The 54,331-nt window shown below is 63.6% G+C and carries 52 protein-coding genes (1 of these 52 only partly in view); 22 read left to right on the forward strand and 30 right to left on the reverse strand.

Annotated elements, in window-relative coordinates:
- From D0B32_RS27220 to D0B32_RS27255, 8 genes are all read right to left on the reverse strand, one after another.
- On the reverse strand, positions 1-59 hold the start of the coding sequence (locus D0B32_RS27220; RefSeq protein WP_117337418.1) for an HlyD family secretion protein. It extends 1,075 nt beyond the left edge of the window; 59 of the gene's 1,134 nt are visible here — the first part of the coding sequence; the start codon lies at positions 57-59; the stop codon falls past the left edge of the window.
- Positions 59-592, reverse strand: a complete 534-nt coding sequence (locus tag D0B32_RS27225; protein WP_117337419.1) for a DUF3302 domain-containing protein — start codon at positions 590-592, stop codon at positions 59-61. The genes D0B32_RS27220 and D0B32_RS27225 overlap by 1 nt, the downstream gene beginning before the upstream one ends.
- A gap of 298 nt (positions 593-890) precedes the next feature.
- Entirely contained in the window at positions 891-1,373 is a 483-nt protein-coding gene (locus tag D0B32_RS27230) for an SgcJ/EcaC family oxidoreductase (protein WP_117337420.1), read from the reverse strand.
- Positions 1,374-1,664: 291 nt separating this feature from the next.
- Positions 1,665-3,278, reverse strand: a complete 1,614-nt coding sequence (locus D0B32_RS27235) for a GMC family oxidoreductase (RefSeq protein ID WP_117337421.1) — start codon at positions 3,276-3,278, stop codon at positions 1,665-1,667.
- A 95-nt stretch (positions 3,279-3,373) separates the two neighbouring features.
- Positions 3,374-4,678: an MFS transporter gene (locus D0B32_RS27240; RefSeq protein ID WP_117337422.1), complete on the reverse strand. Its 1,305-nt coding sequence runs from the start codon at positions 4,676-4,678 to the stop codon at positions 3,374-3,376.
- A gap of 114 nt (positions 4,679-4,792) precedes the next feature.
- Positions 4,793-5,947, reverse strand: coding sequence for a porin (locus D0B32_RS27245; protein ID WP_117337423.1), 1,155 nt, complete (start codon positions 5,945-5,947; stop codon positions 4,793-4,795).
- 482 nt (positions 5,948-6,429) lie between these two features.
- Positions 6,430-7,026 (reverse strand): thiamine pyrophosphate-dependent enzyme, encoded by a 597-nt coding sequence (locus D0B32_RS27250; protein ID WP_117337424.1) that lies wholly within the window; start codon positions 7,024-7,026, stop codon positions 6,430-6,432.
- A gap of 19 nt (positions 7,027-7,045) precedes the next feature.
- Entirely contained in the window at positions 7,046-7,576 is a 531-nt protein-coding gene (locus D0B32_RS27255) for a thiamine pyrophosphate-binding protein (RefSeq protein ID WP_117337425.1), read from the reverse strand.
- A 69-nt stretch (positions 7,577-7,645) separates the two neighbouring features.
- Here D0B32_RS27255 and D0B32_RS27260 point away from each other — a divergent pair, with 69 nt between their 5' ends.
- The 4 genes from D0B32_RS27260 (at position 7,646) to D0B32_RS27275 (ending at position 13,439) form a co-directional block, all read left to right on the forward strand.
- Positions 7,646-8,362: a Crp/Fnr family transcriptional regulator gene (locus tag D0B32_RS27260; RefSeq protein ID WP_117337426.1), complete on the forward strand. Its 717-nt coding sequence runs from the start codon at positions 7,646-7,648 to the stop codon at positions 8,360-8,362.
- A 227-nt stretch (positions 8,363-8,589) separates the two neighbouring features.
- Complete coding sequence (locus D0B32_RS27265) at positions 8,590-10,248, forward strand: AMP-binding protein (protein WP_117337427.1); 1,659 nt, start codon at positions 8,590-8,592, stop codon at positions 10,246-10,248.
- A gap of 134 nt (positions 10,249-10,382) precedes the next feature.
- Positions 10,383-11,867, forward strand: a complete 1,485-nt coding sequence (locus D0B32_RS27270; RefSeq protein WP_220444968.1) for a DUF1254 domain-containing protein — start codon at positions 10,383-10,385, stop codon at positions 11,865-11,867.
- Positions 11,868-11,918: 51 nt separating this feature from the next.
- The gene (locus tag D0B32_RS27275) at positions 11,919-13,439 is read left to right on the forward strand and encodes a DUF1254 domain-containing protein (protein ID WP_259295165.1); all 1,521 of its coding nucleotides are present in this window, start codon (positions 11,919-11,921) and stop codon (positions 13,437-13,439) included.
- Between the two features lie 39 nt (positions 13,440-13,478).
- Here D0B32_RS27275 and D0B32_RS27280 read toward each other — a convergent pair whose 3' ends face one another.
- Complete coding sequence (locus tag D0B32_RS27280) at positions 13,479-15,530, reverse strand: hybrid sensor histidine kinase/response regulator (protein WP_181969922.1); 2,052 nt, start codon at positions 15,528-15,530, stop codon at positions 13,479-13,481.
- Positions 15,523-17,037: an ATPase domain-containing protein gene (locus D0B32_RS27285; protein ID WP_117337431.1), complete on the reverse strand. Its 1,515-nt coding sequence runs from the start codon at positions 17,035-17,037 to the stop codon at positions 15,523-15,525. Before D0B32_RS27285 ends, D0B32_RS27280 begins: the two co-directional genes overlap by 8 nt.
- A gap of 361 nt (positions 17,038-17,398) precedes the next feature.
- Between D0B32_RS27285 and D0B32_RS27290 the strand changes: the two genes are divergently transcribed.
- Positions 17,399-18,451 carry an NAD(P)-dependent alcohol dehydrogenase gene (locus tag D0B32_RS27290; RefSeq protein ID WP_117337482.1) on the forward strand — a complete coding sequence of 351 codons (1,053 nt, stop codon included), beginning with the start codon at positions 17,399-17,401 and terminating at the stop codon, positions 18,449-18,451.
- A 113-nt stretch (positions 18,452-18,564) separates the two neighbouring features.
- Here the strand turns inward: D0B32_RS27290 and D0B32_RS27295 are convergent, their stop codons facing one another.
- A complete protein-coding gene (locus D0B32_RS27295; RefSeq protein ID WP_117337432.1) occupies positions 18,565-19,653 on the reverse strand; it encodes a linear amide C-N hydrolase in 1,089 nt (362 codons plus the stop codon).
- Between the two features lie 289 nt (positions 19,654-19,942).
- The gene (locus D0B32_RS27300) at positions 19,943-20,272 is read right to left on the reverse strand and encodes an HdeA/HdeB family chaperone (RefSeq protein ID WP_117337483.1); all 330 of its coding nucleotides are present in this window, start codon (positions 20,270-20,272) and stop codon (positions 19,943-19,945) included.
- A gap of 363 nt (positions 20,273-20,635) precedes the next feature.
- On the opposite strand from D0B32_RS27300, the gene D0B32_RS27305 reads away from it, so the two are divergent.
- Together D0B32_RS27305 and D0B32_RS27310 are read left to right on the forward strand one after the other, a co-directional pair.
- Positions 20,636-22,213 (forward strand): class I adenylate-forming enzyme family protein, encoded by a 1,578-nt coding sequence (locus D0B32_RS27305; RefSeq protein ID WP_117337433.1) that lies wholly within the window; start codon positions 20,636-20,638, stop codon positions 22,211-22,213.
- A 60-nt stretch (positions 22,214-22,273) separates the two neighbouring features.
- Positions 22,274-23,065: a phosphate/phosphite/phosphonate ABC transporter substrate-binding protein gene (locus D0B32_RS27310; RefSeq protein ID WP_117337434.1), complete on the forward strand. Its 792-nt coding sequence runs from the start codon at positions 22,274-22,276 to the stop codon at positions 23,063-23,065.
- A 33-nt stretch (positions 23,066-23,098) separates the two neighbouring features.
- Here the strand turns inward: D0B32_RS27310 and D0B32_RS27315 are convergent, their stop codons facing one another.
- The 4 genes from D0B32_RS27315 to D0B32_RS27330 all read right to left on the reverse strand — a co-directional run bounded on the left by D0B32_RS27315 (position 23,099) and on the right by D0B32_RS27330 (position 28,817).
- Positions 23,099-25,111, reverse strand: coding sequence for an acetyl/propionyl/methylcrotonyl-CoA carboxylase subunit alpha (locus D0B32_RS27315; protein WP_117337435.1), 2,013 nt, complete (start codon positions 25,109-25,111; stop codon positions 23,099-23,101).
- A gap of 79 nt (positions 25,112-25,190) precedes the next feature.
- Entirely contained in the window at positions 25,191-25,976 is a 786-nt protein-coding gene (locus tag D0B32_RS27320) for an enoyl-CoA hydratase/isomerase family protein (protein WP_117337436.1), read from the reverse strand.
- Positions 25,977-26,018: 42 nt separating this feature from the next.
- Positions 26,019-27,626 (reverse strand): carboxyl transferase domain-containing protein, encoded by a 1,608-nt coding sequence (locus tag D0B32_RS27325; protein ID WP_117337437.1) that lies wholly within the window; start codon positions 27,624-27,626, stop codon positions 26,019-26,021.
- Between the two features lie 9 nt (positions 27,627-27,635).
- Positions 27,636-28,817: an isovaleryl-CoA dehydrogenase gene (locus D0B32_RS27330; protein WP_117337438.1), complete on the reverse strand. Its 1,182-nt coding sequence runs from the start codon at positions 28,815-28,817 to the stop codon at positions 27,636-27,638.
- Between the two features lie 241 nt (positions 28,818-29,058).
- Here D0B32_RS27330 and D0B32_RS27335 point away from each other — a divergent pair, with 241 nt between their 5' ends.
- A complete protein-coding gene (locus tag D0B32_RS27335) occupies positions 29,059-29,817 on the forward strand; it encodes a TetR/AcrR family transcriptional regulator (protein WP_117337484.1) in 759 nt (252 codons plus the stop codon).
- A gap of 146 nt (positions 29,818-29,963) precedes the next feature.
- On the forward strand, positions 29,964-30,767 hold the full coding sequence (locus tag D0B32_RS27340; RefSeq protein ID WP_117337439.1) for a DUF72 domain-containing protein: 804 nt from the start codon (positions 29,964-29,966) through the stop codon (positions 30,765-30,767).
- Positions 30,768-30,816: 49 nt separating this feature from the next.
- Here the strand turns inward: D0B32_RS27340 and D0B32_RS27345 are convergent, their stop codons facing one another.
- Positions 30,817-31,695 carry a LysR substrate-binding domain-containing protein gene (locus D0B32_RS27345; RefSeq protein ID WP_117337440.1) on the reverse strand — a complete coding sequence of 293 codons (879 nt, stop codon included), beginning with the start codon at positions 31,693-31,695 and terminating at the stop codon, positions 30,817-30,819.
- A gap of 266 nt (positions 31,696-31,961) precedes the next feature.
- Between D0B32_RS27345 and D0B32_RS27350 the strand changes: the two genes are divergently transcribed.
- The 4 genes from D0B32_RS27350 to D0B32_RS27365 all read left to right on the forward strand — a co-directional run bounded on the left by D0B32_RS27350 (position 31,962) and on the right by D0B32_RS27365 (position 34,926).
- Positions 31,962-32,708, forward strand: a complete 747-nt coding sequence (locus D0B32_RS27350; protein WP_117337441.1) for an SDR family NAD(P)-dependent oxidoreductase — start codon at positions 31,962-31,964, stop codon at positions 32,706-32,708.
- A 21-nt stretch (positions 32,709-32,729) separates the two neighbouring features.
- Positions 32,730-33,476 (forward strand): SDR family oxidoreductase, encoded by a 747-nt coding sequence (locus tag D0B32_RS27355; protein WP_117337442.1) that lies wholly within the window; start codon positions 32,730-32,732, stop codon positions 33,474-33,476.
- A 235-nt stretch (positions 33,477-33,711) separates the two neighbouring features.
- The gene (locus D0B32_RS27360; protein ID WP_259295166.1) at positions 33,712-34,209 is read left to right on the forward strand and encodes a DUF3331 domain-containing protein; all 498 of its coding nucleotides are present in this window, start codon (positions 33,712-33,714) and stop codon (positions 34,207-34,209) included.
- A 318-nt stretch (positions 34,210-34,527) separates the two neighbouring features.
- Entirely contained in the window at positions 34,528-34,926 is a 399-nt protein-coding gene (locus D0B32_RS27365; protein ID WP_117337444.1) for a DUF427 domain-containing protein, read from the forward strand.
- A gap of 49 nt (positions 34,927-34,975) precedes the next feature.
- On the opposite strand, the gene D0B32_RS27370 is transcribed toward D0B32_RS27365, so the two are convergent.
- Complete coding sequence (locus D0B32_RS27370) at positions 34,976-35,911, reverse strand: AraC family transcriptional regulator (protein ID WP_117337445.1); 936 nt, start codon at positions 35,909-35,911, stop codon at positions 34,976-34,978.
- Positions 35,912-36,072: 161 nt separating this feature from the next.
- Here D0B32_RS27370 and D0B32_RS27375 point away from each other — a divergent pair, with 161 nt between their 5' ends.
- The 3 genes from D0B32_RS27375 to D0B32_RS32685 all read left to right on the forward strand — a co-directional run bounded on the left by D0B32_RS27375 (position 36,073) and on the right by D0B32_RS32685 (position 37,661).
- Positions 36,073-37,083 carry a DUF2891 domain-containing protein gene (locus tag D0B32_RS27375; protein ID WP_117337446.1) on the forward strand — a complete coding sequence of 337 codons (1,011 nt, stop codon included), beginning with the start codon at positions 36,073-36,075 and terminating at the stop codon, positions 37,081-37,083.
- Positions 37,080-37,214 (forward strand): hypothetical protein, encoded by a 135-nt coding sequence (locus tag D0B32_RS33010; protein ID WP_259295167.1) that lies wholly within the window; start codon positions 37,080-37,082, stop codon positions 37,212-37,214. Before D0B32_RS27375 ends, D0B32_RS33010 begins: the two co-directional genes overlap by 4 nt.
- A gap of 93 nt (positions 37,215-37,307) precedes the next feature.
- Positions 37,308-37,661 (forward strand): hypothetical protein, encoded by a 354-nt coding sequence (locus D0B32_RS32685; RefSeq protein ID WP_181969923.1) that lies wholly within the window; start codon positions 37,308-37,310, stop codon positions 37,659-37,661.
- 190 nt (positions 37,662-37,851) lie between these two features.
- Here D0B32_RS32685 and D0B32_RS32690 read toward each other — a convergent pair whose 3' ends face one another.
- The gene (locus D0B32_RS32690) at positions 37,852-38,187 is read right to left on the reverse strand and encodes a hypothetical protein (protein WP_181969924.1); all 336 of its coding nucleotides are present in this window, start codon (positions 38,185-38,187) and stop codon (positions 37,852-37,854) included.
- Positions 38,188-38,510: 323 nt separating this feature from the next.
- On the opposite strand from D0B32_RS32690, the gene D0B32_RS27385 reads away from it, so the two are divergent.
- A complete protein-coding gene (locus D0B32_RS27385; RefSeq protein ID WP_117337447.1) occupies positions 38,511-38,747 on the forward strand; it encodes a hypothetical protein in 237 nt (78 codons plus the stop codon).
- A gap of 302 nt (positions 38,748-39,049) precedes the next feature.
- The gene (locus D0B32_RS27390) at positions 39,050-39,328 is read left to right on the forward strand and encodes a hypothetical protein (RefSeq protein ID WP_117337448.1); all 279 of its coding nucleotides are present in this window, start codon (positions 39,050-39,052) and stop codon (positions 39,326-39,328) included.
- Between the two features lie 76 nt (positions 39,329-39,404).
- Here D0B32_RS27390 and D0B32_RS27395 read toward each other — a convergent pair whose 3' ends face one another.
- The 3 genes from D0B32_RS27395 to D0B32_RS27405 all read right to left on the reverse strand — a co-directional run bounded on the left by D0B32_RS27395 (position 39,405) and on the right by D0B32_RS27405 (position 41,045).
- Entirely contained in the window at positions 39,405-39,737 is a 333-nt protein-coding gene (locus D0B32_RS27395; RefSeq protein ID WP_117337449.1) for a superinfection immunity protein, read from the reverse strand.
- 121 nt (positions 39,738-39,858) lie between these two features.
- Complete coding sequence (locus D0B32_RS27400) at positions 39,859-40,149, reverse strand: hypothetical protein (RefSeq protein ID WP_117337450.1); 291 nt, start codon at positions 40,147-40,149, stop codon at positions 39,859-39,861.
- Between the two features lie 236 nt (positions 40,150-40,385).
- The gene (locus D0B32_RS27405; protein ID WP_117337451.1) at positions 40,386-41,045 is read right to left on the reverse strand and encodes a glutathione S-transferase family protein; all 660 of its coding nucleotides are present in this window, start codon (positions 41,043-41,045) and stop codon (positions 40,386-40,388) included.
- Positions 41,046-41,298: 253 nt separating this feature from the next.
- Here D0B32_RS27405 and surE point away from each other — a divergent pair, with 253 nt between their 5' ends.
- Positions 41,299-42,087: a 5'/3'-nucleotidase SurE gene (surE, locus tag D0B32_RS27410; protein WP_117337452.1), complete on the forward strand. Its 789-nt coding sequence runs from the start codon at positions 41,299-41,301 to the stop codon at positions 42,085-42,087.
- Positions 42,088-42,156: 69 nt separating this feature from the next.
- Here the strand turns inward: surE and D0B32_RS27415 are convergent, their stop codons facing one another.
- Complete coding sequence (locus D0B32_RS27415) at positions 42,157-43,482, reverse strand: HAMP domain-containing sensor histidine kinase (RefSeq protein WP_147329569.1); 1,326 nt, start codon at positions 43,480-43,482, stop codon at positions 42,157-42,159.
- A gap of 557 nt (positions 43,483-44,039) precedes the next feature.
- Here D0B32_RS27415 and D0B32_RS27420 point away from each other — a divergent pair.
- The gene (locus D0B32_RS27420) at positions 44,040-44,408 is read left to right on the forward strand and encodes a hypothetical protein (protein ID WP_117337454.1); all 369 of its coding nucleotides are present in this window, start codon (positions 44,040-44,042) and stop codon (positions 44,406-44,408) included.
- A 162-nt stretch (positions 44,409-44,570) separates the two neighbouring features.
- On the opposite strand, the gene D0B32_RS27425 is transcribed toward D0B32_RS27420, so the two are convergent.
- The 5 genes from D0B32_RS27425 to D0B32_RS27445 all read right to left on the reverse strand — a co-directional run bounded on the left by D0B32_RS27425 (position 44,571) and on the right by D0B32_RS27445 (position 49,513).
- Positions 44,571-45,326 carry an SDR family oxidoreductase gene (locus D0B32_RS27425; RefSeq protein WP_117337455.1) on the reverse strand — a complete coding sequence of 252 codons (756 nt, stop codon included), beginning with the start codon at positions 45,324-45,326 and terminating at the stop codon, positions 44,571-44,573.
- Positions 45,327-45,380: 54 nt separating this feature from the next.
- Complete coding sequence (locus tag D0B32_RS27430) at positions 45,381-45,782, reverse strand: ester cyclase (protein ID WP_117337456.1); 402 nt, start codon at positions 45,780-45,782, stop codon at positions 45,381-45,383.
- Positions 45,783-45,935: 153 nt separating this feature from the next.
- Positions 45,936-46,844 carry a LysR family transcriptional regulator gene (locus D0B32_RS27435; RefSeq protein ID WP_117337457.1) on the reverse strand — a complete coding sequence of 303 codons (909 nt, stop codon included), beginning with the start codon at positions 46,842-46,844 and terminating at the stop codon, positions 45,936-45,938.
- 91 nt (positions 46,845-46,935) lie between these two features.
- Positions 46,936-48,420 carry an MFS transporter gene (locus D0B32_RS27440; RefSeq protein WP_117337458.1) on the reverse strand — a complete coding sequence of 495 codons (1,485 nt, stop codon included), beginning with the start codon at positions 48,418-48,420 and terminating at the stop codon, positions 46,936-46,938.
- Positions 48,421-48,610: 190 nt separating this feature from the next.
- A complete protein-coding gene (locus tag D0B32_RS27445) occupies positions 48,611-49,513 on the reverse strand; it encodes a LysR family transcriptional regulator (protein ID WP_117337459.1) in 903 nt (300 codons plus the stop codon).
- A gap of 114 nt (positions 49,514-49,627) precedes the next feature.
- Here D0B32_RS27445 and D0B32_RS27450 point away from each other — a divergent pair, with 114 nt between their 5' ends.
- The gene (locus D0B32_RS27450) at positions 49,628-50,269 is read left to right on the forward strand and encodes a glutathione S-transferase family protein (RefSeq protein ID WP_117337460.1); all 642 of its coding nucleotides are present in this window, start codon (positions 49,628-49,630) and stop codon (positions 50,267-50,269) included.
- 50 nt (positions 50,270-50,319) lie between these two features.
- A complete protein-coding gene (locus D0B32_RS27455) occupies positions 50,320-52,470 on the forward strand; it encodes a pyridoxamine 5'-phosphate oxidase family protein (RefSeq protein WP_117337461.1) in 2,151 nt (716 codons plus the stop codon).
- A 10-nt stretch (positions 52,471-52,480) separates the two neighbouring features.
- On the opposite strand, the gene D0B32_RS27460 is transcribed toward D0B32_RS27455, so the two are convergent.
- Entirely contained in the window at positions 52,481-53,227 is a 747-nt protein-coding gene (locus D0B32_RS27460) for a TetR/AcrR family transcriptional regulator (protein ID WP_117337462.1), read from the reverse strand.
- A gap of 143 nt (positions 53,228-53,370) precedes the next feature.
- Positions 53,371-53,793 (reverse strand): DUF1801 domain-containing protein, encoded by a 423-nt coding sequence (locus D0B32_RS27465; RefSeq protein WP_117337485.1) that lies wholly within the window; start codon positions 53,791-53,793, stop codon positions 53,371-53,373.
- Between the last annotated feature and the right edge of the window lie 538 nt (positions 53,794-54,331).

The following is a 54,331-nucleotide window of genomic DNA, read 5'->3' on the forward strand; positions in this document are numbered from 1 at the left end:
AACTTCGAAAAGATCAGCCACGCAATGGAGGCGTAGATGGCGAGCAGGAGTAGTTCCATCAGGCCGCCCCTTTGTGCGCGCTCGCGGCGGCCATGTTGCTGGCCTGAATGACGCCGAGTTCATCGCGCACGCGCTGCAGTTCGGGGGGCAGGATTCGTTTCTCGGCAATCGCATCCAGCTCGCCGAGTATGTAGCGCAATTCATCCGGCGCCAGCTCCCCTCGTTTCGCCTTGTGGCTGGCCTCGACGAAAAAGTCGTCGTGCTTGTCGGTGCCGTAGGCAATGCGATAGCCGAGCGGCTTCAGAAATACCCAGAGCCATGCAATGGGCCACAACAGTCCCCCGAACACCAGAGACAGGAAACACAGCGTCTGGATGGCCGCCTTCTGGGGATGCTGGTTACGTTCGGCAATCTTTTCCGGCAACACGTGGATCATCAGCACGATGGCGACGCCCGCGATGGGCACGACGATGATCACGAAGATGGCCAGGTAGTCAGCAATCGTATCGACGGTTTTGCTCGGGGCATGCGCGAACGCGAGCGGCGAGCAGAGGAACAGGAAAATGCCAACGAGTCTGATGACCGCGTTCATCTTGGGGCCCCCTGGAGCTAACGGCCAACTGTGCGATGCAATTTCCTGCGGGTCTGCTTGGGTTTGCTTATGTCTATTTGCGTATGTTTGAAACAAAAATGAATGCGAACAACCCTAATCAAGCTGCACTCACGGTATGCGTTTTATTTCCTAAACTATTAGCGAATTTCTCTTGTTTATCAAGTTCTGCTTGATGTCTTCCGGATCGAAAATTCCGGATGAAGTCGTATTGCCCGCATAAAGACGCGCTGCTTTTAATTACCAGATTAAAACAGCCTGTTCGTCCTCAAAGCGATCCTCATTCCTTCTCCGGCATCGCTGAAGAATGGTGGCTGGTAATCAGCCATTGCTTTCCATCCCAGTGATACGTGTAGGTATAGCGCGCCTGCACGACGGCGCCCGTTCTTGCGAACGTGAAGGTGTAAAGCCCCGCATCCACGGCGGAATTGCAGCCTAGCTCGATAAAACGGAAGTCGATCTTGCCGGACGGCCGATCCTGGAGAAACTTCTGGAAGTACGCTTCTTTCTCGGCCACCGTCAGACGCGGCTGGTTGGATACGGTTGGCAGGAGAATGGAGTGTTCCGCGTAGTTGGCCACCACCTGGTGCGGATCGCCGGTTTGCAGCGACTGATTCCATCGGTCGAAGAGCGCGGCGATTTCCTGCTCGGAGGTGGCTTTACAGCTTTCGGAGCGCGCCGCCGACATATCGTTCGACGCGCCCTGGTTCGCGGCGCACCCCGCTAACGCGAACGCAAGGACCCCAACGGCACATAGCTTCATGGTCGCTATCTCCGGTTAGTCAGTGGGAGAAGGCACAACGCTTGAAACGACGCTTGAAGTATGGTCAATCCCGCGCGGCTTAGCCACATCTGGCGCACGTAATTCAGCGATTTTTGTTTGACTGAGTGTTGACCTGAGTGTTGGCCTGGGTGTTGGCCTGGGTGTTGGCCTGAATGCTTACCCGGAGCGGGGTTTGCCCTACCGTACAACGCGTTTGCCCTTTACCCTGATAGCGAATTCCCTGGGAAGCGGCACCCTGCGCCCGCCGCTTCCCACCTGCCATGCCCGTGCTCAGGACACCGCAACGCGACCCTTCAGCAGATCGGCGCCCTTCTCGCCAATCATGATCGACCCGGCATTCGTGTTCGAAGACGGCATGGTCGGCATGATCGACGAGTCGATCACGCGCAGCCGCTGCACGCCACGCACGCGCAACTGCGGATCGACCACCGAGGCGGCATCGCCACCCATACGACAGGTGCCGATGGGATGCCACGACGTTTGTCCGCATTGCTTGATGTAATCCAGCAGACCGTCGTCATCGTTCACGTCGACACCGGGTCGCGTCTCGCGCTTCACGTACTCGCGCATGGCCGGCTGCTCGATGACCTTGCGCGACAGCCGCAGCGCGTCCAGCATGGCGCGCGTGTCCTCGTCGTGCGTAAGGTAGTTCGGCTCGATGACCGGATCGACCAGTGGGTCCGGGCAGCTCGCGTGCAGCCAGCCTTTGGATTGCGGCCGCAACTGGAAGAAGCCAACCTGAAAACCCGGGAACGGGTCGACGCTGTAGCGATCCGGGCCGCTCATCAGATGAATCTGGATCTTCACTTCGGGGCGCGTCTGCTCCGCGCGGGTCTTTGCCTGCGCATGCACCGTGGCCGACGGCGTCGCCATGAAGCCATCGCGTGTCAGCAGATAATTGGCGCCCATCAGCAGGGTGCGCCATTTGCTGCCCAGCACTTCGTTGATCGTAATGGACTGCGAACATTCGAAGGTCACACGTGCCTGCAAATGGTCGCGCAGATTTTCCCCCACCTCGGGCGCGTCGTGGATCACTGGTACGTTAAGGCCCTGCAGACGGCTGGCCTGTCCAATGCCCGACAGTTCCAGGATGTGCGGCGTCTTGATCGGGCCACTCGACAGCACGACTTCGCACCGCGCGCGTGCGGTCCTGATCTGCCCACCCTGAAGGTATTCGACACCCACCGCCGTTTTACCTTCGAACAACACGCGTGTCACATGCGCCTCGACCTGGAAGTCGAGATTGCTGCGCTGTCTGGAAGTGGTCAGATAGCCCAGCGCCGTGCTGCAACGCCGGCCATTGCGGGTCGACAGTTGCAGGAAATTCACGCCCTCGTAGCTTGCGCCGTTGTAGTCCTCGGCGAGCGGAATGCCGGCTTGCTGGCAGGCCGACACAAACGCATCGGACAGCGCGTGACGGCGGCTGTCGCGCAGATCCGTCACAGAGATCGGGCCGTTGCGGCCGCGGTACTGGTCGGTGCCGCGCTTGCTCGACTCCAGACGCTTGAAGTACGGCAGGCAATCCTGATACGACCAGCCACTGCAACCCGCGGCGGCCCAGCCGTCGTATTCACGCGGGTCGCCACGCACGTAGATCATGCCGTTCACCGAACTCGATCCGCCCGGCAGCTTGCCATGCGGCCAATAGATTTCCTGACCCGCCAGGCTCTTTTGCGGCACGGTCTTCGATTGCCACACGTAGTTGGCATCGCCGAGAATCTTCGCGACGCCAACCGGGGTCTTGACCCAGAAATCCTGGTCGCGCGGCTGCCCGGCTTCCAGCAGCAACACGCGGGTTGCGGCGTCTTCGGTCAGACGGGTTGCAAGCGTGGCGCCGGACGAACCCGCTCCCACGACGATGTAGTCATACTCAGCGACGCTCATGCGACGGCTCCTCGCCGGCTTGCGGCAATATCAGATGTTATGGATTCCTGCGCATTGCCGAAGGACGATGCGCAAAAGTGAGGCAGAGGGTCACGTCATACCGGTCGTGTCGTGGACGGTGCCGGGTCCGGCCGCGCGCCACTCAGACGGTGCGCCGATCTTGCGGGATCCAGGCAGAACATGCCGATCACGCCGCCCACCATCAACATGCAGCCGCTGATCGCAAAGCCCTGTTCGTAGCCGGTGGCCACGGACCCGGTAGCGACCTCGACGAGCCGGCCGGTGACGACCGGCGCCATCACGCCCGCAATCGACGCAATGGAGTTGTCGATGGCGAGGACGGCGCCGCGTTGCGCGCCAGGCGTCACCTCGGCGAGGATGGCCGGCCCGAGCGAATAGATGACCGGCGTCATGCCGAAGGCGACGGCAACCAGCACGACCTTCTGGATGTTGCTCAGATCGAGCGCCAGCAGCAGGCACAGCAGCACACCCGCCACGGCCAGCACGATGCTGGCGAACACGCCGCGTGCCGTGCGCGACGCGACGCCTGCGGCGAGCAGACGCTGTGACCACCACGACAGTCCCACGCTGATTGGCGTGCCGATCAGCACCACCAGCGCGAACAACCGGCCGGCGGCGACAGCGTCGTAGCCGAGGCCCTTTTGCAAATAGCTCGGCAGCCAGGTGAGCACCAGTGCGAGGGTCCAGTAGGCGACGAAATGCAGCAGGAAGTTGCCGAGCACCGTACGGTCGGCCAGCAGTTTCCGGTACGGCACACGCGCAGCAACCTCCTGCCCCGACACCGTCCCGGCCGGGCTCGCGCCAATCGTCCCTTCCGCACCGAAGAGCAGCCACAGCACGGCCCACACCACGCCCACCAGCCCCAGTGCAATGAAATTGGCGCGCCAGCCCCAGTGCGCCGTAATGAGCGGAATCGAAAAACCCGCCAGCAGCAGACCGACGGTCGCGCCCTGCCCGATCATCGAAAGCGGCAAGCTGCGCCGGCTGTCGGGAAACCACTTGAAACAGGCGTGGATGGCCACTGGCCACGACGGTCCTTCGCTGATACCGAGCAGTACACGCGCAGCAATCAGCACCGTCATCGAGGTGGAATACGCGACCGGCAATTGCGAGGCGGACCACAGCACCGCCATCACCAGCAGCAGCGTACTGGCCTTGACGCGATTGGCGAGAAAGCCGCCGGTGATGCCGGAAATGGCAAACAGCCAGAAGAAGCTGCCGCCGACGATGCCGAACTGCACGGGCGTAAGCCCGAGGTCTTTCATCAGCGGCACCGCCACCAGACCGATCACGATCTTGTCGACGAAGTTGACCAGCATGAACAGGGCGAGCAATACCGCGATGCCCCACGCCCTGGCTGGTTGATAGCGCGTGCTCATAGTTGCTCCTTGCGCCGGTCGCTGCCGGTCAGCAGTGGTGATTGAAAAATCGCTTCGGACGGCACCCGCGGTGCGCGCCAAAACATCGTGCGGCGCGCCGCCCACGCAGCTCCGTCAGAAGCGGTGCCGCAGACCGACCATGACGCCGAGCTGGGTCGATTCCGCCGCGGCGCTCAAGCCGTTGAATCCCTGCGCCTGGGCACCGATCAGGCCGCCGCGATACAACGAGTAGTCCCCTTCAACATAGGTGTCGGTCCGCTTGGACAGGCTGTAATCCGCGAGCAACTGGAACTGCGTCGCGTTGCCGTTGCCGCTCACCGCCTTGCCATCCTGCAAGGTGCGCCATACGTTGGCGGAGACGAGCGTCGCGCCAGTAATCTGCTGGCTCACGCCGCCAAAGAACATCTGCCGCGACGAGAACGTATTGAACTTGAGCGCGGTCAATTGCGGCGCGGTGAACGGGCCGTTCGGGAAGTTGCCGGTGAAGCCCTGATCCTGGCGGTTCACCACCCAGCCCGCGTTGATGGTCGTGCTCGCGAACGTGTAGGCCGCGCCTGCCGTCCATGCCTTGAAGTGAGCCGAGGTATTCACGGCATCACGCGAGTCGAGGTAGGCTGCGGCGAGACGCAACCGACCCTTCGGCACGTAGGCGAGCGACGCGCCAATCTGGCTGCCCGCGCCGAACGCACCAGGCGAGCCGCCGAATGCGTAGGATAACTCCAGAGTCACGTCGTGCCAGGCCGCCGCGTATTTGGTCATGCTGCTGGTGAAGTTACCCTGCGCCATGCCGACTTCCGGACGGAACTGATAGAAGTTCTGGCTCATGTACGTGCGGCCCACCGCGTCGGCCATCGGGTTCAACTGCCGCCCGAGTGTCAGCCGGCCATACGTCGAAGACTGCAGACCCACCAGCGCGATGTCGAACAACGGGTAGCTGGGGTCGCCCACGCCGGAATTCAGAAAGAAGCGGTCTTCCAGCTGGAAGATTGCGTGCACCCCGCCGCCGACGTCCTCCGATCCGAGCATGCCGAACTCGCTCTCGCTCGCGCCGCCGTTGCCGAGCTGCACTTTCGAGTCGCCGGCCTTGTCCGCGTGCGTCGTGTAGCGAACCGCCGTATCGGTAATACCGTAGAGCGTGATCGACGACTGCGCGTGCGCCGCGAGGCCGTAACAGCCGAGCACCGCCGCTGCGGCTGCATGAAGGCTGACCTGAAGGGTTGCCTGAGCGGCAAGCCCGAATCCCCGTCGTGTTTTCAGTTTGTCCAGCATGGGTTGTCTCCGACTTTGTTTATATAAAACCTGCGATCGCTGGCTGCGATGACGCGTGCACCTGCACACGGCCTCGGCCGCACACATCGTGGAACGGGCATGAACAGGCTTCGAGGCCGCGATGCGTGGTCGCAGCGCGCCAGCAGCCCATGCCTGGAAAGGTCAGTGCGCCGGGTCAAAACGCCTGCATGGGTGCGCAGACCGGTACGCTCTGATCCGGCGGGTTACGACCGTGATGTGTCCGGGTTCGGACGCTTGATGTGCCGCGTTCATCCTGTCTCCAGCTTTTCTTTTTTGTCTCCTCGTCGTGGGTCGTGGACGCATCGCGTTCCACGCCTGCCTGACGAAGGTTTACTGCGGTCCGGCACCTGCAATTAGCTGCCGTCATCTGCCGGTGCCGGACCTACTACACGGGCATGCCGGCTGTCCCGCCGGTCACGGCCGCCACGGCCCTCGAAACAGTCCGCTACGAGCCGATACGCTCAACCCACCGACGCGTACCACACGCCCAGTTGCTCGGCCTCCATACCCATGCGCTGAAACTGACGGTCGGGCATTTCCGGTTGCTGCTGATCCGGCCCGAAGCGTGGGGCTTCCGGTTCGATTTTGAGCGCCACGAAGGTCGGCCCGGTCGCCGCCAGCAATGCAGGCAACGCATCGGCGAGCGCGCCCGGCTCGTCGAACGTATGAGCGCTTGCGTAGCCGGCTGCCAGCGCCATTGCGCAGAAATCGACCGTGTCGCCGCCCGGCACCGGCAGGTTCGACGTACCCGCGAACTGCGCACCGTTCTGGACAACGAAATGAATGAAGTTGGTCACGCCGCTATCGGCGACGGTGACGAGGCCGCCCAGCTGCATCAGCAGGCTCGCATCGCCGTCGACGATCACCACGCCCACCGCGGGATTGGCCAGCGCGAGGCCCAGCCCGAGCCCAGCCGCGCCGCCCATCAACGGCACGGAACTGAGCCGGCGTTCGGTCACGCCGAGTGCGTCGAACGCGAACATCGCGCCCATGGTCGCCACGATCACACGCTGCCCACGTGCACGCGCGATCTGCTGACAGGCTTCTCCAATTCGCATGTTTGGTTCTCCTTGCTTTTTAGTGCCACGCCACCGGGCGGCCGACAATCAAGGCCGCCGGGCCACGACGGGTGTGAGCGGCATCGAACGCGGCGGGTACCGCCTCCGCGACATCGCGCCTGCTTTCGAGGCACCAGAAAGGCACGCCCAGCGCGTTCAGCAGCGGTTCGAGCAGATTGACCACCCGTCGACGCGAGGCGGTACCGGGATGCCCGAAGTTGTCGTGCTCGCGGCCGAACTGCCCGATCATCAGCACGGTGGGAATCTGCGCGTCGAGCGCCACGGCGCGAATCGTGTTGACGCAGGCGTAGAAACCCTGGTTCTGCATCACGACGACGGGGCGCTGGCCGGCAATGGTGAGACCCGCCGCCACGCAAACCGCCTGATCTTCGTTGCAGGTCCGCACGAGCCGCAGGTCGCTGTCGCCACGTTCCATGGCCTGATGCAACGCGATCTGGATGAGATCCGGCACGGTGATGAAGTGAGTCACGCTGGCCTGCTGCAACGCCGTAAGATACGTGGTCGCGCCGATGCTATGATCGTCGGACATGCCTGTCTCCTCGTTCTGATTGGATGAAAGCCAGTCTAGGGAGACCAGGTCCGCAAATCTGTAAAGAACATGACAGAAACAGTCCGTCCCTCGCAGCGCGCGCTGGCCAGCGCCGCGCTGCACCGCGCAGCATGGTTCGCCACGTGCCGGCCCGAAACGGTGGAACGCCTGCTGAAAGAAGGCACCGTGCGGCTGCTTCAACGCGGCGAAGCACTGTGCCGCCAGGGTCAACACGTAGATCACCTGTGTCTGATCGTCGACGGCACGCTGGAGGTCAGCGTGACCACCGAATCAGGCAAGCGTTTTCTGGTGCGCCATCTCGAACCCGGTCAGTTGATGAACCTGATTCCGGTGCTCGACGAACAGCCCGCCATCCACGACAGCGTGGCGCATGTCGATACGCTGGTGCTGCTGTTCGACAAGGCGCTGGTCAACGCCGTGCTCGACACGGAACCCGGCTTTGCGCGGGCGGTGATGCGCCTCTTGTGCCTGCGTTCGCGCACGCTGTATCTCGACCTCGCTGACAACAGCCTGCTCACCTTGCGGCAGCGCTGTGCGCGGGTCCTGCTCTATCTCGTCGGGCCGTGGGGCATGCCGCGTCCGGAAGGCGTGGCGATCTCGCTCAAGCTGTCGCAGGACGAATTCGCCGACATGGTGGGCCGCTCGCGCCCGGTGGTGAACCGCGAACTCAAGTTGCTCGAGCGCGAAGGCATTATCCGCACCACGTATTCTCACTTTGTGATTCTCGATCTCGCGGGTCTCGAGCGGCTGCTCGAACAGGCCTGATAACGCAAGCGGGCTGTCCGCCCGCTCACCCCTGCTCCATTGGGTACGCCTCGTCGCGGATTTCGGCAAACACCGCGCCGAGGTCAACGCGCGCCCGCGTCCTGGCTACAGCGCAAATTTGATAAAAACCAAACAGTCTGCCAGCGCAAACTCGCGCACCATGACGTCGAAGTTTTGCCGTTAAATCGGCCGTTAAACCGGCCGTCACCCCTTACCCGCGAGAACCTATGACTTCCCGGCCCTGGCTTGCTTCATATGGCAGCATCCCCGCCGACATCGACAGCCACGCGCATGATTCGGTGCTCGCCATCCTCGAAGCCGCAATGACCCGCTATGCGGACAAGACGGCCTTCGTCAGCGCGGGCCAGCGATTGAGCTATGCCGAGATCGACGCGCTCTCACGCGATTTCTGCGCGTACCTGCAAAACGCCGGCGTAAAGAAAGGCGATCGCGTGGCGGTGATGCTGCCCAATATCGCGGCCTTTCCGATCGCGATGCTCGGCATCGTCAGGGCGGGCGCCGTGCAGGTCAACGTCAACCCGCTCTACACGCCGCGCGAGCTGGAGCATCAACTCAGGGACTCGGGCAGCGAGTGCATCGTGATCTACGGCGACGCACTGCCTACGCTGGCAGCCGTGGTCGCCCATACCGCGATTCGCCAGGTGCTGGTGGCCGGGCGCCCCGCTGCCGGCGACGCGCTTGGCGCCGACCCCTCTACCGATGACTTCGCGAATGCGGTCTCGTTGCGACACGCGCTGACACGCGGCAGCGCGCTGCAACGCCAACCGGTCAGCCTCGCGCAAGACGATCTGCTGTTCCTGCAATACACGGGCGGCACGACCGGGCTTTCCAAAGGCGCGGCACTCTCGCACGGCAATCTGGTTGCCAACACCGAACAGTTCAAGGCATTCGTTGCCGACGCACTGCGCCCCGGTGAAGAGACGCTCATCACGGCGATTCCGCTGTATCACATCTTCGCGCTGATGGTGAACTTCATCGCCTACTTCTCGATCGGCGCGGAGAACTGGCTCGTGGCCAATCCGCGCGACATGGACGGCTTCATGGCGATCCTCAAAGCGGCGCGTCCAACGGTCTTCATTGGCGTCAACACGCTGTATGCGGGCATGCTTCAGCATCCGCAACTCGCGGAGGTGGACTGGTCGCGTCTGCGCATGTCGGGCGGCGGCGGCGCGGCGGTGGTGCGCAGCGTATCCGAGCGCTGGCAAGCCGTCACCGGCAGCTTTATCCGCGAGGGCTACGGCCTCTCGGAGACCTCGCCGGTGATCTCCTTCAATCCGGACTTCGTCGCGGCATTCAACGGCACCACCGGCCTGCCCCTCCCGTCAACGGACATCAAGCTGCTCGACGATCAAGACCGCGAGGTGCAGCCTGGTCAGGCGGGCGAAGTGTGCGTGAAGGGTCCGCAGGTGATGCGCGGCTACTGGGACAAGCCCGAAGTGAACGCGGTCGCCTTCACCGTGGACGGCTACTTCCGCACCGGCGATATCGGCCTGTTCGACGAGCAGGGTTTTCTCAAGATCGTGGATCGCAAGAAGGACATGATCATCGTGTCCGGCTTCAACGTGTACCCCAATGAGATCGAAGACGTGGCGAGCGCCTGCGCCGGCGTCGCCGAATGCGCATGCGTTGGCATGGCCGACGAGAAAACCGGCGAGGCGGTCGCGCTGTTCGTGGTCAGGACCAGCCAGGGCACGTTGACGGAACAGGACCTCATCGCGCATTGCCGCACCCATCTCGCGGCCTACAAGGTGCCGAAGCGGGTGCACCTCGTCGACACGCTGCCCAAGTCGACGGTGGGCAAAATCCTGCGGCGCGAACTGCGCAAGGCCGAGGACCCCGCCGCCGCTCGCTGCCCTTTACCCTGATAGTCAATTGCCCGGGAATATTTCATCCTTGCGAGGCTGAGCGTCGCCAGCTTATCCGTTACGCATGCACGGATAAAACCTTCCCGAAAGGCATGACGATGGCACCTTCCCGCAGAGACTTTCACCGCGTAAGCATGGCTGCCCTGGCGGCGGTTGGGGGAATCGCAGCCGGCGGAAAGATTCCCGAGGCCCGGGCCGAGGAAGCGTCGACGCCGCTCGCTTCCGGCGCGGGCAGCCCCATGCAGCCGCTGGGTGGCCAGCCTCCCGCCGGTTCGACTGCATCGGTCAAGGATTTCGACTACCAGATCAAGTATCAGCGTGCGTTCGAAGCGGTGCTCTGGAACATGCCCGCCATTGCCATCTACAGCTTCCGGCGGGCCGCCTTCGACGAACTGGGTGTCAAGGACAACGACATCATTTCGTACTCGGCCCCGGCCACGCCGAAGCTCGAAGCGATCACGGCGAACAGCACGACACCCTACATCACCGCGTTTACCGATCTGCGCAAAGGTCCTGCGGTGCTGGAGGTGCCGGCTGCCAGTCCGGAAGGCAGCGTCTACGGCCAGGTGGTGGACGCCTGGCAATTCACGATCGCGGACGTAGGGCCCTCCGGCCTCGACAAGGGTAAAGGCGCGAAGTTTCTGTTCACGGGACCCGGCTACAAGGGCCCTGTTCCCAAGGGATATCTTCACGTCGCCTCACCGAACTACAGGATCGCGCTCGCGTTCCGCTCCGTGCGTGCGCCCGGCAAGAGCGCGACGGATGCCTACCACTATGCCCAGCGGCTGCGCATGTACTATCTTGCGGAGGCCGCGCATCCGCCAAAGCAGCGTTTCATCGACCCCATTCACGATCGCTATCCGACCTTGCCGTTCTTCGATGAACGTCATTTCGACGACATGTACGCCATCATGAGTGTCGAGCCGGTCAACCCGCATGACAAGATCATGATGGGCATGCTCACCTCGCTTGGCATTGAAAAGGGCAAGCCGTTTGCGCCGGACGACACGACGAAGAAGGCCATGCGTCAGGCCGCCATCGACGCGTGGTTTTATCTGCAGTACTGGTTCGACCATTTTCCGCGCGAAAAGCTGTTCTGGCCGGACCGGCACTATGCGTCGCTGCTGCAGGCGGACGACAACCAGACCTTTACTTTCGTGTACGACGACAGGATCGACCTGATCAATCGCGCGGCCGAATACTTCTGGTGCACCTACATGCCGCGCGTGCTGAGCGCCGATCCCGCCACCCAGTATCTGATGGCCCTGGCCGACAGCAACGGCAATCTTCTCGAGGCCGGCAAGCTGTACAAGCTGGACGTGCCAGCGCAGATGCCCGTCAAGCAGTTCTGGGCACTGACGGTCTATGACCGCGCCACCAACGCCTTCATTTATAGCGAGTCCAACCGCACGACGCTCTCGTCCTACGATCTCGACACGATGAAGAAAAACGCCGATGGCGGCGTCACGCTCTACGTCGGGCCGCAGGCTCCCGAGGGTCTGGAGTCCAACTGGATTCCGACTGCGGGCAGACGTCCTTTGCCCGCGATGCGTCTTTACGGACCCACTGAAGCGATCAACAGCAAGACCTTCAAACTGGCGGATTTTCAACTCGCCTGACGTAACGGGAGCACCGTCATGCATGCATCGCAATTCGCACTCCGGAGAACCGTGGCGAGCACGCTCGTCGCGCTGGCTGTGGTGGGCTACTCCCCGCTGGGCCTCGCTCAATCACAGCAGTCACCCGCTCAGGCGCTGGCCGCGAGCCGCGACGCGCTCGCCGACGCGCCGTTTTCCGGGGACTTTCCCACCGCGGAATCCGCTGAACTGCTGCGCGACGAGCTGTACTTTCAGCGCGCCGTGCAGGTCTATCTGTGGTCGTTGCCCGCCGTGAACATGTTCGCGATGAAGGAAGGCTCCGAGAAGGTCTACGGCGCGGGCTACAACGTGCTGCCGGTCTGGAAGGAACGCCTCAACGCACGCACGCAGGTCACCACGCCGAACTCCGATTGCCTGTACGCGATGACCTACGTCAACATCGCCAAGGACGGACCGATCGTGGTCGAAGTGCCGCCGCGAAATCAGGGCATTCTGGATGATTTTTTTCAGCGCCCGCTCTCGGGTCCCACCATTGGCGGCAAAACCTATAGCGGCGATTTTGGCTTCGCCGGCCCCGACGGCGGCAAAGGCGGCAAGTACCTGATCGTGCCGTGGAACTACAAGGGGGCGGCGCCGAAAGGCTATTACCTTTATCGCTCTCGCACCAACAACGTGTTCGTGTTTTACCGCGGTTTCTTCACTGACCCGAAAGACCTGAAACCCGCTAACGCGCTGATCGCGGGCACGCGTATCTATCCCTACGGCAAGAAGGATTCCGCCGCGCCCATGCAGTTCCCGGATGGATCGACCACACCCGCCGACATGCTGTTCCCGCATGACGGCAGCTACTTCGACATGCTGGCCCGGTTCGTCGATCAGGAGACCGTCGATCCTGCCGACATGGACTGGCGCGGCATGATGGCGGCCATCGGCATTGAGAAAGGCAAGCCGTTCCAGCCCACCGATCATCAGCGCGAACTGCTGGACAAGGCGGCCAAAACCGCCTTCAAGATGAGCAAAGTGGAGATATGGAATGGCCTCGTCGATCAGCCCGGCGGTCGATACTATCCCGACCGGCAATGGGAAAACGTCTTTGCTGGCCAGAATCCACTGTTCCAGGCGAGCGGGTCATTTACCAACCTGGGGCAACGAGACGCGTACTTCACGACGGCCTATGCGACGAGCCCAGGCATGGTGGTCGATCTCGTCGAAAAAGGCGCGAAATATCCGTCCACCTGGCGCGATGCCGACGGCAATTTCCTGGAGGGCGGCACCAGCTATCAGCTTCATCTGCCGCCCGATATTCCTGCCGCGAACTTCTGGTCGGTCACGGTGTATGACTCGATCAACGCATCAGGACTGCAGAACGGCCAGCCGCTGCCTTCCCTGAATTCAATGGACAAGCCGGCCCAGAACGCGGACGGCTCCTACGATCTCTACTTCGGCCCGAACGCCCCGGCCGGCAAGGAAGGCAACTGGGTGCGCACGGTGCCCGGCAAGGGCTATTTCATCATCCTGCGTCTGTATAGCCCCAAGCAGGCGTTCTTCGACAAGACCTGGAAGCCTGACGACGTCAAGCGCATGGCGCAATAGCAACACCCTGCCGGAGCGTGCGTGATGCTACCCGCCGGACTACGTGGTCCGGCGATTGAGTGCCTTCCTGATCTCCGAAACCAGTTGTTGCTGCTGATACGGCTTGCGCAGTTGAGGAATGCTCGTGTCAGCGCCTTCGGGCAATTCGGCGTAGCCGGTGGCGAGAATTACCGGCAGGTCGGGACGCAGGGTTCGCGCCGCTGTGGCCAGTTCGAGACCGGTCATGCGCGGCATCGAATAGTCCGTCAGCAACAGGTCCACGCGCTGCCCGTTGCGCAGCACATCGAGCGCCGCCGCGCCTGATTCCGCTTCCACCACCTGATGGCCCAGATCCTCCAGCAGATAGGTGGTGCTGGTCGCGATGAGCGGATCGTCGTCGACCACCAGAATGACGGCCGGCACATCCACGCTGTCGGTTGGCGCGGCTTCGACTGGTGCCAGCCGGGTCTCGACGCCTACCTCCGTATCGCTCACCGGCAACCACAGCGACGCCCGCGTGCCGCGCCCGGGACTGCTTTCGAGCCGTAACGCGCCGTTCAACTGCTGCGCGAGTCCGTGGATCATCGACAAGCCGAGGCCCGTACCCTTGCCAATCTCCTTGGTGGTGAAAAACGGCTCGGTGGCTCGGGCCAGCGTCGCGCTGTCCATGCCGACGCCCGTATCGCTGACCAGCACCCGCACATACTCGCCCGCGCGCAACTCGCGCGTGCCCGACGAGCGCACGGTATCGACGGAAATGGTCAGGGTGCCGCCATCGGGCATCGCGTCGCGCGAGTTGACGACGAGGTTGAGGATGGCGAGTTCGACCTGGTTGGCGTCGAGCATGGTGGGCGGCGACGCCGGGCCCGTTTCGATCTTCAGCTCGACGGCCGAACCAATCGAACGCTCCAGCAGATCGGCCATGCCCGCAATCAGCGACGACATGCGCACAGGCTCGACCTTCAGGTTTTGTTGACGGGCAAACGCGAGCAGCCGCTGCGTCAGTGCCGCGCCGCGTTGCGCGCCCCGGAACGCGCCGTCGATCAGCCGCAGCGTGCGCGCATCCTGGATCACCTCTTTGCGCGCCAGTTCGAGGTTGGCAATGATCGCCATCAGCAGATTGTTGAAGTCGTGCGCGATACCGCCCGAAAGCTGGCCGACCATTTCGAGTTTCTGGATCTGCCGCAGCAGTTCTTCGGTCTGCTCACGCTGGCGGATTTCCTCGAGCACACTCTGGTGCGCCTTCTCGAGTTCGTCCGTGCGCGCGGCGACTTTTGCCTCGAGTGTTTCGTTCAGGCGTCGCAACGATTCTTCGGAGGTCTTGCGCGCAGTGATGTCGGAAGAAACGCCCACCATGCGATCCGCTCTCACGCCGTCGCCGGGCACATAACGGGCGCGGATTTCGACCCAACGCACGGTGCCGTCTGGCCAGACGTTGCGATACTCGATCTCGTAGTCGCAACGGGTCTGCACGGTGCGCGCCACCGCCGCCTGCATGCGCTCGCGGTCTTCAGGATGAACGCTGGCGAGCAGGGTTTCATAGCTGAAATCGGCCTGACCCGCGTAGCCATAAATCGCCTTGCAGGTGGCCGACGCCGTCAGAATACGCGTGGACAGATCCAGCTCCCACGAGCCGAGGTGGCCGGCGGTCAGCGCGGTATGAAGCCGCGCCTCGCCTTCATGCAGCTCGTCGATGCGCGAGCGGGCTTCGAACTGCCGCAGCCGTCCACGAATGGCGGTGCTCACCACGCTAGCGAAGGTGGTGGGATGGAATGGCCGCTCGATGAACGTGACGTTGCCGAGCGTGTGGGTCAACCGCGAAACCATCGGCGCGCGGTCGGTCGTGCCGGCCCGTTGCGTCAGCACGATGAACGGCATATCGGACCACGCCGGTTGCCTCGCGACCCAGTCCGAAAGCGGACGCAGGTCGGCACGCGCAAGAGCTTCTTCGGTGACGATGGCGCAGCAGACATCATCGCCCACCCGCGAGGTGAGATCGTCGACATCGCGGCATATGCTCGAGGCGACGCCAACCTCGTTGAGAAGTGCAACGGCAACACTGGCATCACGCCCCGAGGGCGCGAGAATCAAGGTCGGACGGGGGTCAGGCATTGCTCCCACCGTCTGTATTCGCGCGCAGCAGCGGATCGCTGCTGCCTACGAAGGTCGGCACGCCACGCAGCACGCCCTGGAACTCAGTGAGCGGTTGGCCCACTGAAAGTCCGGTGCTGCCGATCCTGAACTCACGAATCGATTCTTCGTGGTGCCCCGTGCGCTTCTTGATCACGGAGACGGCGCGGCGCACCCGGCCAAGCGCCTCGAAATAGCGCAGCAGGATCACGGTATCGGCCAGATACGTGACGTCGACGGGCGCCTTCATGTCGCCCACGAGACCGTGCTGGGCAACCGTCAGGAACGTGTTGGCGCCCTGCCGGTTGAGGTATTGCAGCAGTTCGTGCACGTGCAGGATCAGCGCGTTTTCCTGCGGCATGGCGGCCTGATAGCCGTTCAGACTGTCGATCACGATCGTCTTGGCCTGCGCCGCATCCACGCGTTGTCGCACGCGATGCGCGAATTCGCCGGGCGAGAGTTCCGCGGCGTCCACCTGTTCGATATGCAGACGGCCGTCCGCGCGCATGGCTTCGAGGTCGATGCCCATCTTGCGAACACGGTCGAACAGCAGCCCCAGTTCCTCGTCGAACACGAAGAGGGCCGCCCGCTCACCGCGTCTCACTGCCGCGGCGATGAACTGCAGCGCAAAGAGACTCTTGCCCGTGCCGGCCGGTCCCAGGATCAGGGTGCTGGAACCCTGCTCGACCCCGCCGCCGAGCAGCGCATCGAGTCCCTGCACATCGCTCGTCACCTGATTGCGCGTGAAGCGCGTGTGATGCTCGCCGGAGACGAGGCGCGGATACACCGCCACGCCGCCCTTTCTGATCGTGAAGTCATGGAATCCGCCGCGATAGGCGCGGCCGCGGTATTTGGACACCTTGAGGCGGCGTCGCTCGGCACCGTAGTCCGGCGACAGTTCTTCCAGTTTGATGACGCCGTGCGCAATGCTGTGCACCGTCTTTTCCGAGGTCTCCGAGGTCAGGTCGTCGAGCAGCAGAACCGTTGCGCCGTGACGGGCGAAGTAATGTTTGAGCGCGAGGATTTGCCGGCGATAGCGCAAGGAATTCTGCGCGAGCAGACGGATTTCGGAGAGGCTGTCGATCACGACGCGCTGCGGCTTCACCCGCTCGAATTCGCCCAGAATGGCCCGGGTGGTTTCCCCCAGTTCAAGGTCCGACGAATACAGCAGACTTTGTTGCTGGTCCGCGTCGATCAGACTTTCGGGCGGCACCACTTCGAAGATGCTGACGCCCTCGCCGATCTCCCATCCATGCGATGCCGCGCCGTTACGCAACTCGCGTTCCGTTTCCGACAGGGTGACGTACAGCCCCCGTTCGCCGGCCTGCAGGCCCGCCATGAGAAAACTGATGGCGACGGTGGTTTTGCCCGTACCGGGGTCGCCTTCGAGAAGGAAAAGATTACCTTGCGCGAGGCCGCCCGACAGGATGTCGTCGAGACCGGGTACGCCGGTGCGAGCCACGGGCTGAGCGTCGATAGTAGTAGTCATAAGGCGCTCCGGTCGGTGTCGTGAGCATGCGGGAAAGCGTGGGTGGCGAGGTCTGGCAACGCGCGTCGGCGGGCGCCCCTGAACCCGGTCGTGATCGCCCGGATGGCCCGGGTCAGGTATGCACGGCAGACATAGCAAGACCATAGCACATTGATGCCGCGCTACCGGATCGATCAGGCCCCGCCCGCCGTGACGGTTGCCGCGCCGCATGGCCTGCACAGCCAGAAACGGGGGTGCCAGGCAGCCGCGCATTATCCAGTTTCTTCGCATACGGCATGCGGATTTCGCCTCTTTTTGAAAGACAGCGCGATTCCTAGACTCCTATCCTTGGTTGGACGCAACTTGAGGAAAAGGAATGATGATGAAAGCAGCACGTTTGCATGAGTTCGGCAAGCCATTGGTTCTGGAGGACATCCCTATCCCCGAGATCCAGGCCGATGAAATCCTGGTCAAGGTGACGGCCTGCGGCGTGTGCCGCACGGACGCCGAACTGGTCGACGGGTACTTCCTGAAGTACTTCGATATCCCCACCCCCATCACACCCGGCCACGAGATCACGGGCCGCGTGGCCCGCATCGGCCAGCAGGCCACCGAGGCCGGCTTTCAGGAAGGCGATCACGTGGTGGTGGTGCCCGGCTGGGGCGACGGCACCTGCCGTCATTGCCAGGTGGGCAATACCCAGCTGTGTCCCAATGTGCGCTTTCCGGGTTTCGGGCCGCACGGCGGGTTCGCCGAGTTCCTGCCGGTGCCCGCGCGCTATCTGATCAAGGTGCCGCGCGAACTCTCCTTCGAACACCTCGCGCCGCTCACGGACGCGGGTCTCACGCCGTATCGTGGCGTCAAGAAGCTGCTCAAGGCGGAAGCGCTCGGTCCCGACCGCGTGCTCGGCGTATTCGGCATGGGCGGACTCGGCGGCTACGGCGTGCAATATGCGAAGTTGCTGGGCGGCGGCGTCAGGATCGTCGCGTTCGATCACGACGCGGAGAAGCTGGCCCGCGCCGCCGGCTACGGCGCGGATTTCTCGGTCAATCTCAAGGGCGCCTCCAAGGCCGATCTGGAAGCCGAGTTGCAACGGCTCACGGGGCAACCGGTGCTCGACGCCATTCTCGATTGCGTCGGCGCCCCTGAGCTGATGCAGCTCGGGTTCAGCCTGCTTGGCACCAGCGGCCACTATGTCGATGTCGGTTTGCTCGGCGATCGGGTGGATATTCCGCTCTTTCCGCGCATCAATCGCGAGCAGTCGTTCTATGGCTCGAACTGGGGCAACTACATCGACCTGAGCGAGGTGATGGCGCTCGAAGCGGCGGGCAAGATCCAGCACACCACCACACCGATCCGCTTCGAGCAGATCAACGAAACGCTGGATCGTCTGCGCGAAGGCACGCTGGTCGGGCGGGCCGTGGTGATCTTCTGACGCGCGCGCCGCGCTCGTGGGTGCGGCTCACCCGGACCGTGCCTGCGACGCCTCATACGGAGCGCGCCGGCATGGTCCGGATACTTTGGCGCATTACGGCGCATTCCAACGCATCAGGGCGCCTTGCCCGCGTCGAGGCCGAGGAAGCGGAATGGCGGCGCGGGCTGAAAATCGCCGGACACTTCGCCTTCAAAGGTATTGCGTTGATCCTTGCCGAGGTCCAGACGTTTCACCGGCGCCCCCGCTGAAAAATCGATCTTCTTGAGATCGACCCAGAATGTATTGGGCGTCAGCGCGGATTCGAAGAAATACAGCATGCGCTTGTGATCCGCCACCGTGCGCCAGCGCGTGGACGATATGTTCGGCTCGTCAGGCGTGTTGATACCGAACGGCACGGAAACGTTGCGGATCACGCTGAACACGCTGGCCAGCGCCACCTCCGGATCTTCGCTTTTGGGAATCGCATTGATATAGAACGAGGCCCGCGCGAAACGATCCGCCGAACGGTTCGTGCCCGGCAGCCAGGTCGTGCCGCCAATCTGTTTCCAGTATTCGTTGAGCGCGAGTTGTTCGTCGAAGATGGGCGAATTCGTCATCACCTGATATTGCCGCCCATGATGGATGACCTGGCGCCCGCCGATGTACTCGACGATGGCGCTGTCGCCGCTAGCGTCCGACATTGCCAGATGCAGTGTGGTGAGACGTTGCTCGCCGGGCACGTTGTCCGTCACGATGGTGAACGGTCCCTTCTCCAGCGCGGCCACCGCTTCGGATACGGTGGCAAAGTTATCGAGCACGTATTGCGCCCACGCGGCGATGGTGAGACCGGGCTTCGACTGCTTGCCGAACGACGGGTATTGCGATTCGGCGAGCCAGAGCAGTTCGGCGGCAAGGCCCTTCTCGTTCATGCCGTCGGTGGTGGAGACGTCGTAGCCGGTGGCGACCACGCTGCCGTAGCGGGCCGTCCAATGCAGCGAATTCGGCCCGGCTTCGCCACTACGCGCGATGCCGCGCGGCAGGATGTAGAGATTGGTGGCGACGTCGAGTTTCCAGTCCATCGAGCGCGCGGTGATGACGTCGTCGTTGTCGCCGAGATAGACCACGCGTGTGCACGCAGACGCGGTGAGCGCCGTGCCGACGAGCGCGAACAAAAGTGCGGTGGTGACAAGACCCGTGACGAGCAGACGGAACGAACGGCGCATGGCGACTCCCTTGATGAAGCGAGACGGACACCGAATGCGCGATACCGGCATGCAGAGGAAGTAGCGCCAGCCGGCTGGCGGATGGCTTGCGCCTGATACATCGCGTCGGTTGCAGCGACTTCAAGGCGAAGTATTGAATCCCCGCAACGCGTTTGTCAATTGCGAGGCGCAACGAGTCGCACGATTGAGGCTTACCGTGCAGCGCTCGCGCCGCCTTGCAAAGACGGCGGCGAGCGCGCGTGAATCAGCAAGCCTGCTGCATGACGTGCATGCATGCGTTCGAATACGTTTAGCTATGCTTGAAGAGTTCGAGTTCGCCCTTCTTGTACAGGTCGCGAACCTTGCTCGACAGCGTGGCGGTCGGCTGCTGCTTGCATTCGCCGATCACTGCTGCAACCGGCGTGGCGGTATCGACCACCGTGGTGACCGTTTCGCGCACGCCGAGCTTGTCGGTGCCCGACACCCAGTACACCAGCGCCGGCTTGTAGGCGTCGTCGACGGCGAGAAAATCCGAGCAGGTCATTTCGGCGGGTTTCACCGGCTTCGCGCTTTGGGCGAAAACGAGCGGCGAGACACACAGGCTGGCCAGCATGGCGGTAGCAACGATAAAGCGTTTCATACGATTCTCCAGATAGACGATTGCAAGATTTTTCACCCTGCCAGGCGGCAGAGCCGTGGGCAGCATCACCAGTGGGCTGTGCTGATGGAATGCATCGTATCGGCGGAAAGTGAGCCGAGAATTACGCCTTCGGAATGCGCGGTTCCGCGTCCTGCATCTGCCCATTCATGTGCCGGTTCATTTGCCTGTTCATGTGCACATTCACTCGCTCACCGGCACAGGTGACGCACGCCCTGCTTTCCTAATTCCAGGCTCATTTTTCCGCCGCACACTGCGCTCCGTGATAGCCCTGATACGTGCAGAAACCCGCGACATTCAGCGCTTATCCGCAGGATTCGGAACCATCACTCAAGGGAAGCGATCATGGAATACGACGGACAAGCAGGCTTTCGGCCCTACGTTGACGCCTTACTCGAGCGGCTCGGCAAGCAGCCAGAGCGCGTCGTGCTACGTCATCTGGACGGCGATGTGACAGCCGGCGAACTGCGCAGTGCGATCTTCCGGCATGCGCGCGTGCTGAGCGCGCTCGGGATTGGCCGGGGCGCGCTGGTCGCACAACTCGCGCCGAACTGCCCCGAGGCACTGGCAATCCGTTACGCGGCGAATCTGCTCGGCGCGGCCACCCTGTTCGTGCCGGCGTTGTCGAGCAAGCAGCAGCGCGCCGCGTTGCTGGCGCGCATCAAGCCCACTCTGCTCGTCGTATTTCGTGAAACCGTTCAGTTGATTCCCGACGACTTCGATGGCCGCGTGATGTTCGTCGGCATCGGTCCCGAGTCGGCCCGTCTCGACCGGCTCGCGCAACGGCAAGCTGATCTGCCGTTGCGTGGAGACGCGAGAGCTGACGAACTCGCGGTGCTGGTGTCGTCGGGCGGCACGACGGGCGTGCCCAAATGCAGCCGCCGTTCGTTCGCCACGTATTCGGAGATGGTCAGCGCGCCGGCTAACGAAAACCGCCGGCAGCTCATCAACGGGCCGCTTGCGTATCTGTCACAGGTGCTCGTCGACATGACGCTCATCGGCGGCGGCACGGTAGTGCTCAGACCGCGCTACGTGCCGGCGGAAACGCTCGCGACCATCGAATCGGAGCGGATCACCGACGCGTTGATGGTCGAGCCACAACTGTTCGAAACGATGGATCACCCGGACGTGAGCCGGCGCGATCTGTCGTCGCTGCGCTCCGTGATGCACGTGGGTGGCTCGGCGCCCGCCGTGTTGCGCGAACGCGCCATTGCGCGGCTCGGTCCGGTGCTCACGCATATGTATGGCGCGAGCGAACTCGGCCCCGTCAGCGTGCTGGCTCCGTCCGAATACGCAGCGAACAAGGACGTGTTGAATACCGCCGGCCGGATTCGCGCTGGCGTCGAACTGCGCGTGCGCCGCGCCGATGGCACGTTGGCCACCACGGGACAAAGCGGCACGCTCGAAGTGAAATCGGCTAGCGTGGCCCAGGGCTATTACCACCAGCCGTATGAAGACGCAAAAAAGTTTCGTGACGGCTGGTGCCTGACGGGCGACGTGGGCTTCATCGACGAAGCGTGTTATCTGCACGTCACGGGACGCGCGGCCGATGTCGCGGAGATCGACGGCATGGCGATCGGCCCGACCCAGATCGAAGACGTGCTGTGCCGTCTGCCCGATGTGCGTTATGCCGTGGCGCTCGCCGCCAATCACGCCACCGGCGAATACGCGTGGAACGTGCTGATCGAACCGTGGGTAGGACAGGTGAAACTCGCGCGCTGCATGCACAGGCTCAATGTCGAGTTCGGCCCGTTCGTGGCGGGACGGATTCGCTTTCTCATCGTCGACAAGGTGCCGCACACCGAGCAGGGGAAAGTGGACCGCGTCGCCATCGAAAAGATGATTCCCGACGATCTGCAGTCGAACTACCACACGTTCTATGCGATCGCGCCACGCGTCGAACCCGCGATGCACGCCGCCTGAAGGTGAATGAGGGCGATGGCGCTCCGGCACAGGTGAGCGCGATATGCCAGAATCGCAGCCATGACCTGGATCGCCGCCCTGCCGATGTACAACGTCACGCCCACGCTCGCCGCCGACTGGCGCGCGTGGCTGGGCGATGTGCTGCGCGCGGTCGACCCGCAAACGCAAATCGTCGAACCCGGTGACGATCTGCATGCCCTCTGGCGCCGTTCTGACCTGCTGATCTCGCAGACCTGTGGCTATCCACTGGTGACGGCTCTATCGCAGCAGGTCCAGTTGATCGCCACGCCGCATTTCGACGCGCCCGGTTGCAGCGGCGCGAATTATTCGAGCGCACTGGTCACGCACGCAGACGCGCCGTTCGAAACGCTCGCGGCCTGTCGTGGCGCTCGTGCGGCCTACAATCAGGATGACTCGAACAGTGGCATGAATGTGTTCCGGCATGCGGTGGCGCCGCTGGCGCGCGAGGGTCGCTTCTTCGGCGCGACCTTGCGTACCGGTTCGCATCTCGGCTCGTTGCGCGCCGTGGCGCAGCATCAAGCGGACGTGGCCGCGATTGACTGTGTAACGTATGCGTTCGTTTGCGACGCCTTGCCGGAACTGGCGCAGCAGGTGCGCGTGCTGGGATGGACGGCTGCGTCCCCAGGCTTGCCGTTGATCGCCGCACGCGATGTGCCGCAAGCTAAAGTAGAGGCGTTGCGTGCCACGCTGCACGACTCGCTGAAGCAGGACCCGCAACGCGCGGCACGGCTGCGCCTCAGCGGCTTTTCAGTGTTGTCGTTGAGCGACTACGCGCGCATCACGCAACTGGAAAACGAAGCTCGGGCGCTGGGTTATCCCACGCTCGCCTGAATCTCCGCGCCACTAGCTAATGGCCGCAGTAAATCACTCGACGTCCAGCACCAGCAACTGCGCCCCGTCCGCTACCTGATCGCCCACCGCATACAGCACCTCCGACACCTTGCCTGCTGCCGGTGCGCCGATGGTGTGCTCCATCTTCATGGCCTCCATGACGATGAGCGGCGTGCCCTTCTCGACCACCGTGCCCGCTTCCACCAGCACCGCGATCACCTTGCCCGGCATCGGCGCGGTCAAACGGCCTTCGCCGTGTTCGGCATCAGCGGCGTGCGCCAGCAGGTTTTGCCATTCGAAGGCCTGCGCTTCGCCCAGACAGAACACGTGGAACACGTCGCCATCCACGAACACCCGGCCCGTGACATGCACGTCGCCCAGCGTCGCGCCATATTCGTGCGCGCCCTTGCCGCTCCACCAGGTGAAGCGATCGCGCTGGCCTGCGTACTCGAGCGTCGGCGTCGCGCCATCACGCGCGAAAGTCGCGGCAAACGCGCTGTCGTTCTCCACGTCGCGCCAGGCGAGCGTCTGCGTATAGCCGCCGTTCAGACGCCAATGCGACAGCGCATCCCACGGTGACGCACCATGTGCAGTGCCGCCTTCACGTGTCAGCAATGCCGCGCAAGCCAATGCCAGCGCTTCGCGGAACGGTTTTTTCACGGGCGCAAACAGCGTCTCGTGATGCCGCTCGATCAGGCCGGTATCGAGATCGCCACCCGAAAACGGCTCGCTCGTCACGATGCGTTGCAGGAACTCCACGTTGGTATGCGGGCCGACCACCTCGCAGGCGCGCAACGCGCGGCTCATGCGTGCCAGCGCTTCGGCACGGTTCGCACCATGCACGATCAGCTTGGCGATCATCGGATCGTAGAACGGCGTGATGGTGTCGCCTTCGCGCACGCCGCTGTCGATCCGCACCGGCGCGCGTGAGTTGTCAGCGCCAAGGCTGAACTCGACGCCTTCCGGCATGCGCAGATGCTTGAGCGTACCCGTCGACGGCAAGAAGCCACGTGCAGGATGCTCGGCGTAAATACGCGCTTCGATGGCGTGCCCTTCCAGTTTCAGTTGCGCCTGGGTGAGCGGCAACGGTTCGCCGCACGCCACACGCAACTGCCACTCCACCAGATCGAGCCCGGTCACCATTTCGGTGACCGGATGTTCGACCTGGAGACGCGTATTCATCTCCATGAAATAGAACTGGCTCGCGCCGGTCATGATGAACTCGACCGTGCCCGCGCCCACGTAATTCACCGCACGGGCCGCTGCCACGGCGGCTTCGCCCATCGCGCGGCGCAATTCGCCGGACAGACCCGGGGCCGGTGCTTCTTCCAGCACCTTCTGATGGCGACGCTGCACCGAGCAGTCGCGATCAAACAGATACACCGCGCCGCCCTTCTGATCCGCGAACACCTGCACTTCGACGTGACGCGGCCGCGTCAGATACTTTTCGATCAGCACGCGGTCGTTGCCGAAGCTGCTCGCCGCTTCGCGCTTGCACGACGCGAGCGCCGCCGCGAAGTCCTCGCTGCGCTCGACCACGCGCATGCCCTTGCCGCCGCCGCCTGCGCTCGCCTTCAGCAGCACCGGATAGCCCATTGCGTCCGCTTCGCGTTGCAGCAGCAGCGCGTCCTGATCGTCACCGTGATAACCCGGCACGAGCGGCACCGCCGCGGCATGCATCAACGCCTTGGCGGCGGCTTTCGAGCCCATCGCCGCAATCGCTTCGACCGGCGGTCCGATGAACACGATGCCAGCGGCTTCGCACGCTTGTGCGAAGTCCTCGTTTTCCGACAGGAAGCCGTAGCCGGGGTGGATGGCCTGCGCGCCCGTTGCCTCAGCCGCTGCGATGATGCGCTCGTAGCGCAGATAGCTTTCGGCCGCGGTCGCGCCGCCGATATGCACCGCTTCATCGCAAGCCGCCACATGCTTGGCATTGGCGTCCGCATCGGAATACACCGCCACGCTCGCAATGCCGAGCCGCCTGCAGGTTGCGGCCACCCGGCAGGCAATCTCGCCACGGTTCGCAATCAGAATCTTGTTGAACATGAGGTGTCTCGATGAGAGGTCGCCGAACGGTGCCATTCGGGCGTTGTTGTTGTGCGGGAGCCTGCCTCGCGAGGCCGCATCAGTTGCGCCATGCCGGCGGGCGTTTTTCGAGGAACGAGGCCACGCCTTCGCGCCCTTCGGCGCTGGCCCGTACCCGCGCGATGCGCGCGGCCGTGTCGTCGATCAGCGCCTCATCCAGTTCGCGGGACGCGAGATCCTGCACCAGTTGCTTGCAGGCCCGCACCGCCTGCGGACCGTTGGCGCACAACGTGGCAGTGAGCTGCTCGATGGTGGCATCCAGTTTGTCTTCGCTGACGGCTTCGCTGACGAGGCCGAGGCGCAGCGCGGTGGCGCAGTCGAACAGTTCGGCGGTGATGAAATAGCGGCGCGCGGCCTGCTCGCCGAGTGCGCGGATCACATACGGCGCGATGGTGGCGGGAATCAGTCCGAGGCGTGCTTCGGAAAGACAAAAGCGTGCGGTGTCTGCTGCCACGACGATGTCGCACGCGCACAGCAGACCCATGCCGCCCGCGTACGCGTCGCCGTTCATGCGCGCCACCACGGGCTTGCTGCAACGGTAGATGGCCGACAGCATCGCCGCCAGACGCAGCGCGTCCGCGTGGTTCTCCGCGTCGGAGTAACCGGCCATCTTCTTCATCCAGTTGAGGTCGGCGCCGGCGCAAAAGGCCTTGCCGTGCGCCGCCAGCACGACGGCACGCACCTCGTCACGCTGGTCCAGCGCGTGAAAGGCGGCGGTCAGCTCCGCAATCATCGTTTCGTTGAATGCGTTGCGCACATCCGGCCGGTTCAGCGTTACCGTCGCCACGTGTCCTGCCAACGTGACGCTCAAGGTTTCGTATTGCATCGCGACTGACTCCTTCACTCGTCAAGGCTTCGCAACGAAGCGTCACATTCTGAACACACCGAAGCGCGTCTCTTCGATGGGCGCATTCATCGCGGCGGACAATCCCAGCCCGAGCACGTCGCGCGTCTGCGCGGGGTCGATCACACCGTCGTCCCACAACCGGGCGCTCGCGTAGTAAGGATGGCCCTGATGCTCGTATTGCTCGCGGATCGGCTGCTTGAACGCCTCTTCCTGTTCGGCGCTCCAGGTACCGCCCTTGCCTTCGATGCCGTCACGCTTGACCGTGGCCAGCACGGAGGCGGCCTGCTCGCCGCCCATCACCGAAATGCGCGCGTTGGGCCACATCCACAGAAAACGCGGTGAATACGCGCGGCCGCACATACCGTAGTTGCCTGCGCCGAACGAACCGCCAATGATCACGGTGAACTTCGGCACCTTCGCCGTGGCCACCGCCGTGACCATCTTCGCGCCGTTACGCGCAATGCCTTCGTTTTCGTACTTGCGGCCCACCATGAAACCGGTGATGTTCTGCAGGAACACCAGCGGAATCTTGCGCTGGCAGCACAGTTCGATGAAGTGCGCGCCTTTCAGGGCCGACTCGGAAAACAGAATGCCGTTGTTGGCGATGATGCCAACCGGGTGCCCCCAGATGTGCGCAAAGCCCGTCACGAGCGTGGTGCCGTAGCGTGCCTTGAATTCGTCGAAGGCGGAATCGTCGACGATCCGCGCGATCACTTCGCGGATATCGAACGGCTTGCGCGTATCCACGGGGATCACGCCGTAGATGCTCTGCGCGTCGTAACGCGGCGGCTTCGGCTCCTGCAATACCACCGGCACCTGCTTGCTGCGATTCAGATTGCCAACGATGCTGCGCGCGATGCCCAGCGCGTGCGCGTCGTTCTGCGCGAGATGATCGACCACGCCCGACAGGCGCGTATGCACGTCGCCCCCGCCGAGATCTTCCGCGCTCACAACTTCGCCGGTTGCGGCCTTCACGAGCGGCGGCCCGCCGAGAAAAATCGTGCCCTGGTTCTTGACGATGATCGACTCGTCGCTCATGGCCGGCACGTAGGCGCCGCCCGCCGTGCACGAGCCCATCACCACGGCGATCTGCGGAATGCCGTCCGCGGACAGATTGGCCTGGTTGTAGAAGATGCGCCCGAAGTGATCGCGATCGGGAAACACGTCATCCTGATTCGGCAGGTTGGCGCCGCCCGAATCCACCAGATACACGCACGGCAAGCGGTTTTCCGCGGCGATTTCCTGCGCGCGGACGTGCTTTTTCACGGTGACAGGATAGTACGTGCCGCCCTTGACCGTGGCGTCGTTGCAGACGATCACGCATTCCTGGCCGGCAATGCGGCCAATGCCTGTGATGACGCCCGCGCCCGGCGCGTCGTCGTTATACATGCCGAACGCCGCCAGTTGCGACAGTTCGAGGAACGGCGTGCCCGGATCGAGCAGTTGCGCAATACGGTCGCGCGGGAGCAACTTGCCGCGGCTCACGTGTTTGTCGCGCGCCGCTTCGCCGCCACCCAGCGCGAGCTTCTCGATCTTCGCGCGCAGATCGGCCACCAGCGCTTCGAGCGCCGCCACGTTGGCGCGAAAATCTTCCGAACGCGGGTTCAGTTTGCTTTCGATGATCGGCATCGTGCGCTCCTATGCCGTTTCCGCAAACAGTTCGCGGCCGATCAACATGCGGCGGATCTCGCTGGTGCCCGCGCCGATTTCATAGAGCTTCGCGTCGCGCCACAAACGGCCCACCGGATATTCGTTGATGTAGCCATTGCCGCCGAGAATCTGGATCGCCTCGCCGGCCATCCACGTGGCTTTTTCCGCGGTGTAGAGAATCACGCCGGCGCAGTCCTTGCGCATCTGCCGTACGTGCTCGGAGCCGAGCGTGTCAAGTTGCTTGCCCACCGCATACAGATACGCGCGGCACGCCTGCAAGGTGGTGTACAGATCGGCCACCTTGCCCTGGATGAGCTGGAATTCGCCGATGGACTGGCCGAACTGCTTGCGATCGTGAATGTACGGCACCACGGCGTCCATGACGGCAACCATGATGCCGGTCGGGCCGCCCGCGAGCACGGCGCGCTCGTAGTCGAGCCCGCTCATCAGCACCTTGGTGCCGCCGTTCAGTTGACCGAGAATATTTTCTTCCGGCACTTCGACGTTCTCGAACACCAGCTCGCCCGTGTGCGAGCCGCGCATGCCGAGCTTGTCGAGTTTCTGCGCCACCGAAAAGCCCTTCATGCCCTTCTCGACGATGAACGCGGTGATGCCGCGCGGACCGGCTTCGAGATCGGTTTTGGCGTAGACCACCAGCGTGTCGCAATCCGGCCCGTTGGTGATCCACATCTTGGTGCCGTTCAGCACATAGTGGTCGCCCTTGCGGTCCGCGCGCAGTTTCATGCTGACCACGTCCGAGCCCGCGTTCGGCTCGCTCATGGCGAGCGCGCCTACATGTTCGCCGGACACGAGCTTCGGCAGATACTTGCGCTTTTGCGCTTCGGTGCCGTTGCGATGAATCTGGTTCACGCACAGGTTCGAATGCGCGCCGTACGAGAGGCCGACCGAGGCCGAGGCGCGCGAGATTTCTTCCATCGCGATCATATGCGCTGTGTAGCCCATATTCGCGCCGCCGTACTCCTCCGATACCGTCATGCCCAGCACGCCCAGATCGCCGAACTTCTTCCACAGGTCCATCGGAAACTGATCGGTGCGGTCGATTTCAGCGGCGCGCGGGGCGATTTCCTTTGCCGCAAAACCCGCGAGGCTGTCGCGCAGCATTTCGATCTCTTCACCGAGCGGGAATTGCAAACCAGGCAGGTTACTCATTGCAGTGTCTCCAGGAATTCACGGGCATTCACAGCCGTTCTTGGGCGTCGGCGCCGCTGAGGGCGGCCAGATAAGACGAATTTCACGCTAGATTTACGTATACGTCAATAGGTATTTATGAGTGACACTCAGATATCCCCATGACCCTGCTGAAGCCAATAGCGGCGTGCTAAACTCGGTCAACCCCGGATGCCTCGGGTGCTCAAATCTGAACCGGACTCATATGATGGCCGCATCGAAGATGGCCGCCCCTGCCGAAGCCGGGCCCGTCACACACTCTGTCGCGCGCACTGAGCTGCCCGCGTCGCGCCGCGAGCCGGCCGGACGCAAATCGCAACAGCGTGTGAAGGAGATTCTTCAGGCGGGCCGCGACGTGTTCTCCGAGAAAGGCTACGAGCGCGCCACGACCGCCGAGATTGCCCAGCGCCTGGGCATTTCCGAGGCCACCGTGTTCAGCTACTTCCGCGGCAAGCGCGAGTTGTGTGCGCGCGTGATCGGCGACTGGTACGACGAAATCATCGAGGCCATCGAAAGCGGCCTGCCTCGCGACGGCAGCGTGCGGCAACAGTTCGCGTTCATCGTGCGCATGCATTTGCGGCTCATGCTGGTGAACGGCACCGACCTGTGCGCGCTCGTGCTGTCCGAGGGCCGCGCCCGGCATCACGAACTCAGTGAAGCGCTGACGGAATTGCAGCGCCGCTATACGGCGCCGCTCATGCGTGTTCTTGCCCAAGGTCAGGAAACCGGCCAGATTCGCACGGATATGCCGCTGCGACTGCTGCGCTCAATGGTGTTCGGTCCGATGGAACACGTGCTATGGGACGCAACGCTGGCGCGGCGCCAGACGGATATCGAAGCTACCGCCGCCCAGTTGATCGAGGTGTTGTGGGCCGCGCTGCAACCGCCCGATGCGGCCTTGAGCGCGTTGCAGCAGTTTCGCCATGACGTGGCCGAAGCGAACCGGCGTCTCGCGCAGGCGGAAGCCGCGCAGAAGGCATAGTGAGCGAGGGTGTTGGCGGTAGCGAGGCGTGGCACCGAACGTGCTGGGTCAATCTGCGGTAACGTCATCCGCACGGCGCTGAGACGAGCCGACCTTTTGCACCGACTCGCGCATCGAACCCCGCACGGCACAAAGGAAACCCGCACATGGCAACCCGCAAGCAATCGCGTATCAGGATTGGCATTGGTGGCTGGACCTTCGCGCCCTGGCGCGGGGTCTTCTATCCCGACGATCTGACGCAGAAGCGCGAACTCGAATACGCGAGCCAGCAACTCACTTCCATTGAAATCAACGGCACGTTCTACGGTTTGCAAAAGCCCGAGAGCTACGCGAAGTGGCACGACGAAACGCCCGACGACTTCGTGTTCTCGCTGAAGGCCCCGCGTTATGCGACCAACCGGAAGGTGCTGGCCGACGCGGGCGACAGCATCGAACGTTTCTTTGGCAGCGGGCTCAGCAATCTGAAGCAGAAGCTCGGGCCGATCAACTGGCAGTTCGCCACGACCAAGCAGTTCGATGCCGAAGACTTCGAAGCCTTCCTGGCGTTACTGCCGAAGCAACTCGACGGCCATCCGTTGCGACACGCGCTCGAAGTGCGGCACGAGAGCTTTCGCGATGAAGCCTTCATCAAGCTGGCCAGCAAGTACGGCGCCGCGATCGTGCTTGCTGGAGACAGCGAATATCCGCAGATTGCCAATCTGACCGCGCCGTTCGTGTACGCGCGCATCATGGGCACGACGCAGTCGCAGGCCAAAGGTTATTCGAAGGCCGCGCTCGACGCGTGGGCCGAACGCGCGCGCCTGCTGGCGGCGGGCGCCGTGCCCGAGGATCTGGAAAAGGTGCCGGGGCGTGCGCCCGCTAAAAGCGTGCGCGACGTGTATCTCTACGTGATCAGCGGCTTCAAGGAACGCAATCCGGCCGCGGCGATGGCGTTGATCGAGCGGCTTTAAGTTGTGTTGCTGCTGAGCGGCAGGCAAAGTGCCCGGAGCGTGGCCACCCCTATTCCATCAACTCGTCCGCGCGCGATAAAAACAGCTTCAGCACCGGCGACGTATTCGACTTGCTATAGCCCATCACCAGATCGATGGTGGGCGCTTCGCCTTCGAGCGGACGGCTCACCACCGACCACGGCAGCAAGTTGTTCGCATACTCGGGCAGCAGCGCCAGACCCCGCGTGGAAGCCACCAGCGACATCGCCATCGCGAGATTGTCCACACCGTGTTCGGGCGTTACTTCGAGCGCGTTGTCCTGCAAGTACTGCTTGATCACCTGATGCAGCACAGTGGCCTTATTGGTGGCCATGATGAACGGCTCGCCGGCGAAATCTTGCGGGCGGATCGTGTCCCGTTCCGTCAACGGATGATCGCTCGGCATCAGCACCACGAGTTTCTCCTTGCTGACCACGCGATAGTCGAGGTCGTAGCCCGGCTCGGCCCGCAGAAACGCCAGGTCGAGCTTGCCGCGCGCCAGCGCATCGGCGAGGTCGGGCGAATAGTGACTGGACACGGTCACGTCGATCTTCGGCAATTCCTCGCGCAACACCTGCATGGCGCGCGGCAGCCAGGTCATCTCCTGGCCGGTCAGAAATCCAAGCGCGAATACCTGCTTGCTCGGTTGCGCGGCGCGGCGCGCGGCCTCGGTGGCGGCGTCCACCTGTGACAGCGCGAGCCGCGCGTGATCGAGAAAAGCCTTGCCGGCCAGCGTCAATTCAACGCCCCGCGCACTGCGGCTGAACAAGGCCGCGCCCACCTCGTCTTCCAGATCGCGGATCTGCCGGCTCAGCGAAGGCTGCGACGTGAAGAGGCGCTGTTCGGCCGCCACGGTCAGGCTGCCGGTTTCGGCGACCGCAATGAAGTAACGCAAATGGCGAAGTTCCATGAGGCCCTTGGGTTGTTGCCCTGCTCTGGGTCGATGCTTCGGGTCGATGCTTCGGGTCGATGCTTCGGCTCGATGCTTTGAGTTGGAACTTTATCCAACCATGCCTGACAGGCATGCCCGCCAGCCTACAAAGTCTTTTCCCTTCACGCAAGCCCTCACTACATTAGCTGTCAGACGCGGCGCGACGACAGCTCGATGCACCAAGACAGCTAGCGACGCCCGCCCCCTTCATGCCTGCCATCTATACATCGCAAAGGACTTCAATCATGGAAAAGCCCGTCGTTTTGATCACCGGCGCACTCACCGGCATTGGCCGCGCCACCGCCTTCGCATTCGCCGACCAGGGCGCGCGCCTCGTCGTTTCCGGCCGTCGCGCGACCGAAGGCAAGACGCTCGAAGCCGAACTCCGCGAACGCGGCGCGGATGCGGTATTCATCCAGGCCGACGTGCGCATCGACGAAGACGTGCGTCAGCTCGTCGATCAGGCCGTCGAACGTTTTGGCCGTCTCGATGCTGCCGTGAACAACGCCGGCACCGAAGGTCAGCCGGGCCGGATCGTCGACCAGAGCGCCGAGAGTTACGCCGCGACCTTCGAGACCAACGTGCTCGGCACGCTGCTCAGCATGAAGCACGAACTGCGCGTGATGCAGGCGCAAAAACGCGGCAGCGTGATCAATATTTCGTCCACCTACGGACATGAAGGCGCCGCTTTCGCCTCCGTCTACGCCGGCAGCAAGCATGCGGTCGAGGGCATGACCAAATCGGCCGCGCTCGAAGCGGCCGGTGACGGCGTGCGCGTCAATGCGGTCGCGCCTGGCCCGACCGACACCGGCATGCTGGATCGCTTCACGGGATCAGCGGAACGCAAGGCTGCGCTCGCCAAGGGCGTGCCGCTGGGACGGGTCGGCAAGCCGGATGAAGTCGCGCGTGCCGTGCTGTTCCTCGCCTCTGCTGAAGCATCGTTCGTGACCGGCCAGATCGTCACGGTCGATGGGGGCAAGACGGCCGGTTGAGCACGCGAGGCGAGGCACATCATGCGTCCTCTTGGCGGCAAGACCGCGCTCGTCACGGGCGCGTCGCGCGGCATCGGCCGTGCGAGCGCGCTCGCACTTGCACAGGCCGGCGCGCAGGTGCTGGTTCACTACTGCAGTGAAGACGAGGCAGCCGACGAAGTCGTCGCCGCGATCCGCGAGACCGGTGGTCACGCGCGGAAAGTGGCGGCCGATCTGCGCGCGCCCGAAGGCCCCCATCAACTGGCACGCCGCGTACGGTTGATCATCGGCGCGCGGCTCGACGTGCTGGTCGCGAGCGCAGGCATCGTCAGGGACGCGAGTCTCGAAGACACCTGTGTGGCCGATTTCGACGAGCTGTTTGCGCTGAACGTGCGCGCCCCCTACTTTTTGCTGCAGCAGTTGATGCCCGCGTTATGCAAAGGCAGCAGCGTCGTGCTGGTTTCGTCGCGCAGCGTGGATGCCGACGTTGGACAGCGCGCGGCGTACGCGGCGACCGCTGGCGCGATCGAGGCGCTGGTTGCGCATTTCGCGCATTCGCTGGGCACACGCGGGGTGCGGGTGAATGCCATTGCGCGCAGTGCGACGGGGCGCGCGGGCGGCAATATGGCGTGGGCCGACCTGCCGCGTCGTCATGGGGCCTCATTCGAAGGCGAGACCGATCTGCGTTCCGCGCGGCAAGCCGACGATGTCGGCGCGGCCGTCGCGTTCCTCGCTTCGGCGGCGGCGCGCTGGATCACGGGCGAAGTGCTGACGGTCGAAGGCCGATAGAAAGGTTCGGCCCAAAGTGCCTGCGTCGCCGCTCTGTCTGGCAACCCCTGCCGGCCCTCGCCGGCCCTCGCCAGCCCAGACGGCGCGTGGTACGCGCCGGAATCTGCGCAGGATTGTTAGCCGAATCCAAACTAAGTTTTCACCTGGCACGCGTTTATCTGTCCAGAACCCATCTATATGATCCGGACTTGAGTGTCGCCCCATGCGCCTTGCGCTCTGCTATTGGCTCGCGCGCATGACGTCAAAACCATACGACGTGAACGCAACAGGAATCGAATTGGATACCGCCGCTACATTGAAGCCTGCCCGTGACCCCTGGTCCGCCGTGATATCGCGCCTGAAAGGCGATGGCGCGGAAGCCTTGTTGCAGGTGATCGAAAAGGTCAGTCAGCCCATCCGCAAGGCACGGCGCGACAGCGCCCCGTGCGCGAATCGCGGCAGTGCGGTGGATCGCGCCCGCACCGCGCCGTCCCGGCCGAAGAGCACCCGCGTGACGTTCGTCGAACGCTTCACGGCGAAATCCATCTCGATCACGTGGCGCGATGCTACCGCGGCGAACTACAGCGAGCAGTTGTGGATTCGCCGCATTGCGCGCTCACATGGCGTCTGTGCACTGACGGGCGCGTCTATCGTACGCGGCGACGCGGTCTATAGTCCCGCAGGACGCACCGCCATGCGGCCGGCCAACTGCGCGCAGATGGTGCTGGCCTCCGTGCTGGAAGAGCTGGAGTAAGCGCGCGGGCCTGGTGTGAGTGTTAATGCGGGTGTGGGTGCGGGTGGCACGAAGCCGGTTCGTGGTTTGCGGTTCGCAGTTCGCAGCTGCTCGAAGGTTTTGCAAGCGCGCGTCGTGGATGCCTTTCGCCCATGTGAACCGCAGCACGCCACGTGGACCGTGCGCCGCGCGAGGCGTCAGATAAATGCTTCATATGCCTCTCAGGCATGACCACCCGCCCAGAAAGTCTTTTCCCTTTGCCCGTTACGCCGCTAAATTGCATGTCATGGCAGCGACGCCTAACCGCAGCACCAAACGATCCATTCAAGGAGATTTGTCATGGCAGGCAGCGTGAACACCGCAGGCAAGACCGTCAAGATTCCGGGCCCCGACCATCCCATCACGATCGAAGCCGATCCGTCACATATCGTCGTGACGCTCGGTGGCAAGACCATCGCCGATACCCGCAACGCACTGACGCTGCGCGAAGCAGCCTACCCGGCCGTGGTGTACATCCCACGTGAAGACGTGGACATGTCGCTGCTCGAACGTACCGACCACTCCACCTACTGCCCGTACAAGGGCGATTGCTCGTACTATTCGATCCCGTCGGGCGGCGCACGCTCGGTCAACGCGGTCTGGACGTACGAGAGCCCGTACGACGCGGTCGCGCAGATCAAGGAACACGTTGCGTTCTATCCGGATCGCGTCGATGCGATCGAAGTCCGGGCAGACTAAGAACCCACTATCGAGGCCCACTGTCTACGATGCGCCAGGACACGCCGCATCACGGCGTGTCCGGATGCGTTGTCCGCGCGGCCGTCCGGTAGCGCTTCGGCGCATTGCCGGTCACACGCTTGAAGGCGACGCTAAATGCGCTTTCGGATGCGTAACCCAGTTGCTCAGCGATCACGTTGACGGGCGTATCGTCGTCACGCAGTGCGCGGGCGGCAAGCCGCATGCGCCACTCCGTCAGATAGGTCAAGGGCGCAAGCCCCGACACCGTTTTGAAGTAAGCCGCGAAGCTGGTGCGCGACATGGCGGCGAGTGCGGCCAGTTCGCCGAGTTGCCACGCCCGTCCCGGCTCGCCGTGCAGCTTGCTCAGCACGGGCCCGAGACGCCTGTCGTGAGCCGCGCGCAGCCATCCCGGCGGCAGCGTCTTCGAGGTTTCCAGATGCACACGCAGTGCCTCGATGAACATCAGTTGTGCCAACTGTTCGGATGCCAGCGTGCGGCCCGGCAGCTCGCCGTCCCGTTCGCGCACCATCTGTTCGAGGAGTTGCACCAGAACCGCCGCACGCGGCCACGCCGCGCGTATGTGCAGCAGCGGCGCGAGCGCATGGGTCACTAGTGTGGCGTGCTCGGCGTCCAGCAGAACGTCCACGACGAGGGCAAGGAAGTCATGGGCTTCGCCCGGACCCGAACCCGAGCCCGACGCCGCCGGTGCTTGAGCACGTGCGGCGCCGGCTGGGGCCCGCGGCGGATCACTCGAGACCACCAGCGCCTCGCGTGTGGATAGCAGAAGCACATCGCCCACCACGACACGCGCAGAGGTGCCCCCTTCCAGCCACACCCAGCTCGGGCCCTTCACCACGCTGAGCAACCTGACCTGCTCTGCCGCGCGCGACCGGAACGACCACGCACCATGCGCAGACAAGCTCTCCGTCACGACACAGCGTGCCCGGATCAACTGCAGAATGTCGGAGAACGGGTCGACTTCCATGTGCGGATTGTCATGTTAGAACGACTAACTTTCAAGCGTTGCGGCTCCGGTTCGCGCGGTGCTGGCGCTGTTGGGCAGCCTGGTTTGTAGTCGGCTTCGTGACTGTTATAGTTTCCGGTCCGGCTTCTGGCCGCCCCCGATTCGTTCTGCACGAGGTATGGATGCCCGCCCAACTCACCTCCGCCATTGCATCGAAATTCGCGCGACTCGCGCTCGATCACCTCACGCGCGAATATCCGAACAAGCTGACGCATGCGCTCGCCGGCCCGCAGGACGTGCGCAACCCGCGCACGCTGCATCCCATCTTTTACGGCAGCTACGACTGGCATTCGTGCGTGCATGGCTACTGGCTGATCCTGCATCTGCTGACGCGCTTTCCCGATCTGCCGGAGGGGCCGCGCATCGTCGCAGTGGTCGACGAGCACTTCACCGACGCCAACGTGGCCGGCGAGCGCGCCTACCTCGATCTGCCGCACAACCGCGGTTTCGAGCGTCCGTACGGCTGGGCCTGGCTGCTGGCGCTCGCCGCGCAGATCGAGGCCGTGCCGCTCGCCCAGTCCACGCGCTGGCGCACGACCTTCGCGCCGCTGACGGAGGCCTTTGTCGAACGCTTCGAGGAATTTCTGCCCAAGGCGACTTATCCGCTGCGCGTGGGCACGCATTTCAACATGGCCTTCGCGCTCGCTCTCACGCTCGACTTCGCGCGGCAGACCTCACGCGCTTCGCTCGAAGCGCTGGTGGTCGAGACCGCGCAGCGCTGGTATGCGCACGACGTGGCCTGTCAGGCATGGGAGCCGGCCGGCGACGAATTCCTCTCGCCCGCGTTGATGGAGGCCGAACTGATGCGGCGGGTCTTGCCGCCCGCGCAATTCATCACATGGTTCGATGCATTTCTGCCGGCGCTCGCCCGGCATGAACCGGCCACGCTGTTCGAACCCGTCACCGTGTCGGATCGCAGCGACGGCAAGATCGCCCACCTCGACGGCCTGAATCTCAGCCGCGCATGGTGTCAGCGCTCGCTGGCCCGTGCGCTCGCGGCGGACGATCCGCGCCAGACCGCCTTGAACGAGGCAGCCGAACGCCATCTGGAGAGCGCACTGGCGCACGTCGCCGGGGACTACATGGGCGAGCACTGGCTTGCAACTTTCGCTACGCTAGCACTGGAGGCGTGATCCGCTACGCGGTTAATGCGGTTAATGCGGTTAATGCGGTGATTGCGGTGATTGCGGTGATTGCGGTGATTGCGGTCATTGGCGCGGGGCGGTTTTTCAAGCCCGCTCAATGGCCGCGAGGGCCGCTGTGAGCAGCATCGCGCTAAACGGTAAACAGCCGACACAATTACCCTGGAACTTGGCTTGCGTACTCCTTTCTTACTTTAAACGGGAGGGAGACCATCATGCTTCGGCTCATTTCAACACTCACGGTGCTCGGCGTGGCAGCGGCCCTGTCGGGTTGCGTCGTGCCATCGGGTTATGGCTACGGCTATCCCAACTACGGGCAAGGCTACTACCCTGACTACGCCTACGGATACGGCGGCTACGGCCCGGATTACGGCGGCGTCAGCGTATGGGGCGGCGGTGGCGGCGGTTGCTGCTATTACGGCCACTACTGGCACGGCGGCGACTACTGGCATGGCGGTCACGGCGGCTGGCATGGCGACGGCGGACACGGTGGCGGCGGCGGCCATTGGCAAGGCGGCGGTCACGGTGGTGGTGGCGGGCACGGTGGGGGCGGAGGCCAAGGCCATTAACCAGCAAGATGACGAGGAACAGGTCGTAGGAAAAGCGGGCTTCGCTGGGATTTTCTTTTGCCGCGTATCAGGACGATATGTCAGCGCTGTGTGTCTGCGCGTTATCGGATCTGGCCCTGTGCCTCGTAATAAGGTTTTGCAAATCCATTACCCCGATTTGCCGAAAGCCCGGCTAATATAGCGCCCTCGTTCAATCAACAAGGTCGTTTGACCCACCCATCCCATGAAGAAGATTTTGCTTGCGCTGACATTTGCCGCCGTTTCCGTTGGCGTGATGACCCCGGCTTTCGCTGACGATCATGACCACCATCACCCGGTTTGCCACAAGGTCAAGGTGCACGGCCACTGGCAAAAGCGCTGCCACTAAGCGCTGCATGGGCGGCACGGTGGCGTGCTGGCCGCTGCGGCTCGTTTGAGCTGACAGGGCCGCCCCTCGCGTCACGCCCGGCATGCTGGACGGCACGCCACGGCGCGCCACCACGCGCCACGGTTGCAAAAAAATGGCCGCAGATTGCTCTGCGGCCATTTCATTTTGTGCGCGGCTTGCTCCGTCGCGTTCTCGTCTATTGCGCCCAGCCTGGCGCGGCCCCGTTAGAACATCCCCGTACTTATCTTTAGCAACACTTGGTTACGTTTGGTTACAGTCTAGCGAGTTCGCGGCGGCTTTCCATCATGGTTTTCCTTAATATCTGCAACTCACCAATCAATACGGGCGTTTCAAGCTTGAATAACGCGCTTTCAATGAAATGGGTATTTTTAGCAGCTTGCCAATTTGTGAATTTGCGTTAGTATTAATCATACAAAACAAAGCACGACGCGGATCCAAGACGCAATTTACGGGGGTTGGAGATGCTTACGTTGATCGATCAGGACATCGCACATATCACGCGTGTGATGAAGCCGTCGCTATGCGGCGATCTGGGTGGTCCTATTTTGCCCGCCACGTACTGGCGTCAGCGCCTCTACAAGCTGCTCGATTCGCAGCACGTCACAAAGCGACAACTCTGTTCCATTGACGACCTGCTCCTGCAACTCGACGAACTGGACGGCGTCATCTCTCACGCCAGAACGGCTACGCATCCGTAAGGCCGCGCGGCTCTCACGCCGCGCGCAGGTTATTGCCCCGGGTTGTTGCCCCCGGTTGTTGCCCATTACAGCCCACGGTATGATCCCTTCCGCAGACCCGGCCGCCGGGCCGGCCTCGCTGTCGTCAGCGTTATCGTCGGCGCGGTCGTCACATCCATACCGTCTGCGCCATCGCCACGCCTGCCGCTGGTTCAATCCCCGCCAGCCCTGCCCGTTCCGGCACGCGCGCGGCATGCGTGAATCAACCGCTCAATAAGCAACGGCCACCTGAAGTGGCCGTCAGCACTTTCTCTTCTACCGTCATGGATATCAACAAGCAACTCGCCGCCCTTACTACTTCCGAACTGCAGACCGCTGGCGCAAGTCAGGCCACGGCCATTGCGGTGAGCGTGCTGCTGCGCCATCTGCAGTCGCCGGAACTCGCGAAGCTCCTGTCCAGCGCCTTCGAGAACCATCAGGCCGTCATGCTCCAGACACCGTGGCCGGACCAGATGCTGCAATCTTTCGAGGCCACCCGCCGCTTTCTCGAAGGAGCGGCCCGCCCGCCTGCGCCCACTGACGCACAGCCTGACGCCGGTTAAACCTGCTTCACCACTGGCATCCCGGAGCGCCACTCACTAAATCGGCGCCCCGGTCGCCCATACATCCACGCATCTTTTACAGAACCGCGTCCGTCAACACCCGGCGGCGAACCGGCAGCCTGCCCTGCAACGCGGCACGATGCTCGGCGTGCGCCACGATCCTCGCAATGGTGCCGCGTGCTTCCGCGCGCTGCGTCCTTCTCACCAGACGCGCCATGCGCTTTTCCACTTCCGGGCGCCGCGCCCACATGAAGGCGGCAATCCAGCCAATCACGGTCCAGCCGAGCAGCACGTTGACCAGCGTGATGGCTTGCGCATCGCGGCTCTTGCGGGCGTCCGCTTCAATGGACGGAATCAGATACAGCGTCAGGACGCCGAGGACGGTTATACCTTCAAGAATCTGCGACATTGCATCACCTCGTTTTTATCAAGCGGCTTTGGTGTCTGTGCCGGACTCAGCTTCGGCATTCAGCCCACCGCCACGGAAACCGCCGGAGCGACGCAAACGCCGCCCAGGCGCTGTCCGTCTGTCAATGGTGGATGAAGACGTTTTGCGAGGCGCTCACCAACTGGCGGCTACCCGAATCCGACGACCCTGCGCTGACGCCGCCATACGACGTGTCCGCTACGTTTGCGCCGGTGGATGCGGCTGCGTCGTTGCGTTCGGCTGCGATTACCTGGGCGCTTTCGCCACGTTGCGAAGCGGGTGCGCCAACCGACGGACGATAGAACGGTGCCGGGCCGTAGCCGCTCGCAAATGCGGGCGCTGCGAGGGATGCCGAAACCGCGACGAGCAAGGCTGCAATCAGTTTGGTCTTCATGATGAACTCCAATCGGTATCGAGTAAGCGGTGCGCCGTTGAACCTTCGTTGGGTCGTTCAAGCAGCGCTTCATTGGAGTTCAGTTTAGAGGAGCCCTATCGGAAGTCTATGACGATAGGGCGAAATCACATTTAGACAATCGTGAACAATGCGCCAAGGCCCGGCGGCGCGGGCTTTGGGGAGATCAGCGGCGGCGTTGGTTACGCGGGTGTTCCGCGGTTGGTTCCGCATCTGACTCAATCGCGATCGGGCGCGCCGAGCGGAAACAGCGGGCGATATGGCCGCGCTTCGTCGACCGCCCGCGCGAAGCTCGGCCGCGCCAGCAAGCGCTTGCGATAGGCCAGCACATGCGCGAACGACGGGTCGATGCGATGGGTCCAGTCGGCGTAGAACAGGAACGGCGCGGCCCCGCAGTCGGCGAGACTGAAGGTATCGCCGGCCGCCCATTCGCGCGTCGCCATGCGGGCGTCGAGCCATGCGTAGGCGGTCTCCAGCATGGCTCTTGCATCGGCGACGCCGCTCGGATCGCGCTGGTCCGGCGCCCGCATGCTGTCGAACACGATCTTCTGCGACGGCGTGGAAACGTAGTTGTCGAAAAAGCGGTCCATGCTGCGCACCTCCAGCGCCGCAAGCGGATCAGTGGGCAGGAGCCGCACGGGTCCCGGGTGACGCAAACCGAGATATTCGATGATGATGGTCGCCTCCACCACCGTACGGTCCTCATCCACCAGCACCGGAAACCGCCTCATGGGCCAGCGTTCGGCCAGCTCGCGCATGGGTTGCGGATCTTCGTGCGAAAGCAGACGCCATTCGAACGCGGTCTGATTCTCGTACAGCGCGACCAGCACCTTCTGGCAGTAGGCCGAGAACGGATGGGCGTAGAGCTTGAGTGTCATCGCAAAGTACCTCGATTAAAGCAGGCAGGGTTGACGGGATCAGTTGAGGAAATCATAGCCGCCGCAGCGCGCTTTCCTTCACGACGCGCGGGACGTGCGTCAATCGACACGCGCATGAAAATTCAAAGGCACGCTGCACAACAGGGACCGCCACAGGGACCGCCAGGCGCCGCGTGCAAGCTCGACGCCGCCCGCCAGCGAATGATCGGATAATGACCCCTCCTCGACCACTATTTTCAGGGAGTGTCCCGCGATGTCCGCCCCCTTCTCCAAAGTCCCCCGCGTGCTGCTGACCAACGACGACGGCATCGACGCGCCCGGTCTCGCGGTGCTCGAAGCGGTCGCTGCCGAACTTGCGGACGAGGTCTGGGTGGTCGCGCCCGAACACGACCAGAGCGGCACGTCGCACTCCATCAGCCTGCACTCGCCGTTGCGCGTGAGCCGCCAGGGCGAACGGCGCTTCGGCGTGATCGGTACGCCGGGCGATTGCGTCGTGATGGCCGCGCGTCATCTGATGGGCAATACGCCGCCCACGCTGGTGCTCTCCGGCATCAATCGCGGCGGCAACCTGGGCGTGGAGACGATGTTCTCAGGCACCGTCGGCGCGGCGATGACGGGCTTGCTGCTGGGTTTGCCCTCCATTGCATTGAGCCAGGTTTTCAGCGATCGCGACAACGTGCGCTGGGACACGGCACGCGCGCTGGCACCCGGCGTGATCCGGCAACTGCTTGCCATCGCACATGAAGCGCCCACCTGTCTGAACGTGAATTTCCCCGACGTGGACGCGGCTGCGGCCGGTCCGCTGACCGCGACCCGTCAGGGCGTGGGGCTCGTGGAAGGCATCGAGGTGTTGCCGGAGATCGATCCGCGTGGCCTCGCGTATCACTGGCTGCGCTTTCAGCGCGGTCCGCGCGAAAACGCGCCGGATAGCGAAACGGCGGTGGTGGCCTCGGGGCGCGTTTCGGTGACGCCGCTCAATTTCGACCGCACCGATGAGCGCACGCTCGCCACGTTGAGCGCGGCGTTGCAGGCCGGGCACTGAGGTTAGCCGGCGGGGATTTGAGCTGGGTTTGCTGCTGGGTTTGCTCCCAGGTTTGTCAGTCGCATTGGATTACCCAACAGCACGCACCACCAGCCGCACCCATAAGCCGCCATCCGGATGATTGCCCAGTTCGAGGCTCGCGCCGCAACGGCGCGCGAGCCGCGCCACCACCGCGAGGCCGAGCCCCCAATGCTGGCCGCCGCGCGGCGTGTGATTCAGCCGCACGAACGGTTGCGTCGCGCTTGCCAATGCGTCCTCGTCGATCCCCGCGCCGTGATCGCGCACGCTGAGCAGCCAGCCTCCTGGACGGCCCGCGTCGGCCGCCTGCCGGGCGGTGCGGATTTCGACGGGTGGCGCGCCATGGGCCAGCGCGTTATCGACGAGATTGGTCATCAGTCGCTCCAGCAACGCACGCGGCATCACGAAAGACGACCCCGCTTGCAGATCGCAGATGAAGAGCGACTGATCGAGCGTGCCGATCATCGAATACCGGTCGCGCAGGAAACTGTCGACGCCCACCCGCTGACCTTCCGCTTGCCCCGGGTCCGCGATATCGAGCAATTGCTGCGCGATATCCGCAAACGCGTCGATGTCCTCGACCAGCGCTACCCGCTGATGCCATTCGCTCACCTCGAGCGCGCGATCGAGCAGCCGCGCGGCCTGGTTTTCCATATGCCGCGCGAGACCGGCGAGCGCCGCGCTCTGCGCATCCAGTGCTTCGTTGCGACGCCGCAGCATGTCGTTGAACGAGCCCACCACGCGTCGCAATTCGTGCGGTCCTGCCTCGCGGATCGCCGCCGTGCAGCGACGGCCGCTGGCAAAGGCATGCGCTGCCCGCGTCATGTCCAGCAACGGACGCCGCACCTGCCAGACGCCCATGCTCGCGAGCGCGAGCAAGCCGAGCGCGGCCAGCCATTCGGCCACGGCAAGACGGGCAAGCTGCGCGGGTTGCGCAACCGGCGCCGCGAAAAACGTGGAGCCTTGTGCGTCGTCCGGCAAAGCTGCGGGAGCGGACCACGCGACGGTTTCTGCTTCGCCTGAACCGATCAGCGCGCCAGCCTGTGACGGCTCGTAGACAGCCGAGCGGATATCCACGATGCTCGGACGCGCGGCCAGCTCGACCCGTGCAGCAACGGGCATCAGCGTAACGCGCGCTGGAGGCGCGATGCTGGACGACATGGCGCTGAGATCGCTTCGTTCGTTCATGTCGAAGCTGTCGAGCCGGGCGTCAGGCGTGTGGCCATCAAACGCGCGGGCATCAAGCGCGCGGCCATCAAACGCGGCGGCTGGCAGCGTGCGCACGGCGTCGTTCGAGGCAGCGGCCGGCATCCACAGCATGACGCCCGCGCGCACCGAGACCAGCACGGCCACCGACAGCACAAGAGTTCTTACCAACAAGGTATTCAACGATTCCTCTTCGTTGTCAGTCTGCTCGATGTGAAGGAGCGTTCAATGGGAAAGCAAGCGTGCGCCTGGGATAAAGAAATCGCCGCGTGCTCCGTTAACCCCGTCAAGCAGCGGTACAAGCAGAACATAAAATTCAAAGCGGAAAATTCAAAGCGGCTGCGCCACCGCTCACCGCACATACTCCCTCACGCGGGCGCTATTAGAACCCACGAATAAGGCGGGTGGGAATCGAAGTCCTTACACGATCTTTCCAGACCTTGCCTACGGAAAGGCTCGCCTGTTTCACCGGCTAAAAAATAGCGTGTTGAACAGCACGAAACAAACGCCGCGACTTGTTCCTGGCGGCGCTGCCGTGCGTGCCCCATTTCCGTTGACGCCTGATTTACCGCACTCGTATGATCTGTGCGACCAAACGTTTGGCGTGCCTGTGATTGTCTTGCGCGATGCGTTTTTCGCTGCATTCCACTGCGCGCATGAACTCATCAGCGCGCCGGGTTCAGGTCAGTCCGTTTCTCCATAAACATAAACAGGCCTAAAAGGATTCCATGACCACGCTTACATTCAGCGCATCGGGCACAGCCACCATGGACAAATGGTTGGCGGCTCACCCCGGCGCGACGGGCGCCCCTTCCGTCCCTGTCAGCGGCTCGTCCGACGATGACAGCGCCGCGCAAGCAGCCTCCCTGCCGACGAGTTTCAAAAGCATGCTTGCAACGCGCGTCAACGACACGCAGGACGCCAGGAGCAAACAGGCGCTCCTCGACGCAGAGGCGCGCCTGCATGCGCAACAGCAGGCAGCCAATGCCGGCGCGACGCAATCGAGCGCGGGCGGCAGCGACGCGGCCACGGGTGCGGGTGCGAATGCAAATGCGGGTGTGCCAGCACCCGGCAGCGTGATCGACGTTCACGCCTGAGCGGTCTAACGCGCCACGACATCTGTCACGGCTGGCGTCGCGCGAATGAGCCACCACGCGCGATGCCTCGTCAGAAAGCGGCAAAAGGGCCGCGCAAGCACGGCGCAAGCACGGCCCTTCCACTCAACGCGCTCTCACGACACGCGCCGCTGCGCCGTTCACTCAACCGCCAAGCAGCGCCCCCATCTGTGCATTGAAACCGTTCACGAACGCATGTTCGTGCGGCCCCGCGTTATCGCGCATCGGTTTCGCGACTTCGACCAGAATCTCGTCGGCATCGGTATCGAGCACCTGCATCGTTTCGTGGATGAACTGCTCCAGCGGCATCGCCAGTTCGGCTTCGCGGCTGTTCATCAGATCCGTGCGCACCCACGGCGGCGCAATCTCCAGCACGCGCACCGTCGAGTCCCGCAGCAGGAAGCGTTGCGAGAGCACATACGAATGCAGCGCGGCCTTGGTGGCCGAATACACCGCCGTGAAGGCGAGCGGCACGAACGCGAGCACCGAGGTCGTGTAGGCGATCACCGCGTCGGGCCGGGTCTTCAGATGCCCGATCAGCGCCGAGGTCAGCCGCATCGGGCCCACCAGATTGGTGTCGATCGTAGCCGACAGCAACGCGTCGTCGAGTTGGCCATCTGCGTGATCCACCTGCATGATGCCCGCGTTGTTGATGAGCACGTTCAGCGCGGGATAGTCGGCGATCAGCGTGGCCGCCACTCGATCAATGCTGTCGCGACTGGCCACGTCGAGTTCGATCGCATCGATGCCCGGATTGGCCGCGACTACCTGGTCGAGCTGCGCACGCCGCCGGCCCGCGACGATGACCTTGTTGCCGCGCCGATGCAGCGCTTCAGCGAGCGCCCTGCCAATACCTGAACCGCCGCCTGTAATGAACACGGTGTTGCCTGTGGTTTTCATGATGTCGTCCTTATGTTTGTCTGGTCGGGTGGGGTCGGGTCGAGTTGGGTCGGCTCAGTCGGCGAAGCGATCGCCGAACATCGGCAGGCCGCTCACGGACTCCGCCTGGGTCGCCTCGTCCTGCAACACGTCCCAGTGCTCGGCAAGCTTGCCGTTCTCGATACGCACCACGTCTGCCGCGATCCACGCGCGCGGCCGGCCATTCCCGGAGAAGCGGCCATGCGCGATCACATAGTCGCCTTCCGCTACGATCAACTGATTCTCGTAATGCAGCGTGTCCGGCACGGCACGGATCAGATCGAACAGACCCTCGCGTCCCGGCGCGATGTGCGCGCTGTGCTGGATGTAGTGGTCGGACCAGAAGCGGGCTGCGGCGTCGTAGTCGCGCTGGTTGAAAAGCGTGTCGAACGCTTCGAGGACGAGGGCCTTGTTCTGCTCGGGTGTGGTCTTGCTCATGTCGCTCTCCCTGTATGAAGGTGGCAGCCAGTGGCTGCGTCATGGGAGGAAGATAAAGCGTGCGACGTGGGTCCGGTAGTCGTCCGATCGGGCTATCTCTTATGCAGATTGCGCATAAATACGGACCCGTTGGAGAAGCAAAGGCGGGACGCGTCAGCCAGCCAATGGCGGCCTGCTTTCGTCGCGCTGGAGGTCCGCGACCAGATAGTCGACCACCGCGCGGCCGGCCAGCCGCGTCGCCCGGCCCATCGGGAAATAGGCATGCACGGGAATGTCCGCAAGGTGCCAGCCGGTCAGCAGTCGCACGAGCGTGCCGTCGTTGAGTTCGCGACGGCAGGCCCACTCGCTGGTCGAGGTAATGCCGAGACCGGCGCTCGCCGCCGCGACGGCGGCTTCGTTTTCGTTGGTCGAGAAATGCGCGTCCAGCTCGACTGCAATCTCCTGCTGCGCTTGCGTGAAGCGCCATGCGGTCGGCACGATCGAAGCCGGCCCGGCGACAATGCGGTGGCCGTTCAGGGCCTCGGGTGTGTCCGGCTCGCCGTGTGCGGCGAGGTAGCCGGGCGAGGCCACGACGACGCGCGGGATCATGCCGATGCGTCGCGCCGTGGCCGTGGAATCGGGCAGCCGTCCAAGGCGAATAGCAACGTCCACGGCGTCACGCACCAGGTCCTGCGGTTTGTCGCCCGTCATCACATCGAGACGCAGTTCGGGATGCAGCGCGATGAACGGTGCGAGCCGCGGAATCACTTCGCGCGTCGCGACGCTGCTGGGCATGCTCATGCGCAGCATGCCGCGTAGCTCGCCGCCTTCGCGCACGCTTTGCTCGGCGTCGTCGAGCGCCACGAGAATCGGATCGATGCGCGAGAGGAATTGCGCGCCCGCGTCGGTCAGCACCACGGCGCGCGTGGTGCGCGTCAACAGCCGCACGCCGAGGTCGCTTTCCAGCTCGGCGATGGTGCGCGAGGCCTGTGATTGCGACAGACCGCATTCACGCGCAGCGGCGGAGAAACTGCCGAGACGCGCCACCCGGGTGTACAGACGCAGCGCGAAAATGTCCTTCACGAGAGGAGCCCTGGCAAAAAGAGGATGCCTCGCAGGCTAACGGATTAATGCGTAGCGTGCAATTCTCGTACCCCCCTCCCTCGGCAAGCAGCTAGTGAGAAATCTTCTCCAGCTCGATGCCTTTGGTGCGTGGTCCCATCAAGCCAATCGCCAGCATCACGATCAGCATGGCCCCGGCGATGAACACGAACACGCCCGTGGTGCCAAAACCCTTCAGCACCGACGCGATCAGGAACGCGGTGAAAATGGCCGAGAAGCGGCTCCACGAATAGACGAAGCCCACCGCGCGCGCCCGGATGCTGGTCGGAAACAGTTCGGATTGGTAGGCATGGAAGCTGTACGACATGATGTTGTTGGCGAGCGTCAGGCCCACGCCGAGGCTCACCAGCAGCACCGCGCTTGCCGCCTGGCTGAACCACAGACCGCAGACGATATTCGCGCCCGCCATCACCACGATGACCGTCTTGCGCTCGAAGCGGTCGCCGATGAAGAGCCCGATGATCGGCCCGACCGGCGCGGCGAGCGCAATCACGCTGGAATACATCAGGCTGTTCGTGACGGTGATGCCCTGCTTGATCAGCAAGGTCGGCACCCAGTTGGCGAAGCCGTAAAAGCCCACCGTCTGAAACACGTTGAAGATCGTCATCATCAGCGTGCGGCTGCGATACGGCGGCACCCACATATCGCCGAAGTGACCGCGCGGCGCGACCGGCATCGGCGGCGCGGGCGGCGGCAACTCGCGGCCATATTCGCGGCGCACTTTCGCTTCGAGCGCGCTCATCACGCGCTCTGCTTCGTCGAGGCGTCCCTGCTGCGCGAGCCAGCGCGGGCTCTCGGGCAACGCGCGGCGGATCCACCAGACGAACAGCGCACCGTGCGCGCCGATCAGCACCACCCAGCGCCAGCCGTCGAAACCGAACGGTGCGCGCGGCACCAGCAAAAAGGACAGAAACGCGACCACCGGCACCGCGACGAATCCCACCGCCTGCTCGCAGGCAAAGGCGCGGCCGCGAATCTGCTTGGGCACGAGTTCGGAGATGTAAGTGCCGATCGTCACCAGTTCGACGCCGATGCCCACGCCAGCCAGAAAGCGCCAGAAGTTGAGTCCGGTGGCCGAATCCTGGAACGCCATCACCACGTTGGCGACCGTGTACCACAGCAAGGAATAGGTAAAGACCGCGCGGCGGCCAAAGCGGTCCGCCAGAAACCCGCAGGCGATCGTGCCGATGAAGAGTCCCGCGAACAGCGCGGCGATGAAACTCGCAACGCCCGTCGTGCCGAACAGGCCGTGCGTGGTGGTCGTCAGCAGCCCGCTTTTGACAAGCCCGGGCGCGACGTAACCGGTGTACAGCAGGTCGTAGAGTTCGAAGAAAAAGCCGAGGCTCAGCAAGACCACGAGGTTCCAGATCGAGCGCGTGGCCGGCAGCCGGTCGAGGCGCGCGGAGATCGTGCCGGCATCGCTTGCGGCGGCTTGCGCGCCGGAGATATCTGATGCAGCGGACGCAGCAGACCCAGCGGACCCGTGGCCCGTACCGTTGCCGGGCGCGTTGGAGCTGGCTTGTTCGGGTGATGCCATACGGTCTCCTTGCTGGATGTGGCCGGTTTCACACCGACACTTCATGATGCGCGCTACGCGTCTGAAGCGCTTGGGCCCGAGACGCCTCGGGCCAGGCTCGGCCAGCATTCTAGCCGCGCGTGCCGCACCACGGTTCGTGGCCGGGCACATTTCCGCTGAAGCGCCCCCACGCTAAGCGCTCCCCACTACGTCACGCGCCCTGCAGATGCGCCTTCAACGCGTCGATGAAGACCCGCACCTTGGGCGGCGTATAGCGCGCCGACGGAAACAGCGCGTGGATGCCCCCCGCCGGTGTGGCCCAGTCCGGCATCAGGCGGATCAACCGTCCCTGCGCCACGTCCTCGCCAATCGAAAAATCGGTCAGCGCCGAGACGCCGCCACCGGCCAGCGCGGCGGCCCGGCAAGCCGGCGCGGTGTCCGCGAGGAAGCCCGCGCTAAAGCGCAGCGTCTGCTTTTTGCCCTGGCGGTTTTCAAGCGACACGGTGAGCGGTGTCGGCAGCACGGCGGTGCCGATGAACGGCAGCGCGGTCACGTCTGCGAAGCTCGTCGGGTTGCCGTGCGCGGCCACGAACGCGGGACTTGCCACCAGCCAGCGCGAAAAGGTGCTCAGCCGCACCGCGCGATGGCTCGAGTCCGCCAGCGTGCCGATGCGGATCGCGACATCGACGCCCTCGGCCACCAGGTTCACCAGCCGGTCGGCCGAGACGAGTTCGATATGCAGCCCCGGATGCTGCTCGCGCAGCGCAACCAGCGCCGGTGCGACGACGATCGCACCGTAGTCGATCGGCGTGGCCACACGCAGCGTGCCGTGCAGCACCCCGCCCTGGTCGAGCGCCTGAAGCGCTTCGTCCGCGATGCCGAGAATCTGCCGGCTCGCTTCGTAGAAGGCACGCCCGGCTTCCGTGACGCTGACGCGGCGGGTGGTGCGCACCAGCAGGCTCGCCCCCACTTCCGCCTCGAGCCGCTGCATGTGCGTGCTGACCATCGTCTTGGCGATGCCCAGCCGTTCGCCCGCCGCTGTCAGCGAACCGGCCTCGACCACCGCCACGAAAACGGCCAGCCGGTTGAGGTTGACTTCGCTTGCGCTGGCCATCCGATTGTCCACTTTAAGAGGAAAGAGTAACCGTGATTATCCATCTTCTCAGACCTGTGCGCGCGGCATAACCTGTCTCCATCGTCCCTCTCATGCAAATTTCTGGAGTCAGTCATGCCCGCAAGCAAGCCCGCCCAGCCGATCCGGCTACACACGACGACGCTGTCCGGCCACGGGCACCGCGTCAAACTGTTCCTGACCATGCTGGACCTGCCCTTCACCGTAGTCGAACTGAACATGAAGGCGGGCGACAACCGCAAGCCGGCGCATCTCGCACTGAATCCGTTCGGCGAAGTGCCGGTGATCGAGGATGGCGAGGTGGTACTGAGCGATTCGAACGCGATTCTGGTGTACCTCGCCCGCAAGTACGGCGAGTCGTCGTGGCTGCCGGGAGACCCGCTGGGCGCCGCCGCGGTGCAGCGCTGGTTGTCGCTGGTGGCCGGCAAGGTGGCCTTCGGTCCGTGTGCCGCGCGTCTCGTAACGCTGTTCGGCGCGCCCCGCGACCTCGGCGCCGCGCAGCAGATCGCCGCGGACCTGTTCAAGGTGCTCGATGCAGAGTTGAGCGACAAGCGCTTCGCGACCGGCGACACCCCGACCATTGCCGATATCGCCGCGCATTCGTATATCGCCCATGCGCCTGAAGGTGGTGTGTCACTCGAGCCCTACCCGCATATCCGCGCGTGGCTCGCACGGGTCGAAGCACTGCCCCGTTTCGTGCGCATGCCGTCGAGCAAGGTTACAGTAGTCACCGACTAGCGCCGTCATTGGCGCCGTCATGGCGCCCGTGACGTTCACCGGAGTCCATCATGTCCACTCTGTCGTCCCTGGTCTCACCTGCTGCCGCTCCGCCCACGCGGCCCGCGCCGCCGCCGGGATGGAGTGTCGTCGAATCGCCGTTTCATGCCGGCGAACTCGCGGCCCAGCAGCGCGCCGGTGTGCGCGAACGGATGGACGTGGACGCACGCAAGGGCATTCGCAACTACATGCCCGACCAGCATCGCGCGTTTTACGCGGAGCAGCCGTTCATGGTGCTCGGCGGCATTGATGCAAACGGGCAGCCGTGGGCCACGCTGCGGGTCGGTCAGCCTGGCTTCATCTCGACCCCGGACGCGCGCACGCTGCGCATCGCCGGTCATGCGCTGGCCGGCGATCCGCTGGCCGATGCGTGGCAGGTCGGCTCGCTGGTGGGCGGCCTCGGCATTCAGCCGGCCACCCGGCGGCGCAATCGTGTGAATGGCGTGATCACGGCAATGGACGCGGGGGCCATCACGGTGGCCGTGAGCCAGAGCTTCGGCAACTGCGCCAAGTACATCCAGAGCCGCACGCCCGTCTACGATGCTGCGAGCGACAACGCGCCGGCAAGCCTCAAGCCCGTCGAAATCGCCACGGCCTTGAACGACGCGGATCGCGCGCTGATCGCACGGGCCGACACGCTGTTCATTGCCAGCGCCAACGCACGGCGCGAGGCTGGCTATGGGCGCGGCGCCGACGTCTCGCATCGCGGCGGCAAGCCCGGGTTCGTGCGCATCGACGGCGACACGCTGACACTGCCGGATTTCATCGGCAATAACTTTTTCAACACCATCGGCAATCTGCTCGAAGATCCGCGCGCCGGATTGCTGGTGCCGGGCTTCGATAGCGGCGATCTGCTCTACCTCGCCGTGGAAGCCGAGATCGTCTGGGAAGGCGCCGAAGTGGCGTCGTTCACGGCCGCCGAGCGGCTCATCCGCTTTCATGTGCGTGAAGTCCGGCGCACGCGTCATGCGCTGCCGTTCCACTGGTCCGCGGTACAGTTCGCGCCGCAACTCGCCAAAACCGGCAGCTGGACGCAGCAGACCGAAGCGCTGCCCGCCGCAGATGGCTGGCGCAAGCTGACGGTCAGCGAAGTGCGCGACGAAACGCCCACGGCGCGCTCGTTCTACTTCCAGAGCACGGACGGCACGCCGCTCGCGCATTTCGAGCCGGGTCAGTACCTGCCGATCCGCGTGCCCGTGGCAGGACTCGATGCGCCACTCATTCGCACTTACACGCTCTCCGATGCGGATCATGGCCGGCATTACCGGATTACCGTGAAGCGCGACGGCGTGGCCTCGAACTGGCTGCACGAGCATCTGAAGCCGGGTATGACGATCGAAGCGAAGGCGCCCAGCGGCGCGTTCGTGCTCGACCGCAAAAGCCGGCGCCCGGTGGTGCTGCTCTCGGCCGGGATCGGCATTACGCCGATGATCGCAATGCTCAACACCTTGCTGGCGGAACCGTCAGCGGAGGCACGTCCGGAACACATCTATTTTCTGCACGGTTCGCGCGATGTGAACGAACACGCGTTCGCTGAACAGATTCAGGCCGCTGTGCGTGAGCATGCGCATGTGTCGGCGCATCTGCGGGAAAGCCAACCCGTTGCGGTGGGCAACGTGGAGTCTGTGACCACCGCGGGTCGCGTCGACATCGATTTTCTCAAGCGCGTGCTGCCGTTCGGCGACTACGACTTCTATCTGTGCGGCCCCGGCGCCTTCATGCAGGACCTCTATAACGGTCTGCGCGGGCTCAACGTCGCGGACGACCGTATCCGTTTCGAGGCGTTTGGACCCGCGAGTGTCAAACGCACTGCGCGCAATGACGGCGCGGCGGCTGGAAAGATGGAAACGCCGCAGCCCGCGACACCCGCGCGTGACCCGGCCACCACGTCCAAGGTGGTGTTCATGAAGACCTCCCGCGATGCGCAGTGGTCCGCTGATGACGGCAGCCTGCTCGACTTGGCCGAAGCCAACGGGGTATCGGCGCCGTCGATGTGCCGATCCGGCTTCTGCGGTACGTGCTCGACGCGACTGCTGTCCGGCGAGGTCAGCTATCCCGTGCCTTGCGATGCCACCATCGAACCCGGTCACGTGCTGATCTGTAGCGCGATCCCCGCGCACACGGGTGCAGGTGAAGCCTCTACGGTTGCTCTGGATCTCTAAGTATTTTTTATCAGGTGCGCTTTGGACTGCGCGCGGCGGTCTTGCGCACGGCCCGCGCCGGCTCGGCGACGGGCTGTTGCATTTTAGTTGCAGGTTTCGTTGCAGGTCTCGCTGCTGAAGGCTCGGCGTGCCCTTCCGCATGGCCGCGCGACATCATCGTCAAATAACCCAGCACCGCTGCCGTCACGCGGCGAATCAACCCGCTGATGTCCGTCTCCTCGCGCTCGCCGGCGGCATCGACGAGCGCACGGATGATCGCCAGCAGATCGCGGGTGGCGAGCGCCGCATCGTCCTGCTGGGGCAAGCCGTCGCGCACGAGGATCTGCGCAAGCAGTGTGCGCATCGAAGCTTTGTCGGAAAGCGCCGGACGTAGCTCCGGCCGGCTTTCCTCGACATCGAGCAGCCGCGCGAGCCTGGGGCGCGCAAACTGCTGCCGCACGGCGACGCCGATCAGATGATCGAGCGCAGCGCGCCCGCTTGCGTGGTCGAGCGCGGCCAGCGCCTCTCTGTAAAAGCGTTCGTTCTCGCGCTGCATCAGCGCAATCGTCAAGGCATCCTTGCCGGGAAAGTACTGATACAGCGAACCGATGCTGACGCCCGCGCGTTCCGCCACCGCATTCGTATTGAAGCCTTCCAGACCTCGGGATTCGAGCACCTGTGCGGCCGCTTCGAGCAAAGCGGCCACCATGCGTTCGGAACGCGGCTGACTGGGTGCGCGGCGCGGTTTGAGCGGCGACGAGTTCGACTGGCGAGGCATACGGCGATCCGATGAGCAATTAAACGGCGGACGACTGGCTTCCGCCAACATGGGCCATGAGCACGGCCACGCGTGGATTACAAAGCGATTGGATGCACGCTACAACTTCACGCTGTATTACGGCCGGTTAATTACAGGTGGGGTCAGTCATCACCGGCCGCTTTCGCTGCTTTGGCCTTGCTACGGCCAGATGCATTCTTCTTCAGATGCGCGCGGTTGTATTCGATCGCGGCACGCACCAGCGCTTTCAGTTTGCGCGCGTCCACCTTGTCGCCTTCGAGAAAATCAATGGCCCGTCTTGCGTTGCCTTCGAGGCCCGCGTTGAACAGCTGGTCCGGGTCCGCCAGCTGCGCCCCATGCGCAAAGGTCACTTTCACCTTCCCTTTGTGGGCGTTGGCCACCGCGATCATGCCGTCGCACGACCATACCGGACTGCCCATCCATTTCCATTCCTCGATGATCCCGGAGTCCGCCTCGAGCATGCACTTGCGCACGCTGGCGAAGGTCTTGCCGCGCCAGTCGGTGATGCCCGCGATTAGCTGATCAATGTTTTCCGATGCGTTCATGGGATCGATGTGCCTCGAATGATGGTTTGCCTGCATGAAACGGCTCGCGCCCGCAGCAGTATAGGTGGTGTCCAACGCGTGTCCATCATCAGTTTAACGCGAGCATCAAACGCCTTACAAACCTCCTCTTTGCATGACTTCGAACTTAACGTGGCCTTTCGTTGGCGTGTGTTTTGAAATGCGTTTGAACACCCGCCACAAACTTCGGGCACCTCAATAAAGAAACGGTAATACTCACGTAACGCGCGCTGCGGCAGTGCGCTCCTACACTGCGCAGTCGAGCTGGTTGGGGCGACAGCGGCGCATACGCCAGCGAATGCCTGCACGCCCCGCGACGCCTCTTTGAATGCGTTTTCCGTGTACCTGTATGAACTTTGACACTCAGTTGGCTCGTCGCGCGCGTGCGTTGACGTGGATTAGCGTGAGCGTGACCGCCGTTCCAGCCTTTGCCGCCGACTCGTTTGTGGTTCGCGACATCCGGCTCGAAGGGCTGCAGCGCATCGAACCGAACACGGTCTTCTCCTATCTGCCCATCAAG

It is taken from the genome of Paraburkholderia sp. DHOC27 (genome assembly GCF_003429005.1).
Lineage (GTDB): Bacteria > Pseudomonadota > Gammaproteobacteria > Burkholderiales > Burkholderiaceae > Paraburkholderia.

Coding starts and splice junctions, on each gene's coding strand:
- D0B32_RS27225 (WP_117337419.1), bottom strand. CDS start 592: ATGAACGCGGTCATCAGACTCGTTGGCATTTTCCTGTTCCTCTGCTCG.
- D0B32_RS27230 (WP_117337420.1), bottom strand. CDS start 1,373: ATGAAGCTATGTGCCGTTGGGGTCCTTGCGTTCGCGTTAGCGGGGTGC.
- D0B32_RS27235 (WP_117337421.1), bottom strand. CDS start 3,278: ATGAGCGTCGCTGAGTATGACTACATCGTCGTGGGAGCGGGTTCGTCC.
- D0B32_RS27240 (WP_117337422.1), bottom strand. CDS start 4,678: ATGAGCACGCGCTATCAACCAGCCAGGGCGTGGGGCATCGCGGTATTG.
- D0B32_RS27245 (WP_117337423.1), bottom strand. CDS start 5,947: ATGCTGGACAAACTGAAAACACGACGGGGATTCGGGCTTGCCGCTCAG.
- D0B32_RS27250 (WP_117337424.1), bottom strand. CDS start 7,026: ATGCGAATTGGAGAAGCCTGTCAGCAGATCGCGCGTGCACGTGGGCAG.
- D0B32_RS27255 (WP_117337425.1), bottom strand. CDS start 7,576: ATGTCCGACGATCATAGCATCGGCGCGACCACGTATCTTACGGCGTTG.
- D0B32_RS27260 (WP_117337426.1), top strand. CDS start 7,646: ATGACAGAAACAGTCCGTCCCTCGCAGCGCGCGCTGGCCAGCGCCGCG.
- D0B32_RS27265 (WP_117337427.1), top strand. CDS start 8,590: ATGACTTCCCGGCCCTGGCTTGCTTCATATGGCAGCATCCCCGCCGAC.
- D0B32_RS27270 (WP_220444968.1), top strand. CDS start 10,383: ATGGCTGCCCTGGCGGCGGTTGGGGGAATCGCAGCCGGCGGAAAGATT.
- D0B32_RS27280 (WP_181969922.1), bottom strand. CDS start 15,530: ATGCCTGACCCCCGTCCGACCTTGATTCTCGCGCCCTCGGGGCGTGAT.
- D0B32_RS27285 (WP_117337431.1), bottom strand. CDS start 17,037: ATGACTACTACTATCGACGCTCAGCCCGTGGCTCGCACCGGCGTACCC.
- D0B32_RS27290 (WP_117337482.1), top strand. CDS start 17,399: ATGAAAGCAGCACGTTTGCATGAGTTCGGCAAGCCATTGGTTCTGGAG.
- D0B32_RS27295 (WP_117337432.1), bottom strand. CDS start 19,653: ATGCGCCGTTCGTTCCGTCTGCTCGTCACGGGTCTTGTCACCACCGCA.
- D0B32_RS27300 (WP_117337483.1), bottom strand. CDS start 20,272: ATGAAACGCTTTATCGTTGCTACCGCCATGCTGGCCAGCCTGTGTGTC.
- D0B32_RS27305 (WP_117337433.1), top strand. CDS start 20,636: ATGGAATACGACGGACAAGCAGGCTTTCGGCCCTACGTTGACGCCTTA.
- D0B32_RS27310 (WP_117337434.1), top strand. CDS start 22,274: ATGACCTGGATCGCCGCCCTGCCGATGTACAACGTCACGCCCACGCTC.
- D0B32_RS27315 (WP_117337435.1), bottom strand. CDS start 25,111: ATGTTCAACAAGATTCTGATTGCGAACCGTGGCGAGATTGCCTGCCGG.
- D0B32_RS27320 (WP_117337436.1), bottom strand. CDS start 25,976: ATGCAATACGAAACCTTGAGCGTCACGTTGGCAGGACACGTGGCGACG.
- D0B32_RS27325 (WP_117337437.1), bottom strand. CDS start 27,626: ATGCCGATCATCGAAAGCAAACTGAACCCGCGTTCGGAAGATTTTCGC.
- D0B32_RS27330 (WP_117337438.1), bottom strand. CDS start 28,817: ATGAGTAACCTGCCTGGTTTGCAATTCCCGCTCGGTGAAGAGATCGAA.
- D0B32_RS27335 (WP_117337484.1), top strand. CDS start 29,059: ATGGCCGCCCCTGCCGAAGCCGGGCCCGTCACACACTCTGTCGCGCGC.
- D0B32_RS27340 (WP_117337439.1), top strand. CDS start 29,964: ATGGCAACCCGCAAGCAATCGCGTATCAGGATTGGCATTGGTGGCTGG.
- D0B32_RS27345 (WP_117337440.1), bottom strand. CDS start 31,695: ATGGAACTTCGCCATTTGCGTTACTTCATTGCGGTCGCCGAAACCGGC.
- D0B32_RS27350 (WP_117337441.1), top strand. CDS start 31,962: ATGGAAAAGCCCGTCGTTTTGATCACCGGCGCACTCACCGGCATTGGC.
- D0B32_RS27355 (WP_117337442.1), top strand. CDS start 32,730: ATGCGTCCTCTTGGCGGCAAGACCGCGCTCGTCACGGGCGCGTCGCGC.
- D0B32_RS27360 (WP_259295166.1), top strand. CDS start 33,712: ATGACGTCAAAACCATACGACGTGAACGCAACAGGAATCGAATTGGAT.
- D0B32_RS27365 (WP_117337444.1), top strand. CDS start 34,528: ATGGCAGGCAGCGTGAACACCGCAGGCAAGACCGTCAAGATTCCGGGC.
- D0B32_RS27370 (WP_117337445.1), bottom strand. CDS start 35,911: ATGGAAGTCGACCCGTTCTCCGACATTCTGCAGTTGATCCGGGCACGC.
- D0B32_RS27375 (WP_117337446.1), top strand. CDS start 36,073: ATGCCCGCCCAACTCACCTCCGCCATTGCATCGAAATTCGCGCGACTC.
- D0B32_RS32685 (WP_181969923.1), top strand. CDS start 37,308: ATGCTTCGGCTCATTTCAACACTCACGGTGCTCGGCGTGGCAGCGGCC.
- D0B32_RS32690 (WP_181969924.1), bottom strand. CDS start 38,187: ATGGCCGCAGAGCAATCTGCGGCCATTTTTTTGCAACCGTGGCGCGTG.
- D0B32_RS27385 (WP_117337447.1), top strand. CDS start 38,511: ATGCTTACGTTGATCGATCAGGACATCGCACATATCACGCGTGTGATG.
- D0B32_RS27390 (WP_117337448.1), top strand. CDS start 39,050: ATGGATATCAACAAGCAACTCGCCGCCCTTACTACTTCCGAACTGCAG.
- D0B32_RS27395 (WP_117337449.1), bottom strand. CDS start 39,737: ATGTCGCAGATTCTTGAAGGTATAACCGTCCTCGGCGTCCTGACGCTG.
- D0B32_RS27400 (WP_117337450.1), bottom strand. CDS start 40,149: ATGAAGACCAAACTGATTGCAGCCTTGCTCGTCGCGGTTTCGGCATCC.
- D0B32_RS27405 (WP_117337451.1), bottom strand. CDS start 41,045: ATGACACTCAAGCTCTACGCCCATCCGTTCTCGGCCTACTGCCAGAAG.
- surE (WP_117337452.1), top strand. CDS start 41,299: ATGTCCGCCCCCTTCTCCAAAGTCCCCCGCGTGCTGCTGACCAACGAC.
- D0B32_RS27420 (WP_117337454.1), top strand. CDS start 44,040: ATGACCACGCTTACATTCAGCGCATCGGGCACAGCCACCATGGACAAA.
- D0B32_RS27425 (WP_117337455.1), bottom strand. CDS start 45,326: ATGAAAACCACAGGCAACACCGTGTTCATTACAGGCGGCGGTTCAGGT.
- D0B32_RS27430 (WP_117337456.1), bottom strand. CDS start 45,782: ATGAGCAAGACCACACCCGAGCAGAACAAGGCCCTCGTCCTCGAAGCG.
- D0B32_RS27440 (WP_117337458.1), bottom strand. CDS start 48,420: ATGGCATCACCCGAACAAGCCAGCTCCAACGCGCCCGGCAACGGTACG.
- D0B32_RS27445 (WP_117337459.1), bottom strand. CDS start 49,513: ATGGCCAGCGCAAGCGAAGTCAACCTCAACCGGCTGGCCGTTTTCGTG.
- D0B32_RS27450 (WP_117337460.1), top strand. CDS start 49,628: ATGCCCGCAAGCAAGCCCGCCCAGCCGATCCGGCTACACACGACGACG.
- D0B32_RS27455 (WP_117337461.1), top strand. CDS start 50,320: ATGTCCACTCTGTCGTCCCTGGTCTCACCTGCTGCCGCTCCGCCCACG.
- D0B32_RS27460 (WP_117337462.1), bottom strand. CDS start 53,227: ATGCCTCGCCAGTCGAACTCGTCGCCGCTCAAACCGCGCCGCGCACCC.
- D0B32_RS27465 (WP_117337485.1), bottom strand. CDS start 53,793: ATGAACGCATCGGAAAACATTGATCAGCTAATCGCGGGCATCACCGAC.